56 protein-coding genes and 1 tRNA gene (1 of these 57 running past the window's edge) are annotated in these 57,671 nt (G+C 41.8%); 21 read left to right on the top strand and 36 right to left on the bottom strand.

Annotation, left to right across the window (positions count from 1 at the left end):
- The 3 genes from hutH to hutC all read right to left on the bottom strand — a co-directional run.
- Positions 1 to 1,448: the 5' portion of a histidine ammonia-lyase gene (gene hutH, locus A9267_RS19995; RefSeq protein ID WP_065110500.1), read on the bottom strand. 94 nt of this gene lie to the left of the window's left edge; 1,448 of the gene's 1,542 nt are visible here — the first part of the coding sequence; it begins with the start codon at positions 1,446 to 1,448; the stop codon falls past the left edge of the window.
- Entirely contained in the window at positions 1,448 to 3,121 is a 1,674-nt protein-coding gene (hutU, locus tag A9267_RS19990) for a urocanate hydratase (protein ID WP_065110499.1), read from the bottom strand. Before hutU ends, hutH begins: the two co-directional genes overlap by 1 nt.
- A 79-nt stretch (positions 3,122 to 3,200) precedes the next feature.
- Positions 3,201 to 3,908 (bottom strand): histidine utilization repressor, encoded by a 708-nt coding sequence (hutC, locus tag A9267_RS19985; protein WP_065110550.1) that lies wholly within the window; start codon positions 3,906 to 3,908, stop codon positions 3,201 to 3,203.
- A gap of 226 nt (positions 3,909 to 4,134) precedes the next feature.
- Here hutC and hutI point away from each other — a divergent pair, with 226 nt between their 5' ends.
- Positions 4,135 to 5,361 carry an imidazolonepropionase gene (hutI, locus tag A9267_RS19980; protein WP_065110498.1) on the top strand — a complete coding sequence of 409 codons (1,227 nt, stop codon included), beginning with the start codon at positions 4,135 to 4,137 and terminating at the stop codon, positions 5,359 to 5,361.
- A 136-nt stretch (positions 5,362 to 5,497) separates the two neighbouring features.
- On the opposite strand, the gene A9267_RS19975 is transcribed toward hutI, so the two are convergent.
- The gene (locus tag A9267_RS19975; RefSeq protein WP_065110497.1) at positions 5,498 to 5,950 is read right to left on the bottom strand and encodes a dCMP deaminase family protein; all 453 of its coding nucleotides are present in this window, start codon (positions 5,948 to 5,950) and stop codon (positions 5,498 to 5,500) included.
- Between the two features lie 206 nt (positions 5,951 to 6,156).
- Between A9267_RS19975 and mtnC the strand changes: the two genes are divergently transcribed.
- Complete coding sequence (mtnC, locus tag A9267_RS19970) at positions 6,157 to 6,840, top strand: acireductone synthase (protein WP_055024141.1); 684 nt, start codon at positions 6,157 to 6,159, stop codon at positions 6,838 to 6,840.
- A 97-nt stretch (positions 6,841 to 6,937) separates the two neighbouring features.
- Here mtnC and A9267_RS19965 read toward each other — a convergent pair whose 3' ends face one another.
- Both A9267_RS19965 and A9267_RS19960 read right to left on the bottom strand, forming a co-directional pair.
- On the bottom strand, positions 6,938 to 7,957 hold the full coding sequence (locus tag A9267_RS19965; protein WP_065110496.1) for a Solitary outer membrane autotransporter beta-barrel domain: 1,020 nt from the start codon (positions 7,955 to 7,957) through the stop codon (positions 6,938 to 6,940).
- A gap of 2 nt (positions 7,958 to 7,959) precedes the next feature.
- Entirely contained in the window at positions 7,960 to 9,189 is a 1,230-nt protein-coding gene (locus A9267_RS19960) for a hypothetical protein (protein ID WP_065110495.1), read from the bottom strand.
- 153 nt (positions 9,190 to 9,342) lie between these two features.
- Here A9267_RS19960 and A9267_RS19955 point away from each other — a divergent pair, with 153 nt between their 5' ends.
- On the top strand, positions 9,343 to 9,777 hold the full coding sequence (locus A9267_RS19955) for an acyl-CoA thioesterase (protein ID WP_065110494.1): 435 nt from the start codon (positions 9,343 to 9,345) through the stop codon (positions 9,775 to 9,777).
- A gap of 242 nt (positions 9,778 to 10,019) precedes the next feature.
- Here the strand turns inward: A9267_RS19955 and A9267_RS19950 are convergent, their stop codons facing one another.
- The 7 genes from A9267_RS19950 to A9267_RS19920 form a co-directional block, all read right to left on the bottom strand.
- Positions 10,020 to 10,424 (bottom strand): acyl-CoA thioesterase, encoded by a 405-nt coding sequence (locus A9267_RS19950; RefSeq protein ID WP_065110493.1) that lies wholly within the window; start codon positions 10,422 to 10,424, stop codon positions 10,020 to 10,022.
- 72 nt (positions 10,425 to 10,496) lie between these two features.
- Entirely contained in the window at positions 10,497 to 11,285 is a 789-nt protein-coding gene (locus tag A9267_RS19945) for a lipase family protein (protein ID WP_055024136.1), read from the bottom strand.
- Between the two features lie 79 nt (positions 11,286 to 11,364).
- Positions 11,365 to 11,982, bottom strand: coding sequence for a GyrI-like domain-containing protein (locus A9267_RS19940; protein ID WP_065110492.1), 618 nt, complete (start codon positions 11,980 to 11,982; stop codon positions 11,365 to 11,367).
- A 167-nt stretch (positions 11,983 to 12,149) separates the two neighbouring features.
- Entirely contained in the window at positions 12,150 to 13,949 is a 1,800-nt protein-coding gene (locus tag A9267_RS19935) for an AMP-dependent synthetase/ligase (protein WP_065110491.1), read from the bottom strand.
- Between the two features lie 117 nt (positions 13,950 to 14,066).
- The gene (locus A9267_RS19930; RefSeq protein ID WP_065110490.1) at positions 14,067 to 15,392 is read right to left on the bottom strand and encodes a hypothetical protein; all 1,326 of its coding nucleotides are present in this window, start codon (positions 15,390 to 15,392) and stop codon (positions 14,067 to 14,069) included.
- Positions 15,389 to 16,234 carry an ABC transporter ATP-binding protein gene (locus A9267_RS19925; protein WP_065110489.1) on the bottom strand — a complete coding sequence of 282 codons (846 nt, stop codon included), beginning with the start codon at positions 16,232 to 16,234 and terminating at the stop codon, positions 15,389 to 15,391. Before A9267_RS19925 ends, A9267_RS19930 begins: the two co-directional genes overlap by 4 nt.
- Positions 16,235 to 16,277: 43 nt before the next feature.
- A complete protein-coding gene (locus A9267_RS19920; protein WP_055024132.1) occupies positions 16,278 to 16,652 on the bottom strand; it encodes a GntR family transcriptional regulator in 375 nt (124 codons plus the stop codon).
- Positions 16,653 to 16,744: 92 nt separating this feature from the next.
- Between A9267_RS19920 and A9267_RS19915 the strand changes: the two genes are divergently transcribed.
- The 4 genes from A9267_RS19915 to A9267_RS19900 all read left to right on the top strand — a co-directional run bounded on the left by A9267_RS19915 (position 16,745) and on the right by A9267_RS19900 (position 20,543).
- Positions 16,745 to 18,295: an alpha/beta hydrolase gene (locus A9267_RS19915; protein WP_443018814.1), complete on the top strand. Its 1,551-nt coding sequence runs from the start codon at positions 16,745 to 16,747 to the stop codon at positions 18,293 to 18,295.
- A 2-nt stretch (positions 18,296 to 18,297) separates the two neighbouring features.
- Positions 18,298 to 19,032: an ABC transporter ATP-binding protein gene (locus tag A9267_RS19910; RefSeq protein ID WP_055024131.1), complete on the top strand. Its 735-nt coding sequence runs from the start codon at positions 18,298 to 18,300 to the stop codon at positions 19,030 to 19,032.
- A complete protein-coding gene (locus A9267_RS19905; protein WP_065110488.1) occupies positions 19,032 to 20,180 on the top strand; it encodes an ABC transporter permease in 1,149 nt (382 codons plus the stop codon). Before A9267_RS19910 ends, A9267_RS19905 begins: the two co-directional genes overlap by 1 nt.
- Positions 20,181 to 20,306: 126 nt before the next feature.
- Entirely contained in the window at positions 20,307 to 20,543 is a 237-nt protein-coding gene (locus A9267_RS19900) for a hypothetical protein (RefSeq protein WP_065110487.1), read from the top strand.
- 27 nt (positions 20,544 to 20,570) lie between these two features.
- Here the strand turns inward: A9267_RS19900 and A9267_RS19895 are convergent, their stop codons facing one another.
- The 3 genes from A9267_RS19895 to A9267_RS19885 all read right to left on the bottom strand — a co-directional run bounded on the left by A9267_RS19895 (position 20,571) and on the right by A9267_RS19885 (position 23,142).
- Positions 20,571 to 21,578: a GlxA family transcriptional regulator gene (locus A9267_RS19895; RefSeq protein ID WP_065110486.1), complete on the bottom strand. Its 1,008-nt coding sequence runs from the start codon at positions 21,576 to 21,578 to the stop codon at positions 20,571 to 20,573.
- Positions 21,579 to 21,988: 410 nt separating this feature from the next.
- Complete coding sequence (gene mog / locus A9267_RS19890; protein WP_055024127.1) at positions 21,989 to 22,522, bottom strand: molybdopterin adenylyltransferase; 534 nt, start codon at positions 22,520 to 22,522, stop codon at positions 21,989 to 21,991.
- Positions 22,523 to 22,653: 131 nt separating this feature from the next.
- On the bottom strand, positions 22,654 to 23,142 hold the full coding sequence (locus A9267_RS19885) for a C40 family peptidase (RefSeq protein ID WP_065110485.1): 489 nt from the start codon (positions 23,140 to 23,142) through the stop codon (positions 22,654 to 22,656).
- A gap of 380 nt (positions 23,143 to 23,522) precedes the next feature.
- Between A9267_RS19885 and A9267_RS19880 the strand changes: the two genes are divergently transcribed.
- Positions 23,523 to 24,542, top strand: a complete 1,020-nt coding sequence (locus A9267_RS19880) for a LysR family transcriptional regulator (RefSeq protein WP_065110484.1) — start codon at positions 23,523 to 23,525, stop codon at positions 24,540 to 24,542.
- 112 nt (positions 24,543 to 24,654) lie between these two features.
- Here A9267_RS19880 and A9267_RS19875 read toward each other — a convergent pair whose 3' ends face one another.
- On the bottom strand, positions 24,655 to 25,620 hold the full coding sequence (locus A9267_RS19875; RefSeq protein WP_055024124.1) for a LysR family transcriptional regulator: 966 nt from the start codon (positions 25,618 to 25,620) through the stop codon (positions 24,655 to 24,657).
- Positions 25,621 to 26,140: 520 nt separating this feature from the next.
- Between A9267_RS19875 and A9267_RS19870 the strand changes: the two genes are divergently transcribed.
- The 5 genes from A9267_RS19870 to A9267_RS19850 all read left to right on the top strand — a co-directional run bounded on the left by A9267_RS19870 (position 26,141) and on the right by A9267_RS19850 (position 29,150).
- On the top strand, positions 26,141 to 26,638 hold the full coding sequence (locus A9267_RS19870) for a DUF2726 domain-containing protein (protein WP_055024123.1): 498 nt from the start codon (positions 26,141 to 26,143) through the stop codon (positions 26,636 to 26,638).
- An 83-nt stretch (positions 26,639 to 26,721) separates the two neighbouring features.
- Positions 26,722 to 27,195 carry a nitrite reductase gene (locus tag A9267_RS19865; protein ID WP_065110483.1) on the top strand — a complete coding sequence of 158 codons (474 nt, stop codon included), beginning with the start codon at positions 26,722 to 26,724 and terminating at the stop codon, positions 27,193 to 27,195.
- A gap of 16 nt (positions 27,196 to 27,211) precedes the next feature.
- Positions 27,212 to 27,901 (top strand): 4Fe-4S dicluster domain-containing protein, encoded by a 690-nt coding sequence (locus tag A9267_RS19860; RefSeq protein WP_065110482.1) that lies wholly within the window; start codon positions 27,212 to 27,214, stop codon positions 27,899 to 27,901.
- Positions 27,898 to 28,839, top strand: a complete 942-nt coding sequence (gene nrfD / locus A9267_RS19855) for a cytochrome c nitrite reductase subunit NrfD (protein ID WP_065110481.1) — start codon at positions 27,898 to 27,900, stop codon at positions 28,837 to 28,839. Before A9267_RS19860 ends, nrfD begins: the two co-directional genes overlap by 4 nt.
- A gap of 20 nt (positions 28,840 to 28,859) precedes the next feature.
- Complete coding sequence (locus A9267_RS19850) at positions 28,860 to 29,150, top strand: cytochrome c3 family protein (RefSeq protein WP_055024119.1); 291 nt, start codon at positions 28,860 to 28,862, stop codon at positions 29,148 to 29,150.
- Positions 29,151 to 29,515: 365 nt separating this feature from the next.
- Here A9267_RS19850 and A9267_RS19845 read toward each other — a convergent pair whose 3' ends face one another.
- The 4 genes from A9267_RS19845 to A9267_RS19830 are packed head-to-tail and all read right to left on the bottom strand — an operon-like array spanning position 29,516 to position 33,663.
- Complete coding sequence (locus tag A9267_RS19845; protein WP_065110480.1) at positions 29,516 to 30,385, bottom strand: DUF4198 domain-containing protein; 870 nt, start codon at positions 30,383 to 30,385, stop codon at positions 29,516 to 29,518.
- A 10-nt stretch (positions 30,386 to 30,395) separates the two neighbouring features.
- Positions 30,396 to 30,920: a DUF2271 domain-containing protein gene (locus tag A9267_RS19840; RefSeq protein ID WP_082972475.1), complete on the bottom strand. Its 525-nt coding sequence runs from the start codon at positions 30,918 to 30,920 to the stop codon at positions 30,396 to 30,398.
- 20 nt (positions 30,921 to 30,940) lie between these two features.
- Entirely contained in the window at positions 30,941 to 31,552 is a 612-nt protein-coding gene (locus A9267_RS19835) for a PepSY-associated TM helix domain-containing protein (protein WP_065110479.1), read from the bottom strand.
- Entirely contained in the window at positions 31,552 to 33,663 is a 2,112-nt protein-coding gene (locus tag A9267_RS19830) for a TonB-dependent receptor domain-containing protein (protein ID WP_065110478.1), read from the bottom strand. The genes A9267_RS19835 and A9267_RS19830 overlap by 1 nt, the downstream gene beginning before the upstream one ends.
- 158 nt (positions 33,664 to 33,821) lie before the next feature.
- Between A9267_RS19830 and A9267_RS19825 the strand changes: the two genes are divergently transcribed.
- Positions 33,822 to 34,817, top strand: a complete 996-nt coding sequence (locus A9267_RS19825) for a helix-turn-helix domain-containing protein (protein WP_065110477.1) — start codon at positions 33,822 to 33,824, stop codon at positions 34,815 to 34,817.
- A 6-nt stretch (positions 34,818 to 34,823) separates the two neighbouring features.
- Here A9267_RS19825 and A9267_RS19820 read toward each other — a convergent pair whose 3' ends face one another.
- The 7 genes from A9267_RS19820 to A9267_RS19790 all read right to left on the bottom strand — a co-directional run bounded on the left by A9267_RS19820 (position 34,824) and on the right by A9267_RS19790 (position 41,723).
- Positions 34,824 to 35,867 (bottom strand): inorganic phosphate transporter, encoded by a 1,044-nt coding sequence (locus A9267_RS19820; RefSeq protein WP_065110476.1) that lies wholly within the window; start codon positions 35,865 to 35,867, stop codon positions 34,824 to 34,826.
- Positions 35,868 to 35,876: 9 nt separating this feature from the next.
- Positions 35,877 to 36,545, bottom strand: coding sequence for a DUF47 domain-containing protein (locus A9267_RS19815; protein ID WP_055024112.1), 669 nt, complete (start codon positions 36,543 to 36,545; stop codon positions 35,877 to 35,879).
- Positions 36,546 to 36,652: 107 nt separating this feature from the next.
- Positions 36,653 to 37,477: a hypothetical protein gene (locus A9267_RS19810; RefSeq protein WP_065110475.1), complete on the bottom strand. Its 825-nt coding sequence runs from the start codon at positions 37,475 to 37,477 to the stop codon at positions 36,653 to 36,655.
- A gap of 17 nt (positions 37,478 to 37,494) precedes the next feature.
- The gene (locus A9267_RS19805; protein WP_055024110.1) at positions 37,495 to 38,841 is read right to left on the bottom strand and encodes an OprO/OprP family phosphate-selective porin; all 1,347 of its coding nucleotides are present in this window, start codon (positions 38,839 to 38,841) and stop codon (positions 37,495 to 37,497) included.
- Positions 38,842 to 39,171: 330 nt separating this feature from the next.
- Positions 39,172 to 40,539 (bottom strand): hypothetical protein, encoded by a 1,368-nt coding sequence (locus A9267_RS19800; protein ID WP_065110474.1) that lies wholly within the window; start codon positions 40,537 to 40,539, stop codon positions 39,172 to 39,174.
- A 10-nt stretch (positions 40,540 to 40,549) separates the two neighbouring features.
- Positions 40,550 to 41,020, bottom strand: coding sequence for a CYTH domain-containing protein (locus tag A9267_RS19795; protein ID WP_055024108.1), 471 nt, complete (start codon positions 41,018 to 41,020; stop codon positions 40,550 to 40,552).
- A gap of 67 nt (positions 41,021 to 41,087) precedes the next feature.
- Entirely contained in the window at positions 41,088 to 41,723 is a 636-nt protein-coding gene (locus A9267_RS19790) for a hypothetical protein (RefSeq protein ID WP_065110473.1), read from the bottom strand.
- Between the two features lie 321 nt (positions 41,724 to 42,044).
- On the opposite strand from A9267_RS19790, the gene A9267_RS19785 reads away from it, so the two are divergent.
- The 3 genes from A9267_RS19785 (at position 42,045) to gltS (ending at position 46,218) form a co-directional block, all read left to right on the top strand.
- A complete protein-coding gene (locus A9267_RS19785; protein WP_055024106.1) occupies positions 42,045 to 43,646 on the top strand; it encodes an SLC13 family permease in 1,602 nt (533 codons plus the stop codon).
- 41 nt (positions 43,647 to 43,687) lie between these two features.
- On the top strand, positions 43,688 to 44,704 hold the full coding sequence (locus A9267_RS19780) for a helix-turn-helix domain-containing protein (protein WP_065110472.1): 1,017 nt from the start codon (positions 43,688 to 43,690) through the stop codon (positions 44,702 to 44,704).
- A gap of 284 nt (positions 44,705 to 44,988) precedes the next feature.
- Positions 44,989 to 46,218 carry a sodium/glutamate symporter gene (gene gltS / locus A9267_RS19775; RefSeq protein WP_065110471.1) on the top strand — a complete coding sequence of 410 codons (1,230 nt, stop codon included), beginning with the start codon at positions 44,989 to 44,991 and terminating at the stop codon, positions 46,216 to 46,218.
- Positions 46,219 to 46,364: 146 nt separating this feature from the next.
- Here gltS and A9267_RS19770 read toward each other — a convergent pair whose 3' ends face one another.
- The 5 genes from A9267_RS19770 to A9267_RS19750 all read right to left on the bottom strand — a co-directional run bounded on the left by A9267_RS19770 (position 46,365) and on the right by A9267_RS19750 (position 51,235).
- On the bottom strand, positions 46,365 to 47,168 hold the full coding sequence (locus A9267_RS19770; protein WP_065110470.1) for a PhzF family phenazine biosynthesis protein: 804 nt from the start codon (positions 47,166 to 47,168) through the stop codon (positions 46,365 to 46,367).
- Positions 47,169 to 47,740: 572 nt separating this feature from the next.
- Positions 47,741 to 48,925, bottom strand: a complete 1,185-nt coding sequence (locus tag A9267_RS19765; protein ID WP_065110469.1) for an NAD(P)/FAD-dependent oxidoreductase — start codon at positions 48,923 to 48,925, stop codon at positions 47,741 to 47,743.
- A 161-nt stretch (positions 48,926 to 49,086) separates the two neighbouring features.
- Complete coding sequence (gpsA, locus tag A9267_RS19760; protein ID WP_065110468.1) at positions 49,087 to 50,103, bottom strand: NAD(P)H-dependent glycerol-3-phosphate dehydrogenase; 1,017 nt, start codon at positions 50,101 to 50,103, stop codon at positions 49,087 to 49,089.
- 5 nt (positions 50,104 to 50,108) lie between these two features.
- Positions 50,109 to 50,594 carry a protein-export chaperone SecB gene (secB, locus tag A9267_RS19755; RefSeq protein ID WP_055024080.1) on the bottom strand — a complete coding sequence of 162 codons (486 nt, stop codon included), beginning with the start codon at positions 50,592 to 50,594 and terminating at the stop codon, positions 50,109 to 50,111.
- A 206-nt stretch (positions 50,595 to 50,800) separates the two neighbouring features.
- Entirely contained in the window at positions 50,801 to 51,235 is a 435-nt protein-coding gene (locus A9267_RS19750) for a rhodanese-like domain-containing protein (protein ID WP_065110467.1), read from the bottom strand.
- A 369-nt stretch (positions 51,236 to 51,604) separates the two neighbouring features.
- Between A9267_RS19750 and gpmM the strand changes: the two genes are divergently transcribed.
- From gpmM to A9267_RS19730, 4 genes are all read left to right on the top strand, one after another.
- The gene (gene gpmM / locus A9267_RS19745; protein WP_065110466.1) at positions 51,605 to 53,137 is read left to right on the top strand and encodes a 2,3-bisphosphoglycerate-independent phosphoglycerate mutase; all 1,533 of its coding nucleotides are present in this window, start codon (positions 51,605 to 51,607) and stop codon (positions 53,135 to 53,137) included.
- A 10-nt stretch (positions 53,138 to 53,147) separates the two neighbouring features.
- The gene (locus tag A9267_RS19740) at positions 53,148 to 54,281 is read left to right on the top strand and encodes a murein hydrolase activator EnvC family protein (protein ID WP_055024077.1); all 1,134 of its coding nucleotides are present in this window, start codon (positions 53,148 to 53,150) and stop codon (positions 54,279 to 54,281) included.
- Positions 54,282 to 54,356: 75 nt separating this feature from the next.
- The gene (locus A9267_RS19735) at positions 54,357 to 55,559 is read left to right on the top strand and encodes a S41 family peptidase (RefSeq protein ID WP_055024076.1); all 1,203 of its coding nucleotides are present in this window, start codon (positions 54,357 to 54,359) and stop codon (positions 55,557 to 55,559) included.
- A 12-nt stretch (positions 55,560 to 55,571) separates the two neighbouring features.
- Positions 55,572 to 56,318 carry a divergent polysaccharide deacetylase family protein gene (locus A9267_RS19730; protein ID WP_065110465.1) on the top strand — a complete coding sequence of 249 codons (747 nt, stop codon included), beginning with the start codon at positions 55,572 to 55,574 and terminating at the stop codon, positions 56,316 to 56,318.
- On the opposite strand, the gene A9267_RS19725 is transcribed toward A9267_RS19730, so the two are convergent.
- The 3 genes from A9267_RS19725 to A9267_RS19715 form a co-directional block, all read right to left on the bottom strand.
- Complete coding sequence (locus A9267_RS19725; protein ID WP_065110464.1) at positions 56,298 to 56,753, bottom strand: Rrf2 family transcriptional regulator; 456 nt, start codon at positions 56,751 to 56,753, stop codon at positions 56,298 to 56,300. The two genes, A9267_RS19730 and A9267_RS19725, sit on opposite strands and share 21 nt — an antisense overlap.
- A 28-nt stretch (positions 56,754 to 56,781) precedes the next feature.
- The gene (locus A9267_RS19720) at positions 56,782 to 57,033 is read right to left on the bottom strand and encodes a YkgJ family cysteine cluster protein (RefSeq protein WP_065110463.1); all 252 of its coding nucleotides are present in this window, start codon (positions 57,031 to 57,033) and stop codon (positions 56,782 to 56,784) included.
- A 363-nt stretch (positions 57,034 to 57,396) separates the two neighbouring features.
- Positions 57,397 to 57,473: transfer RNA gene (locus A9267_RS19715), tRNA-Asp, on the bottom strand.
- Positions 57,474 to 57,671: the final 198 nt, after the last annotated feature.

Below are 57,671 nucleotides of genomic sequence, written 5' to 3'. Positions count from 1 at the left end.
CGGTCTTTATCATAATACTCAACAACTTCGCGTAACTGCGCTTTCGCACTCGCTACAGCTTTACTTGGCTGTAATGGCTTACGGAAATCAAGCCCTTGCGCCGCAGCAAGTAATTCAACCGCCAATACACCTCGTGTATTTTCAGACATATCACGCAAACGTCGAGCAGCAAATGTGGCCATAGAGACATGATCTTCTTGGTTGGCAGACGTCGGCAGACTGTCTACTGATGCTGGGTGAGCATAAGTTTTGTTCTCTGATGCCAGCGCCGCAGCTGTCACTTGAGCAATCATAAAGCCAGAGTTAACCCCACCATTTTCCACCAAAAATGGCGGTAGTTTTGACAAGCTAGAGTCAATCAGTAGCGCAATACGACGCTCAGCTATCGATCCCAGTTCGGCGATGGCAATAGCAAGGTTATCGGCCGCCATAGCAACAGGCTCTGCATGGAAGTTACCACCAGAGATAATATCGCCAGTATCTTGGAATACTAATGGGTTGTCAGTCACACCATTAGATTCAACCGCTAACACCTCAGCCGCGTGACGTATTTGGGTTAAGCATGCCCCTAATACCTGTGGCTGGCAGCGCAGTGAATAGGGATCTTGTACTTTTTCACAATCAACATGGCTTTGGCTAATCTCAGACTCATCGCCTAGCAAATGACGGAAAATAGCTGCTGAGTCAATTTGACCTTTTTGGCCTCTTGCTGCATGAATACGTGCATCAAATGGACTGCGACTGCCCATCGCAGCCTCGACACTCATTGCACCAATCACGGAACTGGCAGCAAAGAGGTCTTCAGCGTGGAATAATCCTTCAAGCGCCAATGCTGTTGATGCTTGGGTGCCATTTAATAAAGCTAAACCTTCTTTAGCAGCGAGCTCAATTGGCTCAAGCCCAGCAATTTCAAGTCCTTCTGTCGCTGTGATGATTTGACCTTGGTAGCTCATTTCACCTTCACCAAGTAACGGCAGACACATATGTGACAAGGGGGCTAAGTCACCTGATGCACCAACTGAGCCTTTTTCAGGAATACATGGATAAACACCCGCATTGACCAACTGAATAAGAAAGTTAATCACTTCTAAACGAATACCTGAAAAACCACGGCTCAGAGAGTTAATCTTCAATACCATCATCAATCGCACAGTGGCATCTTGCATATATTGCCCAGTACCAGCAGCATGAGAAAGCACGATAGAGCGCTGCAGTAATTGCAAATCTTCTGGCGCGATTTTAGTGTTGGCTAATAAGCCAAAGCCCGTATTAATGCCATAAACCGTGCGGCCTTCATCTAAGACTTGTTGCACTAACCCAGCACTGGTATTGATGTCTGCAATCGCTTCATCTGCTAAGGTGATGTTCACTGAAGCACGGCTAATTTTACGTAACTGAGCCAGTGATAGCGTACCTGGGTTCAGTAATAATCTATGTTGTACCGTCATTACTTCACTCCTTGCATTGGTAAATCTAGACCTTGCTCTTTCGCGCAACCAATGGCGATATCGTAACCAGCATCAGCATGTCGCATAACACCTGTTGCTGGGTCATTCCATAACACGCGTCCTAAACGCGCAGCAGCGTCATCACTGCCATCTGCCACAATCACCACACCAGAATGTTGACTAAAGCCCATACCAACGCCACCTCCATGGTGCAGCGACACCCAAGTTGCGCCGCTAGCAGTATTTAATAAGGCATTCATTAGTGGCCAGTCTGATACAGCATCAGAGCCATCAAGCATCGATTCCGTTTCACGGTTTGGACTAGCAACAGAGCCAGAATCAAGGTGATCACGTCCAATCACAATCGGCGCAGATAATTCACCATTTTTCACCATTTCGTTAAATGCTAAAGCTAAACGTGCACGGTCTTTTAGCCCTACCCAGCAAATTCGCGCCGGTAACCCTTGAAACTCAATACGCTCACGGGCCATATCTAACCAATTATGCAAATGCGGGTTATCAGGAATTAACTCTTTTACCTTGGCATCGGTTTTATAAATATCTTCAGGATCACCAGATAAAGCGACCCAACGGAAAGGGCCAATGCCTTCACAGAATAACGGACGCACATATGCAGGAACAAAACCTGGGAAATCAAAGGCATTTTCAACGCCTTCTTCAAATGCCATCTGACGAATATTATTACCGTAATCGGTGGTAGCCGCCCCTGCGGCTTGTAGCGCTAGCATCGCGTTAACTTGAACAGCCATCGATTGTTTAGCTGCTTTAACTACAGCAGATTCGTCAGTTTTACGCATTTCAGCAGCGTGCTCTAACGTCCAGCCTTGAGGCAAATAACCATTTAATGGATCGTGCGCAGATGTTTGGTCAGTGACCACATCTGGCGTCACACCGCGCTCAACTAATTCCGCAAAAATGTCAGCAGCATTCGCGAGTAATCCGACAGAAACAGGTTTGCCAATGGCATTAGCTTCATCAATCATGGCCAAAGCCTCATCTAATGAGGTCGCTTTCTTATCCACATAACGAGTGCGCAGACGGAAATCAATACGCGTTTCATCAACTTCACATGCCAATACTGAATAACCCGCCATGGTGCCAGCAAGGGGTTGTGCGCCGCCCATACCACCCAGTCCGCCAGTTAAAATCCACTTACCTGCTGCATTGCCATCAAAGTGCTGTTTTGCCATCGCGACAAAGGTCTCGTAAGTGCCTTGAACAATCCCTTGAGTACCAATATAAATCCACGAGCCTGCGGTCATTTGGCCGTACATGGCCAAGCCTTTTTTATCCAGCTCGTTGAAGTGCTCCCAATTAGCCCAGTGCGGAACCAAGTTTGAGTTGGCAATAATCACTCTCGGAGCATTGTCATGGGTTTTAAATACGCCAACAGGTTTACCAGACTGAACAAGTAAGGTTTCATCGTCTTCAAGACGTTGAAGCACTTCAATAATTTTGTCATAGCATTGCCAATCACGAGCTGCGCGGCCAATACCGCCATAAACCACTAAGTCTTCTGGTCGCTCAGCAACATCTGGGTGTAAGTTATTCATTAACATCCGCATTGCAGCTTCAGTTAACCAGCTTTTGCAGGCGAGTGTCGTGCCGTGAGGTGCGATAATATTACGGCTAGGGTCGTGTCTATTACTCATTATATTTCCTTCAATTATCTTCAACTGTTAACACTCAAAGGTGCTAAAGCCTGACTTTTTTGTTTTTATAAATGACAATCTATCGGTTAAACGTTAAATGACCACCTAGTCTGAATTGACTGCCGGGGTGAGTTAATCGAGCAAAACTCACCACCCCTTTTCGAGACCAAGTGCGACGTAAAATTTGTAAGCAAGGTTCAGTAGGCTCAATGGCTAAATGCTGTTGGGTTTGCTCATTGGCAATAACGGCTTCAATGGTATGGCGAGCTTCGGTTAAGGGAGCGACTTTAGATAAATACTCATGAGGCGTAAGCAAATTGAAATCTTGTTTTAAATAATCGGGGATCATTTGCGGATTCACATAACGCTCTTCCACTTGCAAAGGTTTATCTTGCTCGCAATGCACCAAAACTGAATAAAAAACTGGGCTGCCTTCTTCAAGCCCTAACGAGATAGCCACTGCACTGGGTGCACTTACTTGTGTCAATTCAAGTTGCTTAACACTGTAGCCATGCCCCCTGTCTTTAATCTCATCAGCAATATTGCGAATGGCTAATAGCGAAGACTGCGATTTAAGCCCCGCAACAAAAGTACCTAATCCTTGACTGCGCTCTAACACTCCAGATTCCACCAATTCTGTTAATGCACGACGTGCGGTCATTCGACTACAATCAAACAACTCAGTTAACTGGTTTTCAGAAGGCACGCGATCATTCTCTTGCCATTCACCCGCTTCAATGCGCGCTAAAATGTACTGCTTAATTTGTGCAAATTTTGCTAGTGCCATCGTCTTATCCATTTGAGTAAAATGTGTTGTAGTTGCACGCGCTAGAGGGTTATTAGTGGCAAGCGATAGGGTTTTCATGAATAGAACTGCCTAAAACTTGCTTATTTTGGTGAATTAACCCACGTTACGATTAAAAACTCGGCGTTAACCTTACCTTGTATATACAAGTTAAAACAAGTATTGTTTTGCCTTAATCGAATAATTAATTTTACGCTCAGGAGTTGCCATGTCGTGGGACCACGTTTGGATTGACGTTAATATTGCTACTATGGATCCAGATAATTCAGCAGCTTATGGCGCTATCACTGATGCCGCTATTGCAGTTAAAGACGGCAAAATTGCTTGGCTTGGACCACGCAAAGAATTACCTGACTTTGATGTATTTGATATGCCTGTATATCGTGGTCGTGGTGGATGGATAACCCCTGGCCTTATTGATGCCCATACTCATTTAGTGTTCGCAGGCAACCGTGCCAACGAGTTTGAAATGCGACTTGAAGGCGCAAGCTATGAAGATATTGCTCGTGCTGGAGGAGGTATCATTTCGACAGTAAATGCTTGCCGTGAAGCGGAAGAAGCTGAATTATTCGATCTCGGTCGTCAACGCCTCAATGCCCTAGCCAAAGAAGGGGTGACGACAGTTGAGATTAAATCAGGCTACGGATTAAATACCGAGACTGAAGTGAAATTACTCAAGGTTGCACGTGAACTAGGGCGCAATCATCATGTCGATGTAAAAACAACTTTTCTTGGCGCTCATGCTATTCCACCAGAATATAAACATGATACAGAGGCCTATGTGGATCTCGTCATTAACGAGATGTTACCTGCCGTTATTGAACAAAATCTTGCTGATGCTGCTGATGTTTTTTGTGAAAATATTGCCTTCAACCTTGACCAAACAGAGCGAGTATTAACTGCCGCAAAAACGGCAGGCCTCGAAATAAAACTTCATGCCGAGCAACTGTCTAATATGGGCGGTTCGACGATGGCCGCTAAGTTGGGCGCAAAATCAGTCGATCATATTGAATACCTTGATGAAGCTGGCGTTAAAGCACTTGCAGAAAGTGGCACCTGCGCCACCTTACTACCTGGAGCGTTTTATTTTCTGCGTGAAACGAAAATGCCACCGATTGAACTATTACGTCAATATAACGTGCCGATTGTGGTTGCTAGCGACTTTAACCCTGGCTCATCGCCTATTTGTTCTACCTTATTGATGTTGAACATGGCTTGCACTTTATTCAAACTCACCCCAGAAGAAGCATTAAAAGGAATAACGGTAAACGCAGCCAAAGCGTTAGGAATAGAACAAAATGTTGGCATGCTTGCACAAGGTATGCAGGCCGATTTCTGTCTTTGGGATATTGCCACACCAGCTCAATTGGCCTACGCCTATGGAGTGAATCCATGTAAAGATGTCGTCAAAAATGGTGTGCTAGTTCATCAATAGTTTATTCATTTAKTCACTAAAGACTTTTCTCTGTTACTAGTTTGAAAAGTACTCTATAGCCAAGAGAATATCTCGCTTATTAAAATGCCGACATTTGTCGGCATTTATTATATCTGTGTACTGTCTGTCTATCTGATCACTCGTCGTCTTTCAGTGCATCAACAGGTAACCAATTCACTTTAACACCGGCTTGCAAAAACATATCTTGGCTAATTTTGATTTTATCGCCCCAGCGAGATAAGAAATCTTGGCTTTGCTCTGGGCAATATACCCCAGTAATCCCTGTTTGAATAATCTTTGCAGCACAATTAGGACACGGGAAATGGGTCACCCAAATATCGCAGCCATCAAGATCACGCTTAGCAAATAAAATCGCATTCTCTTCTGCGTGCAAGGTCTTGAGTAACTTCATATCACGATCATCAGTTTCAGCGCTGTCAGAAATCCCATGGGGATAACCATTAAAACCGACAGAAACAATCCGATTATGCTTAGTGATCACCGCACCCACTTGAGTTGACGGATCTTTACTCCATGATCCTACAAGCTCAGCCATCTGAAAAAATCGTTTTGCCCATTTTGAAATCATAGCGGCTCCCCTTTTGCTTGCTGAGTGTGAACTTGGCTTTTATCTATTCATAATACCTAAAGTTAGCAACATTGGCAGCAAATAACAGTGCAATATCATTGATTTGAGTAATCCTCATCTTTGTTGTTCAAATTGACTAGCCATCAGACCTAATAAAGCTTAGGATCTTGAGCAAGCACATTTAAGGATTGGAGTACGTAGACACTATGGGTATTAGAGCGATTATCGTAGATACAGCTGGCACCACGACTGATCTAGATTTTATTCACGATGTACTATTCCCTTATTCAAAAAAAGCCATGGGCGATTTTCTGAGTAAGAATCAACATAACCCATTGGTTGAATACTGTATTAGTGACGTACGTGATCTTGCTTTAGAACAAGACGCCTCTATCGAACGTGTTACAGAAATCCTGTCACAGTGGATTGATGAAGACCGTAAAGCGACACCACTTAAAACCCTTCAAGGGCTAATTTGGAAACAGGGTTACGCTAGTGGTGAATTTACCGGTCATATTTACCCAGATTTTATCGATGCGATTCCACGTATTGAAGCGGCAAACATCCGTATTTACAGTTTCTCTTCTGGCTCAGCTGAAGCGCAAAAAATGCTATTCAGTCACAGCGATGCAGGTGATTTAACACCTAAATTCAGCGGTCATTTTGATACCCGTACGGGTAACAAGTTAGATAAACAAGCTTACTGTAATATTCTCAATACCGTGAGCTTAAGTCCTAAACAAGTCTTGTTTATCTCTGATGTGATTGAAGAGTTAAAAGCCGCTGACGCAGCAGGGTTACATACTTGCCAAATGGTGCGTTTTGACAATCAAAAAACCGCTAAGTTTGCACAAATTAGCGATTTCTCGGCTTTACCTATTGATTGCTAAGCCTGCAAATTCAGCGTTGTAACCCATACGCGCTTAACGCCTAATAAAAAACGACCCAAAGGTCGTTTTTTATTATCTGGCACATAGCGCAAGTGGGTTAAATCTCTTCATTAAAAAGCAACACCACACTGCCGCCACTTAATACGCTATCAATATTCACCGTCACACCAATACCAATGTTGGTTAACCATGATGATAAAGACGGCGTTTCAACGAGCCAACCTAAACCCGTTTCATAATAATGATTCGTCCCCATGCTATCGACTGCATCACCGGTTAAATCTATTCGCTTAAATAAAAAACGCATTTCATTGCGATAACTCATCAGCTCAGGCAGTGGGTAATGATAAATAAATGTATTACTAAAACGGCCAACATGGGGAGTACCTGTTTGTTCAGGTGAGTCTGCATTGACGATATTGCCAAAAGCGTAATTAACTCGACTTATAAACTGCCACTTATTTTCCCAAAGCGTGCCTTGATAATGTAACTCAAGCGTAGGATCTACCATCCAGGCATCGTAAGAAGTATTAAATACCTCACCATCAAAGTCTTGACGCAGTCCCTCAAGTGCTGGGCTATAATCAAAATGATTTCGATACCAAATATAATGACCACCTAAGCCAAGCTGCAACCACCAATTCGAAGATAACTCATACCGCCAGCGCTGCTCAGCAGATAATAGATAACTCTTTTCATCGAGCTTTTCTGTCATGTTCGCTTGATCAGAGAGTTGTAAAGACTGTTTCGAATTAATAAATGAAAACTTCACAGAGCTGGCCGTTTGCCAATCAGGTGATAGCTCAAGCCAATTGCTTTCCCAAGGGATTGAGTAAACACTTAATTCCTTGCGGCGTTGAATGGATTCTTTAGACCCAGTATCGATATTATCCAGATCCACAATGTTACTGGGATCAAAATTGACAACCCCTAAGGTCACTAAGCCCGCATCCGACAACACAATCGCAGTTGCAATGTTACCTTTAGTGATGTCACTTAAACTTTGATCCACTGTGATATCCGTATTGGCAAAAGCTAAATGACTTATGAGTGCAAGAATGCAACTAAAGCCCCAGCGAATAACCATAGGCGAATTACCGATGCTGAACATTTTCATGGCTAACCCTTTGCTGGAAATGCGGGTGAAACACAAGCTTTAACCAAAAACTCGTAACCATAACGACTAGCTTTTGCGTCAGTGGGGGTAATTTCTAAAATCTCATAGTCATTTAACTCAATCACTTTACTATTCAATTGAGACTCACAGCGAGAAAATTGATTGCCCTCAAAATAATAAATAAAATTGGCAATCGTCATTCTTACCATCAAGCGATAACTCTCTCGAATAATATCGTAACGTCGCTCAGCCGCTTCATCTGCTCCAACACTCAAACGCTTCACTTCGTTTTGCTGCACTTGTTTAATTGATTGTTGTACCGCATCCTCAATCACCTTTTGAGTGCTCGATGCGATATCTGGAGGAGTATCTTCGTTAGAAGTTGCAGTCACAGAATCAGGAACAGAAACAGGTGCAGGCTCAGTAGAGCTAAGGTTTTCTGTGTCATTATTCTCAGCAGCTAAAGTTGTTTCAGCCTCTCCCTCAGCCTTACCTTCGACAATTTTCGCACCAACGGCTGAGAGCTTTTGCAAACCCGCATCAATATCTTCAGGTTTTTCACCTGTTTCCTCTTCTAACAATTTGATCATTTTTGCTCTGGGATCACTACTTTCAAAGGTGTTTTCAATATCACTTAATAAATACAGGTTAGCTAACACCACATACGCCAATATCATTCGTAGCAATATCGTGCGTTTTCGATAATGCTCACTATTAGTAAAACGTATTGATTTAACGCCAAGCAAGCTAAGTACTGGCATCAATACAAAATAAATTGGGATGACAGCTTGCAGCAGCATTAAGGCGACGCCGCTCACCAATACGAACCATACTGGCATATACAGCAAAATCACTAAGTTGTGGGTATAGGTTAAATGATCCGCATCAACACCTGAAACTTCATTAACGACAGAGGCTGCCCACACTAACGAAAAGTTAGCGATAATGGCGTAAAACAGCAGCAGAAAGGCTTTCCCTGCCAAGCTATGCCAAGTCTTAGAGAACAAGGGCCAAAACTCAATCATCATTGCAATCATGGCAATGATCCCCACCATAGTCACACCTTCAGTGGTAAACATTAATATGAAGGCAATGAAGTACAGCTTTTGCGCCACTGTTAACTTATTGATGATGGATTTGAGATAGCCCAATATTGCGCTTGGCAAACTTGCGAATGTGATTCCCGGTTTATACAAAAGCTGCATAAGGCGAGGATAATTTATTGATTTCAATCGATGCATTCCATAGCAAAACATTGTTTAACATCATCAAAACATATTGCTCTTTTGATAGCAAAATATTCCCAGCTTGTTGAAGCCTTCATTGCCTGTTACTCTGAATAAAAATCAAACAAGCGTTTAACTTTAAAAGGGACAGCCAATACAATGGAACAGTTTATTCAGCAGCATTCAATTATCACTGAAATTCCAGTGGCATGGGGCGAAATGGACGCATTAAACCATGTCAATAACGTGGTGTATTTTCGATACTTCGAAACCGCAAGAATCGATTTTTTCAGCCAAATTAATATGATGGACGATCTTGCTAAGACATCCATAGGCCCAGTACTCAGCGAGACTCATGCTCGCTATAAACGCCCAGTCACCTTTCCAGACACCTTGCTAGTCAGTGTCAGCATCAGTGATATTCAACAAGATCGTTTTGTCATGCATTACCGTATTTTCAGTAAAGCGCAACAAGCAGTGACAACAACAGGAACGGCTAACGTAGTGATGTTTAACTTTAAAACAGGTCAAAAAGCCACTTTAACGCCTGAGCTATTAGATGCCCTCAAGCAGCACGCTGAACCGAGCAAATAGCTATTGGGTAGTTATTGGATAGTTATTGGGTACTTATCGAGTAATCATCGAGTAAGGCTTCAATCGTCACCGAATAAATTGCGAAGAAAAGCCGCATAACATCACTGTTAATGCGGCTCTTTAAATTTGATTCAACTTGCTTTAGCTATAACAACCCAACACTGTAATTGCTCAAGCTTTGTGCTGCCACGATATTGACTAGTGACACATGATAACGAGAAATCAAATCTACAATTGCGTTATCACTCGCCCGTTAAGGCTGCAAGCTGCGCCTTAACCTCATCCGACATTGGTTGACTCTTTTCCGTCTGATAGTTGTAATGCACCATGGTGGTTTTCGCTTCTGCAGTTTGGCGGCCATTTTGCCAACAGCTTTGTGCAATTTCAAAACTACTGTTACCCACTCGGCTAATGTGAGTCTTGACTGTCACGTCAGCGCCATAAAAAGTCGGCGCATTAAAGACAATATTAAACCCCGCAATAATCATGTTCCACTTAGATAAATCTTGCCCCGGGTTAACAATATCAAACACAGGATCACGTGCGGCCTCAAACCACACTGGAATGACGGTATTATTGATATGCCCTAAGGCATCGGTTTCACAAAATCGTGGGGTAAGGTTTAGGCTAAACTGGGTGTCTGACACAGAGGAAGTCCTTTTATTATTGTTATTATCTCGCCAGCAATAGCTTAAGCTACCACACCAACAGAGTCACCCTTAAATATCATCAAAAAAATCTTTATTACGAATGTACTTATGCATGTAATGAAAGGCAAACGGCGACACTATCCAGCTTACAAAGCTCATCAAAAAGCGTTTTATCGGCGGCGTATTTTCATAAATACGTTCGTTATGCAGCCAGAGCATTTTACCCACATGAAAGAAAATACCCGGAAGAGGCGGCAAAAAAGTCACTACGTCGATATCACAGCAAATACGATAAGTACGCCGTTGTAATAAATACGCTTTTTGGAAACTCTTAAAACCAGGAGAAGGCTGGCCAAAGGTCACCACACGTTTAATTGAGTTCGGGTATAAGCGCTCTAATCTGTCAGCGGCTAAAATTGCCATTGAGCCGCCTGAAGAGTGCCCTGTCAGGGATATTCTTTTACCCGCTACAATCAATGGGTATAACACCATCTGCAGTTGAGAAAACAAACTGATATTGGGATCGTAATGCGGCGGGATCGGATTGGTTTTTTGCTCTAATAAATAATCATATCCAGCATGGACATTATACTTAGTATCAGCAAACTGTTTGGCTTTAGGCCAGCACTGGCAGTTTATCAGCCACTCATTCATGGTTTGAGAACCGCGAAATACCACCAGCACTTCTTTTTTATCTTCACGCCACAAAATACGTGCGCAAACGTTACCCCAGCGATTGGCAATTTCACGATAATGCTCATGAGAAAAACCTAGCTTTTCAGGCGAAAAGTCATCTCGATAAGTGACTTTGCATAGCACAGCATAACGTTCATATTGATAGCGTTTCAGTTTTTTCAAAGTAGCAGGTTCAGTTAGGCAAACTGAATTGAGGATAAAGCCCTTTTATGACACTACTGTGATGCTATTTACTCGAGCGTTAACCGACTGTTTGATATGGCTGTCTAATCACTGTTTTCCAATTCTCGGGCGCTGCACGGCGAATATCGGATAAATATATCTCGTGATGTTTCCCTGACAACTGAAGCCCAGCTGACTCAATAAAATCATGTACTTTAGCCACGGTTGGGCCTTCTTCAGAAAAGGGGCCAACATGCAGAATTTGCGCGCATTGCCCTTCACTAAAGGATTCATATCGCACCAGTTCAATCGCCGCTAATGACTTTTTCTGCTTCACTTGGCTTATTGCTTCAATCACTAGTTTTTTATCCACAAGCTCTGGCTGCATGATCATCATAGTCCATTGCCAGTTATGTTTATTATCATTGATAAAGTCATCCATGTCGTCAGCCCACCACAAGCCTTCAAGCGGAAGCACGCCATAATCAATCGCAGTCGCTCCTTTTTTGATAATAAACTTAATCGTATAAGCAACCGAGTACAGAGCTTCAATGGCTTGCTGATATTGCTCACTCCCAGGTTCGCCTTTGCCATCGACCATCAAATAATACATAGACGGCACATCCACTGTCGCCACTTGCTTTTTAGAAGGAAGATAAAGGTGTTTTAACTGTTTTTTATAATCTACTTTTTCCATTATCCACTCTAAATAAGTACGATTCATACGTCCATTATGACGCTCAAGGTTATTCAATACCAAGAATGATTTTTAAAATAGCGCCATAAAAAAGGACACCCTGAGGTGCCCTTAAATTCAATCAATCATCAACATTTATAATAAAGTTTAATGAATACACATATCACTTAGTATGAAGTGCCATACATGGCGTTAATTTCAGTTTCATACTTTGAGTAAATCTTCTTACGGCGTAGCTTCATGGTTGGAGTAATTAAACCCGACTCCATCGAAAAGGCTTCTGGCAGTAAGGTAAATTTCTTAATTTTCTCAAATCCCGCTAGCTCGTGTTGTAGCTCTTTCAAACGTTGCTCAAAATGCTCTACCACTTGGCTATGGCGTAACAGCTCTATTGGGTTTTCAAACTTAATCTCATGTTCTTTAGCCCAAGATTCAAGTGACTCAAACGCAGGTACAATTAACGCCGATACATAGTTACGGGCATCAGCTACAATCGCCACTTGTTCGATGAACGGGCAACAGCTCACTTTACCTTCAACACGTTGCGGTGCGATGTATTTACCGTTCGAGGTTTTCATCAGCTCTTTAATGCGATCGGTAATGTATAGGTTACCTTCAGCATCTAACATGCCAGCATCACCGGTTTTTAACCAACCATCTTCAAACGCTTCTTCAGTATCTTGTGGACGGTTAAAGTAACCACGCATCACAGTGTCACCACGTACTAAAATTTCGTTATTAGCACCGATTTTCACTTCCATAGCACTCAGTGGTTTACCGTTTGAACCTGATACACGGTTATCAAGGGTATTACACGTCACGGTGGCACAGGTTTCTGTCATGCCGTAGCCACACAAGATTGGCACACCAATACTGTGGAAAAAGCCGCCAACATTGACATCTAATGCTGCGCCGCCAACTGGCATAAACTTAAGACGACCGCCTAATACATTCTGTAATTTGCTGAATACTAATTTGTTGGCCAGCTTCCATTGCACAGATAATGCGGCGCTGGCTTTTTTACGGCCTTGATTAACTTCAAACTGGCGTGAACCCACACCAATAGCCCAGTTAAATAGTTTTTGACGTATTGCTGGTGCACTGTTCACTTTGTCGTGCACAGCGCTATACACTTTTTCTAAGAAGCGCGGCACGACACATAAAGTGTGTGGGCGAACTTCTGCAATCGCTTCTTTAACGCGGTTAGTGTCAGCAAGATAGACATTATGACCACCACGACACAATACATAGAAACTCCAACCACGTTCAAACACATGGCTAAGTGGCAAGAATGCCAATGAGACATCACCTGCTTTAAAAGCGATTTCTGTATCGTGTTGTTCGATCATCGAGGCAATATTACGATAATCCAGCATCACACCTTTAGGATCGCCAGTCGTACCAGAGGTATAAATAAGGGTGAGTAAGTCATCAAGATTGGTTTGCGATAAACGCAGCTCAAGTTCAGCTTCGCTTGCAGGCGTTGTCTCTGCAATCAGGATATCGTCAAAATGGAAATGCTCATCTGAGGCTAGCTTAACATTGCTGTCAAACACCACGACATGCTCAACAGTTGGACATTGTGCTTGGATTTTACATGCTGTTGCGTATTGACTCTCATCACCTGCAAAAATGACTTTAGCGCGGGCATCATTAACGATGAAAACAGCTTGTTCCATTGGGCTTGTTGGGTAAACAGGCACGACTACGTTTCGTGCTTTAAGTGCGCCAATATCTGCACATGTCCATTGTGGGCTGTTTTGCGCCACAATAACCACTTTGTCTTGGGCTTGCAGACCGAAATCAATTAACAGCTGTGCCACTTTATTAGTAATAGTATCAAATTGGCTCCATGAAACTTTGTTCCAAGGGGCTGCCATCTCAAATCCTTCGAGTGCGATGTTATCTTCTAATGCTGTGCTTTGCTGCTGTAGAAGTCTGACTAAATGAAATTGTTCGAGAGACATTAATAATTACCTTTTAGCTTACAAGTGTTCCGCTTTTTGGCATTCTACTTTAAGCCATACAGAAAAATAAGAGTTTTTAGTCTAAATTAGCGTCAATTCACAGATTATCGCTACATTTTACAAACTGGCAACACCATTTTTCCATAGTTTGCGTTTGCTGATAACGAGTAAAAGGCCCATTAACAGCAGTAACCCGAGATCTCCCCAGTAATAGCTGGCAGTTATCATGCCTTGTTCTCGCAAGTCCACTAACGAGGTAGAAAGCCAAACTGAATGAACAATCACAATCAGCATGGTTAAACTAATTTGTAATACTGAGCGGCTCATAGCGCCCAATGCTAATGCCATACCTGAAGCCCAAATCGTGCTGGCGACGATATGTAAGCCTGCCAATAAGGTCATCTGTGCATTAAATAATGCCGACACGAATGTGATGACAGTAATGATACTCAGCACAATGGCCAATAAATGAAGCTGTGATTTAAAAAATTGATCAACTAATCCACGTTTTCCGCTAAAGGTCGGTAGCATAAATAAGGTTTCAGCTGCGCGCCAACGTTGCACACGTGTCCAGTGAATTAAACTGCACACCATAATCAACATTTGCGATAACACCATAATCACAGGGACTTCTGCATCAAAATAAGCTGACAGTAAAATAGCGATAATGCTTAATATCGGTAATACCAGCAGTAACATCCCTAGCATAGGACCAATAAAATAACTGGCGGGGTGCAAAAACTGGGTTAATTTTATAAACCAGCGATTCCGCCCTGCAATAGGGCCGATCATCCAACCGGTTTCTAACCCATTTAAGTAAATACTGCGGGCATGAGGGTTCCAACTAAAGCGTTGCAGTTTTCTATAAATTAATGCCCCTAATACCACTGGCAATAACGCTAAGAAGTGGCCAACCTCAACAGGTAAAGAGGCTATTACCTCAGGTAAGATAGGCAGAAAAAGAAAAACAAAAACGGAAAAGTTAAAGCGTTGAGGTCGATTCAAACACGCAAGAATAAAACCCATTCCAACGCTAAAATAAGCTAACAAAAAGCCAATATTGAGTGGCTGCGGGCTAAGCAATAAAACACTGATACAAGTTAACATCATCACGATAAACACGAGTGCGGCTTGCTGTTTTACTCGTTGGTAATATCCAGGAATTAACACGCCTTGCTCATTGGCCGACAGTTTGATGAACTGCCAGGCAATTGCCACTGAAATAGACAAAATACACATGCCTAGAGCAATACTAATTACGTCAATTTGTTCAGGTTTACTAATGATTGCCAGTACAGCAAGACCGATCCCCAATAGCGCTACCAGCAAAAAACTTACACTACCAAAATCACGACACCACAATGAATAAAATCCATTAAGGCACTGTTTTACGCCGATGGATTCAGGTGATCGTTTTGTCGGGTTCACATGGGAATGATTCATCGATGTAATTCCATGAATAATTGATCCAAATTTAATGAGCTAACTTGAGTTGAACCGGGTATTTCAAGTTGATTTTCATTATCCACCAGCACCTGTTGTTGATGACGGTTTAATACTTTAACCCCTTGCGGCAGCGTTTGGTTTTCGCCTAGCTGGACTAAACTCACCTCTTCACGCAACGCATCAATTTCTTTAAATAGCACCAACTCACCGCGTTTAATCAATGCAACATGACTTGCCACTCGCTCTATATCTGAGGTGATATGAGATGAAAATAACACAGCAGAACCTGACTCTAAGGCCAATTCGAATAAATCCCCCATGAATTGACGACGTACAATGGGATCTAAACTCGCTACTGGTTCATCGAGCATAAGCAATTGCGGACGGTAAGCCATTGCCATAATCAAGGCTAATGATTGGCGCTGCCCAACCGAGAGCTTTTGCACTTGTTGTTTAGGGTCAAGGCCAAATCGCTCAAGCCATTCTGTTTGTAAACGTTTATCCCATTGCGGATAAAAGCTACTGTGTAACTCTAACGCGCTCGCAATCGTAAAACCTTCGTAACCAAATGGTTGCTGAGGTACGTAGCCAATTTTAGCTTTCGCTTGAATAGATAGGGATGCAGCAGACTCGCCTAAAGTTGAAATACTACCAGACTCAATATCAACAATGCCTAATGCAGCACGCATTAACGTCGATTTACCCGCACCATTTTGACCTAATAAGCCTACGACCATGCCAGCTGACAAGCTAAAACTTAACTGTTTAAGCACCACATTATCGTCAAAACACTTGTCGACTTGGTTGAACTCTAAAATTGCCTCAGTACTGATATCCATTTAACGTATTCCTTGTTAACTTACTGCTGTTATGGCTTTTTTATTATTGTTTCCACTGAGTTGCCACTAACGCTTGCAACTCCTCAAGGCTGATACCTAATTGCTTTGCTTGATTGATTAGATCAAGTGCTTGGGGGACAAGTAATTGCGGACCCGACGTGTCATCGTTAGATTGCCTATTCGCGACTCGAGTAGGTTGCCCACGACGACGCTCGAGCCAACCTTGCTCTACTAATTGTTGAATCGCTCGTGACACTGTCATTGGATTAACCGCTAGGTGCTCAGCAAGTTGTCTCACCGAAGGCAACACTTGGTCCACTTGTAATTGGCCACCCACAATTAACCGTACAATTTGCTCATGCAATTGTCGGTAAATGGGTTCGCCACTACTGGGGTTGACTTTTATTAGTTCTAGCATTAGCCTTTACTTACTGTATTAATACATTGATACACCGATACACTAATGTTAAGTTACCACAATCATCCTGAAATGCAAAAAGGAAAGATGTAATGAACATCGGAAAAGTTATGTTGCAAGGAACCTATAACAAGGTAAGCAATGCCCGTTGGCTGACAACAAAATCAAAGCTGATAAGCGCCGTTCAAGTTGGTTTACTGTCTATGATGAGCTTATCTGCTGCGGCAGATGAAAGCACTGTTGCTATTGAACAAGCACCACTTTCAGCGTGTTATGTTGATGGTTTATCAGAGCAAGTGCAGTGCGGCTCATTATTAGTGGCTGAAAATCCAGCCAAGCCTGATGGCAAGAAAATCACCGTTCATTACGCTGTATTACCAGCGATTAAACCCAGCTTTAAAAAACAAGCCATGCTTGCCATTGCTGGCGGACCAGGACAATCAGCCATTGAAAATGCCGCAGGGTTTGACCGCGTACTGGCTAAAGTCCGTCAAGATCGCGACATTTTATTGATTGACCAACGTGGGACTGGGCAATCTAATATCTTGGCCTGTGATGATGACGATATGTCAGTGCTATCGTTTAATGATGACGATATGGACTATGTGAAAGACACTCAAGCCTGCTTAGATAAAATAGATGCTGATGTCACGCAATATGGCAGCTTAACGGCGTTAACTGACTTTGAAGCTATTCGCCAACACTTAGGTTATGAAAAACTGCATTTATATGGTGTATCGTACGGTACCCGTATGGCGCAGCTATATATGCGTGAACATCCAAATGCGATCGCCACCGTGACTTTAGATGGTGTTGTACCAATGCAGCAAAGTGTTATCGCTATTGGTGAAGCCATCGATAGAGGCTACGGCCTTCTCTTTAAAGACTGCCAGCAAAACAGTTTATGCGGTCAGCAATTTCCGGATCTTGAACAAGATTTTATCTCTGTCGATAACCAGTTAGCCAAATCCCCAGTCAAGACACAAGTACGCGATCCACAAACTGATGAGCTAACCAGCTTTTTGCTGACTCGAGGTAAATTTAACGGTGCGATTAGAATGGCACTATACATGCCCAACATTCGCTCGTTAACGCCCCATGCAATTCATCAAGCCGCTTTAGGGAACTACCAACCCATATTAGGCATTTACACCTTAACCTCAGATAGCACAGGTATCGCCATGGGAATGCACGCCTCTGTGGTTTGTGGCGAAGACATTCATCGCATCACAACAAGCATGCGCGAACAAGCACAAGACTCTTACATGGGACGCACCATGATAGAAGGACTAGAGGCAACGTGCAGCGTATGGAATATGCCGCAAGTCGATAACAGCTTTAGCGATGCTATCGCAAGTGACATTCCTACCCTCTTGCTTTCAGGTGAACTAGATCCTGCAACGCCACCAAGCTGGGGCGATATGGCCACAGAAAAACTCACTAATGCTAAACATTTTGTCTCAGAATTTGCGACCCATGGCGTGGCTTATCAAAGCTGCGGTAACGATCTCATCGCAGATTTAGTGAGCAGTGGCTCGATAGATAACATTGACGGTAAATGCTTAGAAAAGGATGTCCGTAGAAGTTTTTATTTAAATGCCAACTCAGTTGAAACCCTTTCAGCTGCCGCTGAGGAAGAATAATCATGATTACTGTATCGAATTTATCGAAAAAAATTGGCGACGTACAAGCACTGGATAACCTCAGCTTTAGTGCTCATGACGGTCATATTACTGGACTACTTGGCCCAAATGGCGCGGGTAAAACCACCTGTCTACGAACAGTGTTTGGGTTATTAGCGGCAGATGAAGGCCACGCCGAAATCGATGGTATTGATGTTGCCAAAGAGCCAACAAAAGCCAAAGCACAATTAGGCTTATTCCCAGACCCATTTGGTTTATATGAGCGATTATCGCCAAGAGAATACATTAGCTACTTTGCCGAACTCAGCGGCATGTCAAAGGCTGATGCTAAACAAGCAACAGCCAATGTCATCGCGCAATTAAAACTCGAAGATATTGCCGACCGTCGATGTAAAGGTTTCTCACAAGGGCAACGCATGAAAACTGCATTAGCCCAAGCGATAGTGCACCAGCCAACCAACATCATTTTAGACGAGCCAACACGTGGCTTAGATGTCATGAGTACCAGGTTACTGCGAGATATTTTGATTGAGCTTAAAAAAGCAGGCCATTGCGTGTTGTTTTCAAGCCATGTGATGCAAGAAGTGGCCGCTTTATGTGACCAAGTCATCGTGATGGCTAACGGTAAAGTGGTTGCCACAGGCAGCCCAGAGGAGCTTTGCCAACAAACGGGTGAAACCTCACTGGAAGAAGCCTTTATTAAACTCATCGGTACTGACGAAGGAATCGCAGCCTAATGAAAACAGTTATAGCAATGGTTCGCAAAGAACTCATCGACGCAATGCGTGACAAACGCTCAGTAATGGCAGGTCTATATTATGCCATCGGTACCCCGCTGTTAATGTGCGGCATGTTTATGGTGTTGATTGGGCAACTATCGACCCCTGAAGATCTTAATATCAAGATCACCAATGCCGACAACGCGCCTGATCTAGTCCGATTCTTAAATAATCGCGGCATTAACGCTTCAACTGACGAAGGGGTTGCAGCTAAAGATGTCAAAGATATCGAGCTCATCATCAGTGACGATTATGCAGCACACATGGCGAAAGCAAAGCCTGCTGAGATCACCTTAATCGCCGATAACTCAAATGAAAAGCTACAGCAATCCATTCGCAGAGTTGAAAACCAACTGCAAGCCTACAGCGGTGAAATGGGCAGCTTACGCCTCATTGCACGTGGGATTAACCCCGCTGTTGTGCAGCCAATTAAAGTGGTAGTAGAAGATCAAGCAACGCCAGACTCTAAAGGCGGCTTTATTTTAGGCATTGCCATTTTCACCATGATTTATTCGGTGTTTATCTCAGGCATGAACTTGGCTATTGATACCAGTGCGGGCGAACGTGAGCGTAATTCATTAGCACTGCTGTTAAGCCACCCTATTAGTACGCGCCAATTAGTACTAGGTAAAATCATTGCAGTCACCTGCTTTGCATTGCTGGGCTTATTGCTGATTTTAATCGTTTCTAAATTTGCCTACACCTTTGTGCCCTGGCAAGAGCTTGGCTTTAGCGTAAATATTTCGCCAGACTTTATGGGGCTAATGCTATTTATTGGCATTCCACTCGCCATTATGGCGGCAACATTACAATTGTTTGTGTCATTTATGGCCAAAACATTTAAAGAGGCTCAGTCCTATCTCACCATGGTACTGTTTGTGCCGCTCGCCTTATCAATGGCAGCGAGCTACAACATTGCACCCGATGTACTGGAATGGTTACCTGTTTCAGGCCAGCAGCAAGCCCTAATGGCCTTTATTAAAGGTCGTGAAATCCCAATGCTGCAATTACTGGTGTCATCTGCAGCCACACTGGTACTGTCAATTGCACTTGCATTAGGACTAGAAAAACTGCTGAAAAGCGAGAAAGTAGTATTTGGTTTGTAAACGTTAATGGCATGCATGGGCAAGGTTGAATACCAAGCATGCTCATCATGCTAATACCTATCGGGATAAATAAGTGATCATTCTTATGCTGATTGGTATAAACCCTCATATAGGAAGGAGTCTGTTATGGAACAAGAATACGCCATTGTAGCTTTAGTCATTGTGATTACTGTTGGCACCACAGCGACTGAGATTTTTAAGCAGTATATGAAATCAAAAAGCGCTAATAAGTCAGGTCATCAGGCTGAAGAAATGAAGTTACTGCGACAACAAAACAATGAACTCAAGCAGCGAATTGCCACTCTTGAGAAAATTGTCACTGAGCCAGAGTATGATTTAAAGCAGCAAATTAACTCACTTTAATTAGCACTTAAAGCCCAAAAAGTATCGCTAGCAGCAGGTATGAGTATTAAATTTTTGTCGATAAGCACGCGGGCTTAACGTGGTGAGTTGGATGAATAGTTTTCTAAATGAGCTAACATCCTCATACCCGACCCGCTCGACAATTTGCTCAATGGCCAATTCTGTTGTTTCTAGTAATCTTTTTGCTTCATCTACTCGAAGGCGCTGCATATAGCTCGCTGGCGTTTCATTCACGGCTTTTTTAAAGCGCCTAATCAACGTGCGTTTGCCTACGGCAAATTTATCTGCAATATCATCTAGCAGCCAATGCCGGCTCAAATCAGCCTGCATCCAACGCTGTACGTTATGTATTAATTCGTCTTTATGCTGTTCAGGATTAATCGCCATTGTCATAAAGGGTTGTTGAGAGCAGCGATTAGGATCGATCAGCAATATTTTCGCTATCTGCTGCGCCATTTGTTCACCTGCTAAAATCGAAATAAGATGCAGCGCTAAGCTTAAATTGGAAGTTGTCGCACCTGCGGTATGTATATGGCCATCAGACACCACCAATGAATCCATACATAACTGCACATCTTTAAAGTTGCGCTCAAACATCTCGCTAAGCCACCAAACCGTTGTTGCGCGCCTTTGGTTTAATAAGCCAGATGCAGCAAGCAATAATGTTGCTGAACAATAAGCAGCAACGGGCTTTTCAGCAGCCGAAAAGCGCGATAGTGGTGCTATTAAAGGTTCAAAATCGGTTAAAAATGCTTGAAATTCAGTTCGGTTAGTCACAAATGCAGAGGCGAGTATGACGGCATCAGCCTGCAAAATATCATCAGGATGCGCTAGCCCTTTGGCGGGCACTTCAAAACCTTGATTGGTTTTTACATTATGACCGTCAGCTGAGATGACATGACAGTGAAATAAGTCTTGTTTGGCATCTTGATTTATACGGCGCCAATAACTATTACAAAAACTAAATACATCAAGAAAGCTCACCAGGCCACTCGCCACTACGTTACCCGCCGCTAAAATATAAATTGTTTTCATTACGCCCCCCAGAATGTCACTTTTGACTTTATATTTGTCAATAATGACACTTAAAATCGATTTGTCTAGTTTTTATACTGTTAATCACAGTGAGTCATTAGCAGTAAGGACACAAGTCATGAAAAAAATCAGCCAGCATATAATTATTAGTCTCAGTTATCTCGCTGTCAGTTGGGGGTTATTACTGTCATTGAACTTCAATACGGCGCCCAATGTATTTACCCATCTGATAGCGATTCCCTTTCTCACCATATTTACTGGCTATAGCGCCCACTTAATCTTTAGGAAAGGGCTGTAATCGTTATTGAAAGCCCATAAAAAAGCGCATTGCAGGCTAACATCCCGCAATACGCTTAATAATGATGACTACAAGATGAGTAATCTAGATAAGCTGAAATCGGCTTAAAAAGTTATTTTGCTTTCGGTCTGAATGGCTTAATCACAGACTCGTCACACTCTAAGAATGGACCATCCATTAAATCAATGCAGTATGGAATGGCTGGGAATACCGCATCTAAACATTCACGAATTGATTTTGGCTTGCCAGGTAAGTTAACAATCAGCGAGTCTCCACGTAAACCTGCTGTTTGACGAGATAAAATAGCTGTAGGCACAAACTTTAATGATTCAGCGCGCATTAGCTCGCCAAAGCCTGGCATCATGCGATCACATACTGCTTCTGTCGCTTCAGGTGTCACATCACGCTTCGCAGGACCTGTTCCGCCGGTGGTCACAATCAGACTACAATTTTGTTCGTCAGCCATTTCAATCAATGTGGCTTCAATCACTGCAGTTTCGTCAGGAATAACCTTATAAACAGGCTCCCACTCTGATGTTAAATATTCATTTAGCACATCAATAATGGCTTTTCCCGATAAATCTTCATACACACCTGCACTTGCACGGTCACTTACCGTAACAATACCGATTTTAGCTTTGGTCATGACGAGGTCCTTAAACTTGATCATTAAAATTACTGTAAGACTAAATGGATTTTTAGACTTTAGATGCGGCTAAAATACCACAATTTTATCGCTGAAGCGGAGAGATTGATCAAGAGTTACAGCGATGAAAGCTATAAACGGCTGGCAAACCAATATCTGGGTTTCCAATACACATTATCCATACTCGAGATCATCACGCCTTTTTTAGTCGAAACATGCAAAAAACGATGTCCACTTAAATACACACCAACATGGCGACCTGAACCTGTGGTTTTAAAAAAGACTAAGTCACCGCTTTGAAGATCACGCTTATTAATGCGTGTACCAAGGTGAGTTTGCCCTTGTACTGTGCGTGGCAAACTTGGGCCGACGAGATCTTGATAAGCCACATACACTAACCCTGAACAATCTAACCCTTTTTTAGTCAGCCCACCTAAGCGATAAGGTGTCCCTTGCCATTGCTGATGAAACTGCAGCAGTCGTGCTTCATTCCATAAGCGTTCATCAGCTTTGGGAATGTCAGTTGATGCTTGAGTGCCTGACGGCAAAGGCGAATCGACTTGAGCAGCACATGCGGTCAGGAAAAAGCATACAAATGTGATAACGGCTCTTAATACCATACATTCATTTCCATCTAGTTTATCGCCTTATATCAGCATAACTATTTGTACAAACCATTTAGGTTAGTCTAATTGTAATTGATTCAAATGAAATCTTATAAAACTCGCTACGAATATCTCGCACCTAAACACTACAGCTGAACAAAAAAACAGCAAAATTAACACACAAACTGTCAACAACATGGTTACAACAATACATACAACAATACATACAACAATCTCAATTGTATTCCCTATCTTGCTGAATAATATAGTATTTAAGTATTATACTTAGCTAATAATACCCCTAAAGAGGTAAACTGTGAGTTGCATTCGATTTAGCACCATAGTGATGTGATAACTTCGCAAAAGATGAATAACTCAAACGCTTGGTAAAACTCATGGAAAAACAATTATCAAGGCTAGATTACTTTACGCTTAAAGTTCTGATTGGCCTATTTGAATATAAAAATGGTAGCGTTGTAGCTGAAAAACTCAACAGCACCCAGCCAAAGGTGAGCCGTGCACTCAGCACAATGCGAGAAGTTATTCATAATGAATTGTTTATTCGCCAGCAATACGGTCTTCAACCAAACGCCATGGCTGAACGTTTATACCCTTTAGCCAAAAATATCATCAGTGCATACGATGATATGGCTACGGCCGCAAAGACCCAGCCTGAAAATGATCTCGTACTCCATATCAGCGCTCCCGAGCAAATGTCGATGTTTCTTTTAGAATCGATTGATAAAACCAGCGAGATGTTAGGCGTTAGTCATATCGTTGATATCCACCCATGGACAGAAAGTGCTGAACAAAAAATTGCACAAGGAAAAATAGACTATGCTATTTCTTCTTTTCCTTTTAGCCATGACAATATAATCAATAATAAGTTGGGTGATATTGAGTTCTGGTTTTTAGCGGTACGTAAAGGGCATCCAATCCTACAGCAGCCAATAACCCTTGAAAGTATTCTTAAGAATCGCCTAGTATTCATCCACAATGGCCCCACATCAGCGCTTACTGAAATCGTGAGTCGTTGTAGTGAAATCACTCACTTGAAAGCAGACATCAGTTTGATCACATCAAGCCTTGTCATGGCATTTGAACGTGTCGTTAACTCAGATGATATTTGCTGGGCTCCTTCGGTCTTCCCATTTGAATTAAGTAAACAAAGAGATGACATTGAGCTCATTGATATGACCGAGTTCTACTATACTCACCTTCAAACCTCCGCAAATATCGTTGCCCCCTGTCATTACTTACAATGTCATGAAGCTAAAACATCAGAGTTCACTGCGTTATTAATAGAAAACATGACCGATAATTTGAAAAAATATCAACAAGCGTATCGAAATATGAATAACAGTGATATTAATAATGATGAAGTGACAAGTAATGAAATAATTGCTGCGGAATAAAAACAAATAAGAATCAATAACAATTAGATTCTATTAATTTTTATAAAGTTAAAAATAATAAAGCCACTCAATATTAATTGAGTGGCTTTATTATTCAGTTTTATATGAACAATTAGTGAAGCGCTGAATGTACCAAACCTTGAATTTTTTCAGTTAACCATTGCAAGTTAGCTTCATGATTATTTTTATTATAAATCATATATAGCGTCGGTACTTTTACTTCCATATATAATCTATCAGATTCAACTTCAGCTAAACGACATGCGTGTAAACCTGGCGTTGTATTGATCATGTTATATATCGAGCTATATGGTAGTAAAGCAACCGCATTAGTTTGTCTTAAATACTCAAATAAACTGGAAACACCATTTAAATCCATTTCAGTATTAAGCGGTATTTTTCTACGATAACAATACTCTTGAAAAGCACTCATTCTCTGTTCTGCATCACCAACATTACTATTAACGTAAGGGTATTTCGCAATTGACTCTAAGGTTATTTCTTCTTTTAGAATTGGGTGTTTCTCATCACAAATTAAAAATAGCTTATTCAATTTCTTTAACGGTAATACAGCTAAATTATCATCTATGCTTTCCAAATTATCTATTGCTTTGCTACAACAGATACCAATATCAATATCCCCAGAGACAATATGATCAAGTGAAGACTTATTCCATGCAGAGATATTAAAATTGACATCTTTTCCTGCATCTCTAATGGACGTAAGCAACATCTTAGGAAAAGGAAAAGAAACAAGATCTGGCGCAACAATCTCAAAGTTATGAATATTATCAGCTATCGCCTCACCATTCAGCTGCTGCAGGCTGTTTGAACATTCAAGTATCTGCTTAGCAATCGGATAAACTTTGCCTGCAAACTCATTAGGCACCAAGCCATATTTTTTGCGAATAAAAAGCTCATTACCAAAAATTTCTCGTGCATGCTTAAGGCAACGACTTATCTTGGGTGCTGGCACATTCAATTTATTAGATACAAATGTCGCAGACTTGTTCTCATACAGATTAACTAGAATATTGATACTCAATAAATCTAGGTCACTATAACTAATATCTCTCATCTAAATACCTCCCAATGATAAGTTCATTTTAATAATACCCAATTTAAATTTATTTTTGTTATTTTATTTTAATTGTTTTATGAAAATGTTTGCTATGTCACTTATTTGGTTATACAGAAAATGAATAATAAATATTTAAATATCGGAATACTAAAAAACATAACACCTTTTTATATATAAAAATCTATAAACAGTGAAATAAAAACTTCACAAAAGCCACCAACCCCTTGTGACTGCTACTTTTAAATAAAGTAAAATCTCAACAAACAGAATAACAAACAAGCTAATTTCGAAAATCAAAATATCACATTTAAATATTCAAAAGTCGCAATTCAAAATATACCTTTTAAAATTTGTAAAATCTAAATAATAATAAACAAACTCAAATTTGATATTTAAATATAAAAATAACCATCCAATTATTTAATTGATTTAAATCAATGTTTATAAACCCTCACAAGGAAATACTGAATGTGCTTTAAAAATAAATTTAATAATCAATGAAAGTTTGGAGGCGTTTATGAACACATCAGTCATATTAAGCTATGCTTTTGTCTACTTTGTATTATTCCTTGTTGTTCCTTTTGTTCTAGTAACATTTACAATGACATGTATAAAGTTTTTCAAAACCAGCAATGTAGAGAATGTGGGCGTTAATATTAAATTGAATCCTGAAAAAATTGCGAATAAACCCGTTGGTTTTTTCAATAAGCTCAATTCAATTGCTAAAGGTAAATATAATATTTTATACGGTACTACGATGGATAATATTGTAGATATTGATAAAACAGACAAGCCAGAAGATGCTCACAAGCATCTACAACATTGTCACCTCGATTATGTTGTCGTCGATGATAACTCAGCAGTCAAACTGGTGATTACAGATCCTCAACACAACACACCTGAAAATAATGAGTTCATCGACCATTCATTAGCAGAGGTTGGTATTAAAGTGATTCACTTAGCTAAAAACCAACAATGTGATGAATCATTAATTCGCAACTCTCTCGCAGCTTAGTGCTATCGAGTGCTGAAGCTAGGCTTCAGCACTCAAATCCCTATTAGACGTTACTGTATCACTGAATTATGTGAGGGCTCATTATGTCCAGAATTTCAAAAATCACCCTTCCCTTGTTGACCTCTATTTTGATGGTGGTACTCGGTTTTACCACGCCTGTCGCCAAGGCTGACACCCCTGAATTTAAAATGAATCAAAATCGCCAATGCATCATGTGCCATAAGAAAAACGGCAACATGTATGGCATGCATGCAAATGACGCATTAGGTCAAACCTGCCAGGACTGTCATGGCGAGAAAGGTAAGCATCCACGAGGCGAATCAGAACTCATTGGTTTTGGTGAAAACTCCCCCGCTACAGCAGCACAACAAACAGCTGCCTGTATGGCTTGTCACGGTCAAGAAGAATTAGCCGCTGCAGATTGGACCCACAATGTCCATTCTAACAAGGTTAACTGCGCCGACTGTCACCAACTGCATCCAGAAGTTGATCCAATTATTGGCATAACTGAAAGCAAGCGCATCGCATCATGTGTTAGCTGTCATGAAAGCAAATAATTAGGAGGATAAAACGATGAAAAAAGAAAGAAGACTATTTTTAAAAGGAGCATGTGTTGCAGCCGTTGGCGCTGCAGGCGCATCTGGCCTAAGTATCGCCCACTCTGGCGGTCAAAAAGAAGATAACAGCACAAATTGCAAATATGCCCTTATTCATGATGAAAACAAATGTATTGGTTGCGACGCTTGTTCCGTCGCTTGTCGTGAAACCAACAATGTACCAGAAGGGGTTAGCCGTTTAGATATTGAGCGCGAAGGGCCTTTTGGTGAATATCCCAATCAATTTTATCGTTTCACCCGTAAGTCCTGTCAGCAATGTGAAGGCAAACCATGCGTTAACGTTTGCCCAACGGGCGCTGCCTACCATGATCCTAAAACTGGCATTGTCAGCGTTGATGAATGGAAATGTGTTGGTTGCTTGTATTGCATCGCTGCTTGTCCATATCAAATTCGCTTTATTAACCCCGTCACTAAAGCCGCTGATAAATGTGACTTCTGTAAGGAGACCCGCTTAAAAGAAGGTCGCCTACCAGCATGTGTTGAAGCTTGCCCAACAAAAGCGCTCACCTTTGGTGACCTTAAAGATCCACATTCACAAGTGGTTGAAGTCCTTAAAACGACGCCTAACTACCGAAGTAAAACCGAACTGGGTACACGCCCTAAAGTGTTCCGTATTGCTTCCCAAGAGGGAGAAATCAAGTTATGAGCCCATTCCATTTTGACAGCCTCATTTGGCACTGGCCAATCGCCATTTACTTATTTTTAGCAGGGATCTCTGCTGGGGCAATTTGTTTTGCAGTATTACTAAAGCACTTCAAATTGGGTAAAAACGCTTATAAGTCTAGCTTTGTAAGAGCTGCATGTCTTATTGCTCCTCTTGCAGTATTTGCTGGCCTTGGGATCCTGGTCGTTGACTTAACCAAGCCGTTTGATTTCTGGAAAATTTTGGTTTTCTACAACCCAACTTCAGTGATGTCAGTGGGCGTTGCTGTACTGATGGTTTATCAAGTGGCTTTATTCTCATGGTTGGCTTGTTTATTCCAAGAGCCTATCCGTCATTGGTGTAATGACCGTTGGCCTATCGTCGATAAAGTGCTGGATATTTTGTTAAAGATGGAAGCAACGATTACAGGGTTACTTGTCATCTTGGCACTATCATTAGGCGCCTACACAGGCTTCTTACTGTCAGCATTAACCACATTCCCAATGCTGAATAACCCTGTACTACCAATGCTGTTCTTAATCTCGGGTATCTCTTCTGGCGCGGCAGGCACATTGCTAGGTGGCGTATTAATGAAAGGCAACCCTGATGGTAAAGAAGTGCACTTTATCCATAACATTGAGATCCCACTTATCCTGCTTGAACTCGCTTTATTATTTACCTTCTTCGTAGGGTTAATTTTAACCGGTGGTCAAAGTCAGGTTGCTGCACTCAATGCCATTGGTGAAGGTTTTTGGGGCTGGGTGTTCTGGGCAGGGATTGTCGTTGTCGGTCTAGCTATGCCGCTTGCATTTAACCTATTTATGACAGCATCAGCAAAAYGCAAATTCTCTTATGTCGCCATCACAGCAAGTTGTAGCCTATTCGGTGTCCTCTTGCTTCGTAATTTCATTCTTTATACCGGTCAAATGACCGTAGCTTAATCATTATTTAGGAGTTAACCATGCTTAAAGTTTTAGGACTATCGATTTTACTGAGCTTCTCTGGTGCTGCATTTGCTGAATCAATTGCAGACACTCATACGGACATGGCTGGATGTGAAGCTTGCCACATGGATGGTGAACCATCAGCAGATATGGCGTATGAAAACCAAACCTGTATCGATTGTCACGGTGGATTAGATAGTATTGATGGTGAAATTCATCAACAACATGATGGCGTTTTAGATTGTGGAACCTGTCATATCGTGCATGAAGTTCAAGATCCAAACGATACTTGTGCTGACTGTCATTAGCATATAAAGCGCTTCGTCGAACCATTCACGAAGCGCATTAATTAAACCACCAGCAAACAATGTCACTGTTAAGAAATCGTATCATTAAGCTTTTTAAAAGTGACTGTTCAGTCTTACCCAAAGCACTGAAAGTGATTAATAGCCATGTAATTGGCTAATCCATCGAAGAAATGACTTTAGCCATTTCGTCGTATTAACAAGGAAGTCATTGGGCAGGATGCCATTTTACTTGTATCTATTGCACGTTAACTAAGTACTTTGCCGAAAGGTATTGCCCCTTATGCAAAGTGAGTGCACCCAACCTCCAAATGGGTTCGCCACCCTTTAAAGGGTGGCTTTTTTAGCGATTGGCCTATATTTCCCTATTATTCTGGAAACACTTCTAAGGTCAAATAAAGGCTAAAGTGCTTCACATCTATATCTGCTGCATCTGGAGCATTAACATGGGTTTCTGCAATTAATAAGTAAAAACCTGCTTGGCTTGGGGTAAAACTAATATCACCATTTTGGCTCACATCCAAAATTTGCTCATCTCGGTCATTACGGTGACGTGTTCCGGCTTTAATCAATTTCACTTTAGTGTTTGTCGTTAAAGGTTTTCCATTAAAAAGCAATTGAAACTGTGCAGTTTCATTAGCAAATAAATCATTCGGGTGGTTTTTTTTACTCACGATTTCAACGCCAGTCCCAGTAGGCGCAATCGCCTGTTGAGTCACACTGTTTAACGTCACAAACGTTTCTACCCTTGATGCTGTTGTTCGACGAACCACCTTTGTTGCTCCGGCAGGAATTTCAGGTGACGGCCCCCATAAACGAGCAGGCTGACCTTCAGCGTTAACAAAGGTAGTCATAAACACATCCGGTTGTACCAAGCCGACACGATACGTCCCCTCATGAGCTAAGGTCACATCAGCAACAGACATACGTGAATACGCCGCCCATTGTGTGTCTAATGACACCTTGCCATCTGGCGCGATCACCGTGTATTCAAGGTTTGCAAAATATTCTTTTAGCTCACCGACATCTCGTCCTGAACCACTGTCGCCCAATGGTCTATCAGGGTGAAAAATATCATTAGAAATACTCGCCAATACGGTAATAGATTGAGGTGCTTCACCTGATAACAAGGTATGAGACGGCAGAATAAACCGTTCGTGTGCCGTGCTAGTAAATACGGCAAATACACTTGCTATCACCACGACTGCACGTGAAATAAGCTTAACGTTAACTGACATATTGATCTTCCTATTTGATAAGTAATGTAACTGTGCCTAGCTCTTGTTTTCCTTCAAGAACCAACTGCTCTTGTTTGTTACTGGGGTATGAAAACGTTTGGCGTAAATATTCGCGACTCCCTTGCTCTCTGACTGACTCAACGTGTAATACATAATCGCCTGCTGGCAGCATTGCTCCAGTTCCCAATCGACCATCCCAATGAATGCTATACACTCCCGGCTTACGCGTAGCGCCACTCACGGCTTGATAATCAGGTGAACCACTACGACCTATTTTTCGCCACCACTGGCGTAAGTCTTTAAACCAGTCAGCTTGTTGTCGCCAAAAAGCCAATGTATGCACTCCCTGACGCTGCGGAGTTTCAATCCAGATCGCCACATACGGTTTATGGTATGGCGCAGCTTTTATATCTGGAATCTCAACCGACACCGTAAACTCCTGAGCTTGCAGCCAAGTGGGTGTCATTAATAAACCGATAAGTAACAACAACGCGATCTGTAGCCGCACCATGAGTTTTGTTGCATTATTTTTCATTGAATTTCTCCTTGTTGCGATTACCTTGGCACCGCTATCAAATACACCACTAAAGGTGTAATGCTGCCCAATGCCACCACCATTAATCCCATGCGGCGGTGTTTGGCGTTTTGAAGCAAAATAATCAACCCTGTAATCGAAAACAGTAAAATCAGCCCTGCGGACACATCAATCACCACAGACCACACATTGCCGCTATGCCTGCCTTTATGCAGGTCATTCACTAACCCCAGTAAGCCTTGGCTACTGTGTTCAATTTCAATGAGTTGGTCATCAAGTAACACGGTGACAAAGGCATAACCTGCAGGCAAAGGGTAGTCAAAGGTGATTTCGCCCATGTCCACCAGCACATCAATACTGCGTGGAGAAGCCAGTGCCGTTTTTTGTTCGATATAGGCTTGCAGCGCGTTAAGCGGATACTCTCCTTCAAACTGAGCAAATTGCACAGGTAAAGGTAAGCTTTGGATTTCGCTTGTGGCTTGAGCAGTCCAAGAGGGGTGATTAAGGGTAATCCCCGTAAGGCTAAAAAAGACTAACAGGGAAAATAAAGTGCATGACACATAAATGTGTAACCAGCGGCAAAAGCTAAAAAAGCGTTTTGCTTTTGCCGTACGTAGCCATGAAGTTGCCATTAGAATTGATATGACACCGTGGCCTTAATATTACGGCCAGGTTCAAAATCTTGCAGATACAACTCGCCAAATCGAGGATGGAAAGACACCCCTGTACGAGAAGATTGCGAAGCATAATATTCATCAAATAAGTTATCGACACCTGCAATAATGGTTAACCCTTCAACCGCTGCAATATCCCATCTGGCATTGATGTTATGCACGGTATAACCTTGCTTACTGTTATCAAGACTTGCACCGTCTAAATCAAGTCCAGCAGGCACGTCATCGGCATAAAGCAGTTCCCAATTAAACGACAACCCCATGTCATCCAATGCATAACCTAAGGTTGCACTGACAGTATCACCTTGTTGTCTATCTAATCGTGCTCCGTCTAATTCACTATATTGTTCAAACGCCTGTAATTCACTTTCAGCACTTGAGTAGGTTACCGAGCCTGAAAAACCACCATTGAGATAATTAATGTAGGCCTCATAACCTTCAATATCCATATCGCCGATATTGTCTTTCCAATAACGACCTCCAGAAGTAGCAGGTGCTGTAGCATAATCGTAGATGTAGTCATTGATTTCGGTTTTAAATACGGTTGCCCCTAGGGAAATATTATCATCACCAAATGCTTCAAATTGATATGCAAAAGCTAGCTCATAGTTAACCCCAGTTTCGGCTTCAATGTCTTGATTGGTGGTGTCATATAAACCTGCGCCGACAAACACTTCACCAATTTCAGGCCCCTTAAATAACTCTGTAGCACTGACATTAAACACTAAATCATCAGTAGGCTGAATGGCTAACGCTAACGCCCATGCAGTATTATCAAAGTCGTTATCAACGACCTTAGAATCCACTGAATATTGGTCATAACGTAAGCCAGGGATCAAACTGATGTAATCGTTAAAGGCAATTCGATCTTGAACAAAAATAGCAATGTTTGACGATTCTTCAGCAGACTCATCCGTGCTAGCAGTGTATCGAGCAGAGTAATCTGTATCATGTTTCACATAATCAAAACCATAAGTAAAGTCATGCTCCCACAGAGCTGTCAGCGTGGTTTCACCTAATAAGTTTATGCCTTGATTCTTTGCCTCTCCGGTGACAATCGCAGCCCACCCTGCGTAATCAGGATTATCCGCATAGCCCGTTTCATCACGCCACAGCTCGCTGGTATTGGAGTATGCTGCCGCTTTTATCAAGCTTGACGCCAAACTTAGCTCGTAATTAAGCGCCAAGGTGTCACGCGTAAATTTCGTCGGCCAAAGCAGTGGCACATTTAATGACTCGGTAATAGCGATATCAGTTGCAAGCCCCATATCAGGGCGGTAGCTGTAGTCACCTTCGTCGGTGTACTTTTCATAACTAAGTTGAATACGCTGATTATCGCTCGGCTCCCAGCCGAACTTAATTAGTGCATCATCAAGTTCGCCCTCAAGCCCTCTTACCGTGCCGTCGGTACCTTCAATGACATCGCCATTTGAATCGGTAATTTCTCCGCCACCCACTTCGTAATTTTCACGATTGACCAAATTGTAATAACCAAGAAAATCAACACTGTCAGTCATCAAACCATAAGCTGTGGCTGAGTAGGTTTGTCCAGAGTTATCGCCAGCCCCCACTTGCACGCGTCCACCAAATCGTTCACCCGATTGCAATAAGTCACGTGCTTGTTTGGTTTCAAATCTTACCGAACCACCTAAGCCACCGTTAATGACTGAATTGTTACCCACATCGATATCAACTGACTTCAAAATATCAGCGTGAATTTGCAAGTTACCCATGTGGTGATACATGTAGTTATTTTGCTTAGCACCATCAATCGATATGTCTAAGTCTTTATCATCCATGCTACGAATCGTAATACGCTGATTTAATGAATGTGCTCCGCCAACATCCACACCAGGAATGCTGCGTAATAAGTCACTGATATGATCAGCCTGTTTACTGGCAATGGCTTCTTCTTTTAAATACATAGAAGAGGCATTTACAGTGGTACTCCATACTGTCACACGTTCTATTTCAGTGTCTTCAGACTCAGCCGAAAATACCGCTGAAGAAGTAAGCACTGTAACAACAGCTAAGCTTGTCGAACTTATTTTAAAGCGCTTGGGTAACATAACGATTCCTTGTGGATGAAATTTATTCCGAACAACTGTAATGAGAATTATTATCATTATGTTACCACTGTGTTATGGTGTTTGTTTCACTCATTGTTATGCGAAATCGCCAAGCTGTTATGCGTAATCGCCATTTACTATGAAAAGGCAACTTAGGTATGAATCCACGCTTATCAAAGGTTGAGTTATCAAGAAAAATCAAAGATGCAGGCTATGAAGATGCTTTTATTGAAGCAAAAGATATTGCTTCAAAGGAGCTGATTACCGGTAAGGTGTATTTTAAAAAACTGCCCAGTGGTATTGATGTACACTGCGTTAATATGACAGAGCATACTGAGGGTTATAGCAACTCGCAGATTGATGCCTGCATTAGCATTAATGTATTACTCGCCGGTAAGGTTAGCTTTGCACTGGAACATCAACGCTATGATATTCAAGCGCAAAGTTCGCCTGTATTATTCATCAACATTATCAATTCACAGCAGATATTTACTCGGTTTTTTACTCAGCAACAGCAGGTCAAAAAAGTCAATTTAAGCATTACCAAGCAATGGTTATTAACCCGCTGTGGCAGCATGGCTGACAGGCTGCATATTGAGAAAATATTTGCCTCGGCTCAGTCTGTTTTTCAGTGGCCATGCACTGAAAAACAACTAACATTAGCCGCTGAGCTGTATCAAAAAAGCCTCGATGAAACACTTAACTTCCAATGGGAATTAGAGCAACTGGCATTACAATTTTTTTGTGACAGTTTTACGCTACTGAGTGACAACCTCGATCGAGATGCGATTCCCCCAAAAGAGCCTGACGTTAACAACTCCCCTATACCAGTAAGTCAGTTTGATTTTGAGGCAAAAATTGAATCCTTACTATTTGAATCATTATCTCTCAAACAAATCGCTGACAAACTTGGCGCGAGTGTTAGTACCTTACAACGTTATTTTAAGTCGCATCACCAACTGACACTCAAAGAGTACATCCGCAATCAGATCCTTGAGCATGCAAGAAGACGCCTTATTTTTGACAATCAATCAGTGGGGGAAGTGGCATACCACTCAGGATACAACCATGTTTCTAACTTTTCTTCGGCATTCAAAAAGTACTTTTCGATGACGCCAATTGAAATGCAAAACCAATACAGAAACCTTGAGTAACTAGGCTTACATCACCACTTGCTTAAACAAGTTTTGCACGATAAACAAACCAATAAAGCACGCTACGGCCGATAATATTGGTGTGATAACCCAGCCCACTAATATCTTACCTAATACAGGCCATTGAATTGGCAATCGCTTTAAAAAAGCAATGCCTATCACGGCACCAATCACGGCTTGCGAGCTCGATACCGGCACCAATGGAATCGCTGGTAAGCCCATATTTACAAAGCCATTTGACAATGACTGCGACGAGAAAATAAATAGCACGATGGAATGCGCCATTACCACGACCCATGCGGTTACAGGTGTCATTGAAATCAAGTTACCACCCACAGTCATCATCACTTTTTTAGAGTAAGTAAATACCCCAATACTGATAGCAACAGCCCCTAAGAAAAACAACTGCATCGCCCCAGTAAACTCTATTCCAGCCAGCTCGATGGTATCGATAGGCGCGCTTAATACAAACACCCCCATCACATTAGCAATGTTATTCGCTCCTAAACTGTAGGCACCAAAAGCGCCAGCTAAAATCAAACCGACTCGAGTCCATTGGTCAAGCTGGAATAACCCAGGACGCCACCAGTTAATTGCTTTGGTCACCGCCTTATACAACAAAACTGCCGTAATTGCCGCTAAGATTGGACACATCACCCATGTGCTTAAAATTTTAGTGAGCACTTCGGGATCAGTTGCCATGCCACTGAATAGGTTCCAGCCAATAATCGCCCCTACAATGGCTTGCCCTGTGGATACTGGTAAACCTGATTTTGTCATTAAGTACACGGTTGTTGCTGCAGATAAAGCCACTGTGAAAGCACCACCAATAGCTGACACTTTACCCAGCGCGCCTAACGTATGTGACGCACCAGCACCACTTATCACAGCGCCTAAAATGACCATCACCGAACAAATCATCGCGGCAGTAGAGAACTTCACCATCCTTGAGCCAACTGCGGTACCAAAGACATTCGCAGCATCATTTGCACCCAGTGACCAACCTAAAAACAAGCCACTTGAAAGAAACACCCAAATCGCAATATCCATTTGCACTCCTTACTGAACGCGTTTTAACGTGAAAATGGCTACCCTGTCACTGATGTCTTCGGCTAAATTAGCCACTTGATCAATTCGGTCAAAGAAATAACGCAGCTGCACTTTGTTAATAAGTGGCAAGTCTGTATCAAATAAAATCGTTTTAGCTCGAGTACAGGCTTTATCTGCATCAGACTCAAACATGATCACTTTTTGATGATATTCCTGCACCCGCTGTAAATCGGTAAAAAAGCTTTTGGCGCACAATAAAGTGTGGTCAATGGTATTGCCTACAGCCTTAAGTAACACCATCAAATCAGCCTCAACCGCCTGAGGGATTAATGGCTTTTCAATTTGCAGGTGCAAACCTATAGTCTCTTGGCGATTGATTAGGCGGTCAGTTAAATCGATAAGTGACGCTACATCACCCCGTAAATCTGGAATAAGCGTCTTTCGATATAAGGTTTGTTCAATTTCTCGCTTGAGCACATCGGCTTCATGTTCAATAGCTTGTAATTCAGCTAACGCATTGGAAAACTCATCACTATTAGCGCCATGGGTGAGATACATTTGCCACATATAAACAAACTTATGTTGCGCTAAGGTCACTTGATCTAGAAATAAAAAAACATTGGTTTCGGTAGATTGACTCTGAGAAAGAAGCGTAGAAATCCGAGAAAAGCCAAACATTGGCATCTCCTTGTAGTATTGATAATGGAAGGTAAAGCGAAAACATGACCGGGCACTACCAATGGGAGTGAGGGTGATAATACCCAGTCATGGGTGAGTGCGGGAAACTAGTTGAATCCTTTACTCATTTTAAAAGTGGAACTTGTTTTCGAACCACTATGACCATGCTCATAACCGACAGATTCAACTTGTTGGTATAAGTATTGGTACATTTTTTCTAATTGCGCTTTGTCTTTAACATGCCCTTTAAACGAGAACTCATTAAAGCTGATACGTGGCTTACGGTAGTATGGAGTCCATACTTGAAAGTCCACTTCTACATTATCAAAACGCTTATCTTTTACCGCCCCTTCCCAGCCATGGGTGCGCATGACCATTGTTTGAATAACCTCATCTTGATGAGCTTCATAGATGTCGCCAACGATGTCCCACAACACAGAATGGCGCTTTAACACCTTAAATACCGAATCGATATCCACGTTTCTGACATCAATATCTGCTGGAGAATATGGCACGTCATAACTCACACTGTATGCCGCTTTACCATCGGTATAGTCAATTTCCGCTTTACGGTAATTAGACAGTTCACCAAAACTTTCTGGGTCAGCTGCACGTAGTTTCACGGTAATTTTACTTTTGCGAGGCTTACTCACATCTTCGCGCACACGGATATTGATATCCTTGGCTTTGAAAGCGCGATTTGGCGTATCTAAGTAAGTCACCAATTTGACTTTAAGGCGCTCTTCTAAATCGATAAAATTAAATGCTTCTTTAAATTCATCGGTTTGCTTAGTCGCTGCATAAGGCATCGTTTTAGCTGTCCCCGTATTCACGTGATACTCAAGTGAAGTAAACGCATCTGGCGATAATGCATAGGCACTAGAGCTTAAACACACATTCACCAAGCCAATTAAAAATAGATTATTTCGCATCAACATATCCCCTTAAATTAGAATGCAAATTGCAATCTGGCTTGGAAAATATTGCCATCTTGATCGTACATTTCGACACCGTTAATGTCGGTATATGGCTGCTTATAATCCGACTGACTGCGAACATAGTTAAACTGCGCTTTTAGGTTATTTTCTAAGTACCAGTTTACCCCCACGATGTAATCGGTTTTTTCTCCGCCATAGATATCGGCATCGGTATCATCGAAGTTAGCAACATCAACACGTGCAGCGATTTCCCAAGCACCATAGCCACCAGCAGAAATCGCATTTTCAGGTTTTACTGATTTAAAGGTGCCTTTCTTACTACCATAGTTCCATTGCTCGCCCGTTAAGGTATACACAGCTTGTAAGTAATAGGCATCAACGCTTACCGACTCATCGTCAACTTGATCCGCTTTTGACGTTACATATTCACCTTGGATCAGTAAATTACGGTGCTGATAAGCCAACTCTAAGCCATAACTTTGCACTGATTCAGCATCAAACTTACCAGTATCAATAGTGCGGCTAACGGGTTTACTGCTAGGTCTTGCACGGTAACGCATTTCTTCAGCTTCACTATTATTGTTGGTGTACATACCACTCACACCAATATGCAATAAATGATCACTGGTATTAATCGGCGCCATAGTAAAGCGGCCGTTGTAGACATCTTGTTTGAAGTTTAAATCATCATCATTGATGTTAGCGGTTGTACCTAAGCCCAGCATCAAGTTGTAGTCATTACCTTTATACAACCATTGCACACCCACATTACGATCTGGTGAGAAGGTATCTGTGCTCGCACGCTCTAAAAAAGCAAGGTGAGCAGAACTGCCTGTCGCCTCTAAGCCGAAGCCAAATTTTTGAAAACCAATTTCAAGCTCTTGGTTCTCCCAGCCACGGTAACTCACATTGGCATCTTTGACTTCTACTTCTGATTCCCCATCAAAATCAAATTCTAACGAGTACTTCCAAACATTTGAAAAGTAACCTTCTACACCAAAGCGGACTCGTCGGAAGTCGACCGTGTTTGCTCCGCCTTCAAATTCACGTTTACTGCCAGTGTAGAAATCATCAGAGTTCACATAGTCCAATTGAATACGACCAGAAAACTCCATGGTCGACTTGCCGTCTTTCGATATAAACTCTGGTGACGGGCTGCTGCTTGAGAACGTTAATCGGTCAGTTTGATTAGCGGCATCTTTTGCTTCAATTAATTCCATTTCTAGTGCATCTAAGCGTTCTTCTAGTTCTGTCACACGGTCGCTATCAGCTGCCATTGCAGCACCTGAAAAACAAAATAACGATATCGCGACAGCCTTAGCTACGCCCGAAACTGAAAACACATTTTCTTTGCTCATCTTTCTCTTCCTTAGATTTATTTTAAGACTAATGTGGAACAAAAATGTTTCTATCCTGTTAGGCATAGAGTAGATCTACAGCAGAAGAAAAAACATGATCAACATCAACTAATTACAACTTAATCTGACAATTATTAACTAATGAGATCTGGGTGCAACTTGTTCATTGTCGGGTGTTTTTTTTATATTAGGCAGCCGAATCCCGCATTAGAATTATCTCAATTCAAACGCAACGATTCCCGGTCTTTTAGGTTAAATTACCTGTATGGTTTTAGGCTTTATATGAGAAGCGATTTGAGCGCCGTACCAGCCGATAAAATCAGAAAGTAATTATTTAACCTGTTCTAATCTATGGATCCCTTTACGGCTGGTCGTGAGTTTATAGCGTTGATAAACGCTATCAGCATCGGTTTTAATTTCTACAATAACGTTTATGGGATACACACTGTGCACATTGTATTGTTTTATGTTGTTATCTGTTTCTTGCCAGTGACAACGAATGGTTCTTGGTAAAAAACGTAAACGCTTACTTAAATTAAGTGTCAGTTTGTCTCTAAACTTAAATAAAGGTTCTTCACCGTTTTTTAAATGTGATTGATATAAGCGTTTATATACCAACGCTTCTTGGGAGCTATGGCTATCTGCACGGTAGAAACGTTTACGAAGCTGATTAATTTTGGCTGGTAAGGCCTCAGCCTTTTGTCGATACAAGGTTTCTTTGGCATCAAAAACAAGTTGACCAGAGTCGGCTTGATGAAAACGATAATGATGCTGAGAGTATTTAGAAAAATACTTCTCCATAAAATAGTTACGCCCCAATTCCTTGATGCGGTCTTTAAAAATATATGACAACACCAATGAAAAGAAAAAAGGGGTCGAGAAATTGCCAAAAGCCCTTTGGGTTGCAAAAGCCACTCCCGTGGCAAACGCCATTGCTAATGCCGCAGCAAAACCAAAAATAAGTTGCTCTGCCACTTCGCCGTTTTTAAGTCGCTTACGAGATAATTGATAAGGTCTATGAATGACTCGTTTTGCAATATGTAAGCGGTTAAGTAACTTTTCTCTGCCAGCTTCTGATTTAGGCATTAACGTCAGATTACGCAGTTCAGCCTCTTCGGTTAACCGATGAATGTGAGTATTCAGCCAAGCTTTTTCTTCTTTAGATGCCTTATGTTTCGCTTCTAGTAAACACTGGTGATAGTGGTAGCTAATGACATGCAATGCCAATTTAAATAATTTACTTTGGATAACACCCGCTTCATTGTCATGAACCTGTGAGAACTGCTCTATTCTGTCCCCCATAAACCGTAATCGCCGAGCACTGCCAATGGTAAGATCTTGCTCTGTCATTTGATGGGAAGGTAAAAAGTCTTCAGGTTGTAAATCGAGTAACCCGCAAACAAATTCAGATAAGGCCAACACATAACGACGTTGGTTGGCCTTAGCTGTAGCATAAGCAGTTTGCTTAATGATCAATAAATCACGATCAATAGTATTACAGCTGATGGGGTCAACTTTAATAAGCTGCTGTTGCTGTAGGAGATTATGATAAAAACTACTTTTATTCATGACGTCGCTATTGTCAGCCAACTTAGCAGGATAGAAGAAATACACCTGCAATTGCACTCGACTTAACTCAGGTGGAATTTCCAGCTGAATCGTTAAGTGGTACTCATCGGCTATCGATAGCGACAACATGACATTCACCCTACCATTGAGTGAAAGGTTGCTTCATTAGCATCGAGTTATAGTAACGCGCATCACCAGTGACTTCTTCTGCTAACCAACTTGGTTTATGAACGGTTTGCGCTTCATCTGTCAATTCAACCTCTGCGACAGTCAGCCCTTGGTTGCTGCCGTAGAACTCATCAACCTCGAAGATGTGTCCTTCGAAATCGACAAGATAACGAGTTTTGTCGATGACGCCTGGTTCACAGATTTTCAATAGTTCTTGCGCCTCTTCAACAGTGATTTCTTTTTCCCATTCATAACGCGACGCACCTGACTCATTACCAATTCCCTTAATGGTTAAAAACCCTTTATCGCCTTTTACCCGAACTCGCACAGTACGTTGCGGCACACTACTTAAATAACCTTGAATAATGCGCACAGACTTAGCTGCTTGAGCTTTAAATTCGTCACTTGAGACTAAATATTTACGTTCAATTTCTTGTGCCATGATAGCTATTCCCTAAAAATGAATTTGTCGCTGTTACCACTTTTGCCTATTAAGTCGGCCAAGTGAATTAATTCGCTAATGGCAAGTTTTTCATGCCGATAACACGCTTAATAGCTTGAAGGTAGTTAATGTTTTCAACCCCTTCTAAACGCAAATCTTTTACTGTTGTTTGGATATCATCAAGCTCGGTAGATTCACTGTTTACACTGACTAAGCGCGCACCGTTCACTAATACATTGGCGACCTCACAAATGGTGTTATTGACCATGTAACCAAAACGTTCTTTGTGAATTTTAACTGCTTGAAGATCTGGGTGGGCATCGATGATATCGATAAACTCTTCAAAGCTATAGGTTTCTTTCGCTAATGCAGGTTGTTCTACCATAAATGCAGGGAAAATCTCTTCTACAAGCTGAGATTTAGCAATCGGGAATTCTGCTTTTAACTTAGGATCCCACTGCTCTAGACCATCTACCGTTTGCACATAACTTTTAACATCCATTTTGCCATCGCGAATTTTGGTGTTATTCAAATCATTGGTGCGAGACATAATGTAAATCTCATCACTTTCACGACGCCATACCTTTTCTGGAACCGGTACAGATAAACGCGCCATACGTTCTGCAGCTTCAGTAAAGTCCTGCCCAAACGTACGGAACTCAAAGCGTGGTTTCGAAATTTCACCAATTGTTAATTCAGACATACTGTTTCCTTTCATATCAAGTCGTTGTTATTGAGTACCCTTTTACAGTACTCCTGTGATTGACAAAAAAAACAGATCTAGATCAACTTTTATTAATTTTAGTCTCAACCTAATCTTACAATCATAAATCAAAAGAACATATTTAAATAAATATAACCCATAAAAATCAACAAATTAAGCAAACCCCAAAGTTAACACAAACAAAAGTAAAAAATATTAATTGAAAACTAATTGGTTATTTTATTGATCTTGATCCAGTTTTATCCTCACGTTAAGGGGTATGGTTAGCCCATAAGGATTTCAGCTAAAGGTCATAAGAAAATGAGCAAAGAAGTTACGGAACGGATAGACCCCCTTGACATGAATCAATATCGAATGGAAAGGTTGCCTGTCAGATCAAAATCAAACTTTGAGTTGTGGCTAGCACGAAGCGGTATATGGATTGCCTTGGTGGTTTTTGTTGCGATATTAACCGGTGCTCCAGCCTCATTTTTAACTCAATTTGATCCCGCTATGCTAAGTCATTCGGCAGCAGAACACTTTCATGAAGTGGGCTTAACGGAGTTTAGTTGGCACGGCCAAGCCATGTTAGCTATCTTTTGTGCGGCGGTGATTCTATGGATTACCGAGCCTATTCCTAACTACCTTACTTCGCTAATGGTCATTATCGCCTTAGTGTTAACTGGCGTTCTGCCCGAGCGTCAAGCATACGCTCAATTAGGCCACCCTATTATGTGGCTTAACATTCTCTCTTTCATCTTGGCATCTATGTTGGTGTCCTCAGGCGCAGCCAAGCGTTTCGCCTTATGGTTTATATGCCGCTTTGGCACAAGCGCTACACCCATTTTTTATAGTTTTATGGTGATCAACCTAGTGCTATCAGCATTCATTTCAGCCACCACAGCAAAAGCCGCCATCTTGATGCCCATTTTTATGGTAATCGCTGCGGTGTATGGTGCCAGAGGCGGTGACAATAAGAATAATTTTGGCCGTAACTTAGTGCTGCAAAACTTACTACAAATCAACTTATGTGCAGGTGCATTTGTTACTGGCTCAGGAGCAAACTTATTAGCAGCAAGTTTAATTGCTGGCGCGATAGGGGGAAGTTTTTTCTTTGCTGACTGGATGATTGTCGCATTACCCATTGTGGTTTGTATGATTGTTATTGGCTGGCTGCTAGCAACAAAAATATTCTTTCCGTTGGCACCAGAAGAACGCTTACCGCAAATTGAAGGCGGTATGGAGCGCTTAAAAGAAGAACTAGAAAAAATGGGGAAAGTCTCATTCCGTGAGATAAAATCGATCGTCATTTTCGTCACCATTTTGGTTTTTTGGGCAACGGATAAATATCATGGCGTGAGCGCAACAGCGATAGCATTTATTGGTGCCATCGTCGCCTTATGCCCACGTATTGGAGTGGTGAACTGGAACCAAGTCGATGTCCCTTGGCATTTACTCCTATTCTCTGCAGGTGCTTACACCTTAGGCGCAGGTTTTAAACAAACTGACTTACCTAATCTGGCAGTAAATTTTAGCCTAGAATATTTTGGCATGGATGAATCAACCCCATTCAGTGTGTTTTACATTGCCCTCACTGGCGCCATGTTACTGAGCTCGCTAGTATTTCAGTCTAAAACGATGCGAACCATGTTGTTTGTGCCTATCGCAATTGGGATTGCACAGCGATTTGATTTCCCAATCATGAGCTTGGCATTGCCTGTCGCGTTATTGATTGAGCATGTGTATGTGCTTCCCTTTAACAGTAAACCAGCCTTGTTACTTTACTCAACAGATCAGTACAGTCTGAGCGATAGCTTTAAGTTTGGCTTTACGATGTTAATGATAGGCTGGGCCACCAGCATTCTAATGGGTGAAACCTGGTTTAGGTGGTTAGGTTATACCCCTAACGGCGTTTTTTGGTAAGATGTTTTTAGATGGTAAATACTTAATGATAATAAGCAGATATGAATTCAAATAAAAATGAAATTCGCAGTAAACTTGCTCTGCTTCAGCTAGCAACTGAACTTGGCAGTATCAGTAAAGCCTGCGATATTATGGGTTATAGCCGTGATAGCTATTACCGCTTTAAAAAACAATACGAAGAGGCTGGTGAGCGAGGGTTAAAAAACCTCTCTCGTAAAAAACCAGCCCTTAAAAATCGAGTCTCTCAAGAAGTTGAAGATCAAGTGATTGAGATTGCACTCGATTACCCTAATTACGGCCAAGCCAAAGCCGCTGAGCTGCTAACTGCTCGAGGGTGTACGATTTCAGCCAGTGGCGTTCGCACTATTTGGGTTAGGCATAATCTTGAAACCAAAAAAAATCGCTTAGTTGCTTTAAACAGCCACCTACGACAACAAAACCAGCTTAGCTTCAAAAGCCAGCATGATATGGAGCAGCTCTACAAGCTTGAACAAAATGAAACGGCTTTAGACTGTAAATATCCTGGCGATGTGTGTGTACAAGATACGTTTAGTATCGGAGTTGTTGAGCCTATCGGTCAGCTATTTCAGCACACCTTTATCGATGCCTACAGCCAATATGCCATTGTAATTGTGACTGATAATAAAGAGTCTGCGACTGCGGCTGAATTTTTATCAACCACGGTTATGCCTTGGTATCAAGAACACAAGATACCCATCAATAGTCTACTGACCGATAGAGGGGCGGAGTTTTCAGGCAAACAGTCGGCAGCGCCGTTTAAGCAGCTGCTTGAACAAACCGAGATAAACCATATTCAAATGCGTGCATATAACGGACCTGTAGTTAATGGTTTAGCGGCACGTTTTCAACAGCTCGCTTACGATGAATTTTATGCGCCTTTTTTAAAAAATCATCGCATTACCGATATCGAAGAGCTCAATACCCAACTGCAAAAATGGCTCAACCGCTATAACCATCAATATGCGATTGCTGGTCGTTATACCTTGGGTAAAACAGCTGTTGAAGTCTTAGCTCTCAGTAAGCATTTGCTAACGTAAACAACAGCCTCATGGGTTGTCATTAATATACAAACCTTTGAGGTGTCACCCTTTTGAGCTTCACCCTTACAAAGCTTCATTTTATTGAAAGCTTGTAAGGGTGAAGCTTTTTTATTGATTAATAATCAATCGTGGTATCAATTGATTACCAAGGTATGTAAAAATATTGTTTCACCTTACTGGCAGTAATTCAGGATTGAGCAACTGAGCCAGAATTACATTGAGTATTGGTGCTGTTATACGTTAGTCATTGACACACCACACATAAATCACAAGGAAGTTATATGGACTTTTCTGACGGCATTTTACAGCTGAATTCATTTTTTACCGTCACTATCGGTATTATCGTGCTGTTTGTTGGCAGACGCTTAAATCAGGTCGTAGGTTTTTTAAAAGAGTTCAGTATTCCGGAGCCTGTTTCTGGCGGTATTGTTTTCTCGATAATGTTTACCTTCATTTACGCCATCGCCAGTGTTGAGGTGACTTTTGATTTAATGGCTCGAGATATTCTCTTGGTGTACTTCTTTACCACGATTGGGATTAATGCAAGCTTAGGGGATTTAAAGAAAGGTGGAAAACCCTTAGCCATTTTACTGGTAGTGACCATTGGCTACATGATTTTGCAAAACTTAACAGGTATTGGCGTTGCCACATTGTTTAACCAAGAACCAGTTGTTGGCTTATTAGGAGGCAGTGTCTCGTTAATTGGTGGTCACGGCACCGCTATCGCCTGGGCGCCCAAAATTCAAGAACAGTTCGGCCTAACCAGCGCAATGGAAATCGGCATCGCTAGTGCAACATTCGGCCTGATATTAGCCAGTTTAATGGGTGGTCCGATTGCTAAATACCTAATTAATAAGCACCAATTAAAACCTTCGGTTGATTTAGATGCATCAAACACGCAAGGTAAAGAAACCGAAACACCAGTCAAAATGACATCTTTTGATTTTTTAGACGCCCTGCTTGCTATTCATATTTGTGTCATCCTCGGCTTTATTCTTAATGAAGTTGTCAGTAATTTTGGTTTAGATTTACCTTTATTTGTTACCTGCTTATTTGCAGGTATTGTGGTCACCAACTTAACCCCAAAAAGTTACCCAAGACTAACAGGTACAGCTTGGCCTACACGTACTGCGGCTGTCGATTTAATCGCAGATATGGCATTGGGTACTTTCTTAGCTATGTCATTAATGAGTATGCAATTGTGGACGCTTGTTGATTTAGCAGGCCCTATCTTCGCCATTCTAGGTATGCAGTTTATTGTCGCTATATTAGTGAATCTATTTGTCGTATTTCCTGCAATGGGTAAAAACTACGACGCTGCCGTTATTTGTTCTGGCTTTGGCGGTATTTCATTAGGTTCTACTCCTACCGCAATGGCAAACATGTCAGCCGTATCTATGCGCTACGGCTATTCAGCTCAAGCCTTTATTATTGTGCCACTGGTTTGTGCATTCTTTATCGACCTTGCTAATGCGTTAATCATTCCTTATTTTATCGGCTTGATGCAATAACGCTATACAATCAAAAAAGGCCATCTTGTGATGGCCTTTTTAATATCAATTCAATCAACTGATGTAGGGCCCACACCTTACTGCCACCAGCATTGGCCTCATATAATTACGGCGACACTCAATATCAATTCATCGCCAAGCTCATACTAAACATAAATGGTACCTAACAGGTATAACACCCCGTAACCTGATACCAATACTCGCTGACCTTCAAGCTGACAATAAAGCACTCCTCCTCGTGCAGAGGCTTGTCTTGCGACTAAGGTTTGCTTCTCTAAAATAGCGCCCCAATATGGAACTAAACCAGCGTGAATAGACCCTGTGACAGGATCTTCATCACCGCCGTTTGCAGGCCAAAAGTAACGAGAAACAAAGTCATACTCGGACTCAGCAACATCGACTTGTGCTGTTACCACAACATCTAAGGGCGCAAGCGTTTTTAGAATGTCAGATTGATATTGCAGCCGCTCTACCTCATCAACTGATGACATGATCGCAAAATAAGCCTGTCCGCTTTTTAACACAGCTCGCGGCGTAATAGACAAACCAGCAATTAATGCTTCAGGGACTTTATTAAGCGGTGCGGGCGCCCTGTTAGGAAAGCTCATTTGAATTCGACCATCAGCCAATTGCGTCACGGATAAACTGCCAGCATGGGTCGTCATAAACTGCAGCTCGCCTTCACAGCCTAAATGGTCAAATAAAACAAAGGAGGCAGCCAAAGTAGCATGACCGCAGAAGTCTATTTCTGTTAATGGAGAAAACCAGCGGATCTCATAGCGATTGTGAGAAAAGAATTTAATAAAAGCCGTTTCTGATAAGTTATTTTCTGCTGCAATATGTTGCATTAACTCATCATCAAGCCAATCGGTTAAAGGGACGACCGCGGCTGAATTACCTTTAAATTGTTTGTCAGTGAAAGCATCTACGACATATATTTCTAATTCCATGACCACGCTCCAAATCCTTTTGCGGCAGCAGTAACTTAATTCAGACTACAGCCAGTATCTTTGTCAATTTCAATGCATAAAGCGTACATATCAGCTAACCAGCTCATACACCATAAAGATTAATAGCGAGTTAACCGACTATTCATTAAAACCAATTTTCGAGATGATAGCTACGACTAAACACTCTTCATACCAGTCATTGACACAGGTTCGATTGAGTAATCACGATCAATTTCAATCACTTTTCTTCCACATCACCCATGTTATTTTTTAATCATTAATATTAAAACCAATCCATATTGAGCGATTAGAAAAGTTTGATTAATCACTTAACGATTCAATTTTATTCATGACACTTAGCTGTATTAACGCACTTGAGTCCATCAAATCTCGATATTAAAAACCAAGGAAATAACGATGAATCAAACGTTAATGTTATGGAAATAAATACCCATAATCTTAAAACCAGCATCATAAAAGGAATAATGAGCTATTGCTTAATGTCTGTCACCTAAGCAATAGCTGTTTAGGCATTACTCATTGAAATAATCGTGATTTTTCGATTAAAATAACTAAACAGCCATTCCAGCTGCAACACCAGATGACCAAGCCCATTGAAAGTTGAACCCTCCGAGCCAGCCACTGACATCCATGACTTCACCGATAAAATACAAACCAGCAACCGATTTCGCTTCCATGGTTTTCGATGACAATTCATTCGTATCAACGCCACCTAACGTCACTTCTGCAGTACGATAACCTTCTGTGCCATTCATCACAATTGACCACTCATTTAAGTCTTTAGCTATTTGCTGTCGTTCGCCATGGCCTAATTGATTTAGGGCTTTATCAAGTTGTGCGGCATCAAATAACGCCTCAACCAAACGCTTTGGTAACCATTGGCTAATGGTATTGCGTAAGCTTTGCTTAGGGCTATTAGCTAAAGCAATTTCAAGCTTTTCAGCCGCGATTTCATTAGGCAATAAATCAATACTAATAGCTTGACCCGCTTGCCAATAATTTGAAATTTGTAAAATAGCTGGCCCTGATAAACCACGATGGGTAAACAACAACGCTTCACTAAACTGCGTGCCGTCTTCTGCTGTAATCGTTGACGGTACAGCAATACCTGATAGCGGCTCAAAACGTGCCTTTTGATCACTATGCCATGTAAAAGGGACTAAACCCGCTTGCGTTGGCAGCACCGATAATCCAAATTGTTCAGCAAGCTTATAGCCATATGGCGACGCACCAAGTTTCGGCATAGATAACCCGCCTGTTGCGATAACCAGTGAGTCACAGCTAAAGTCCCCATTTGACGTCAGCACTTCAAATTGGCCTTGAGCATTCTTGCTTACAGTGGTCATTTCTGTTCGTAGTTGCACTTTTGCGCCAGCCCATTCACATTCCGTCATCAGCATATTGACGATGTCTTTCGCTGAGTCATTACAAAACAGTTGACCATGATCTCGCTCGTGATAATCAATACCATGACGTTCCACAAGTTCGATAAAATCTGAAGAACGATACCTTGCCAGTGCAGACTTTACAAAGTGGCTGTTACCACAGATAAAATTGTGCGGTTCAACTTTTTGGTTGGTAAAATTACAACGCCCACCACCACTAATCAGAATTTTTTTACCCGCTTGTTTGGCATTATCCAATACCAGTACGTCACGACCTCGATAGCCTGCAGTTGCTGCACACATTAAGCCCGCAGCTCCTGCACCAATAATAATTACGTCATGATGTATCACTTGTTTACTCTCTCACTTTGGGTGGTGCTAATAAGGCATTGTCCAACAAACCGGGTTAACTATCTGCCGAAAATAAAGCGCTATTCATAACAGACTACTTTATCATCAGACACAAAAAAGGGCGCTATATTAGCACCCTTTCAGTCGTATTCACACTCACGCTACTCAGAGATGGTCTCAGACTTTTGGTCTCGCCCTAGTAGCTCTTTAGCCGCTTCAACTGGCGTTTTACCTTGATAAAGCACTTGGTAAATTTGCTCAGTTATCGGCATTTCAACACCAAGTCGTTTCGCTAATGTGTAAACTTCTTTGGTATTACGATAACCTTCAACCACTTGACCAATTTCTGTTTGCGCAGTATCGACATCACTGCCTTTACCTAATGCTAAACCAAAACGGCGGTTACGTGATTGGTTATCGGTACAGGTCAACACTAGGTCACCTAAACCTGCCATTCCCATAAAGGTGTTACTGTCGGCACCCAGTGCCACACCAAGACGAGTCAATTCAACCAAACCACGAGTGATTAATGCTGTACGCGCATTGGCACCAAAGCCAATACCATCAGACATGCCAGCACCAATTGCGATAACGTTTTTTACCGCGCCACCTAATTGTAAACCGGTAAAGTCATCATTTGCATAAACACGTAAGCGTTTAGGACTATGCAATAACTCTACTAAATCACTGGTAAAGTCGGCACAGGTACCTGCAACTGAGATTGCTGTAGGCATTCCAGCAGCAAGCTCTTTAGCGAATGTTGGCCCAGATAACACAGCGAGAGGAATATCGTCCCCTAATTGTTCTCGAGCAACATCTTGCAATAATCGACCTGTTTCTGGCTCTAAACCTTTAGTTGCCCAGACAATGCGAGCATCATCTCGAAGCAATGGTTTAGCTTGACTGAGAACTAAACCAAATACATGGCTTGGTACTACAACCAACACATTTTTACTCGCTGCTAATGCTTTACCTAAGTCAGACTCTAGCTCAAGCGTATCAGGGAAAGCGATCCCTGGTAAAAATGCGCTGTTGGCTCTGTCTTTAGCAAGGGCTTCCATGTGCTCAAGCTCATGACCCCATAGCAAGGTCTTATGACCACTGCTGGCGAGAGAAATGGCAAGGGCGGTGCCATAAGACCCCGCCCCTAATACCGTAATTTCGGTAGCGTTACTCATAAATATTAAGCGTTTTCTTCAGCAGCTGGTGCTGCAGCAGCTTCTTGCTGGCGCTGTTGAACGTATTGAGCGAATAACGCGTCAAAGTTCACTGGAGCAAGGTTAAGCTGTGGGAACGTACCACGAGAAACTAAGTTACCTACTGTTTCACGTGCGTATGGGAATAAAACGTTAGGGCAGTATGCACCTAAAGAGTGAGCCAATTGCTGCTCAGTTAAACCAGTGATAGAGAAAATACCAGCTTGTTGTACTTCACATAAGAAAGCGGTTTCGTCGCCATTTTGTGCAGTGACGGTTAACGAAAGAACAACTTCATACACGTCGTCAGAAAGTTTGTTGCTACGAGTATCAAGATCTAGCTTAACTTCTGGGTTCCATTCTTTTTGGAAAACAGCTGGGCTGTTTGGCGTTTCAAATGAAACATCTTTAGTGAATACGCGTTGAATGTTGAATTGTGGTGCTTGTTCTTCGTTGTTTGCTACTTCAGCCATGATTTCCTACCTTCAAATGTGTTTTAGCTCTTCTGTGAGGCTAATTTTAAATTTGGGCTTTTATTCCTAAAACCTAGCCAAAGCCTAGATATTAGTCCATCCCGATTAAAGTTGATCTAACTAGTTAACAAAACGCCTTAAAGCCCTTTATACAAGTAGGATCTTGTTGGACCCGCTAACATTCATTAGCAAGTCGCTGGATATATTTACTTCTTACCTTTTACTGTTGGTAAGTTTGCAGCAGTCCAGTCGCCCATTCCGCCTTTTAAGTTGCTGACATTTTCAAAGCCTTGTGTAACAAGAAGTTGAGCTGCTTGCGCAGATGTCATTCCAGCATTACATACAGTAATAATGGGACTGCTTTTATACTTTTCAAGGGCAGTGGCTTTATTATTTTTAATTTCAGACAAAGGCACGTTTAACGCATCTACGATATGCCCTTTACGGAACTCTTCTTGCGAACGAACATCAATCACTTTACCGCCTTGCTTGTTCATCAGCATGGTCAATTCTTGTGTGTTGACGTTGATAACTTTAGATGTTGCTGTCTTAATTGTCGTTACAATTACAGCGATGAACAAACCAACCCAAGCGATACTTAAAACTGGGTTCGCCTGAAAAAATTCAATATATTCTTGCATCTTCTCTGCCTACTTTTAGATTGGCTAAAATTAATAAGCCACAGAGTATACCGACTGCGTCTTTATAATGCAGCAAGTTCACGCTTAATCATCACCGATGGGAGCTTATTAGTGACACTTTACACATTAAAGGTTGCATAAAATTAACAAGCCAGCGCCAAAATCATGATGATTTCGCTTTCATTGCAAAAAATTCATCTTGGCTAACCGGTATACCAGCTCCGATATTGCTATATAAATCGGCATGAAGAACAGGCTATATAAGGTAAATATCTTTTTCAGCGCCAGCATAAGTAGTAATATCCATATCAATTAAATTTTACTTTCTCATAAACTTTACACTTTAACTTTAAAAATAGAGGTACTTCCATGGCGACTCAAAAGCGTCCACTGGCATTACTTATCTTAGATGGCTGGGGCTACCGTGAAAATACGCATAATAATGCGATTTATCATGCCAACACCCCTGTTATAGATAAACTTAATGCTACTTACCCCCATAGCCTGATTTCTGGTTCAGGTATGGATGTTGGCCTACCTGACGGTCAAATGGGTAATTCAGAAGTCGGCCATATCAATATTGGTTCTGGCCGCATTGTCTATCAAGAGCTGACTCGTATCAGTAAGTCTATTGCTGACAATGAGTTTGCACAAAACACTGCACTGTGCGAATCCATTGATAAAGCCATCAGCAAAGATGGCGCTGTGCATATCATGGGGTTAATGTCGCCAGGTGGTGTACATAGCCATGAAGAGCATATTGAAGCTATGTGTCGTATGGCTGTAGAGCGTGGTGCCACAAAAGTGTACTTGCATGCATTTTTAGATGGCCGTGATACGCCTCCACGCAGCGCTAAAGGCTCATTAGAGCACTTTGACGAACTGTTTAAATCTCTAGGTCACGGTAAAATAGCCTCACTTCTTGGTCGCTATTATGCAATGGACCGTGATAACCGCTGGGATCGTGTTGAAAAGGCTTATAACCTTATCACCCAAGGCCAAGCTGAATTTAACTTCTCAAGTGCTGTCGATGCATTAGAGGCGGCATATGCGCGTGATGAAAACGATGAATTTGTAGCTGCTACGACCATCGGTGATACTGTGTCATTAGAAGACAATGACGCACTGATATTTATGAATTTCCGTGCTGACCGAGCTCGCCAAATCACTCGCAGTTTTGTTAATGCCGATTTTGACGGTTTTAAGCGCCAGGTAACACCTAGTGTGAACTTTGTCATGTTGACGAACTATGCCAACGACATTAAAGCTCCCGTCGCTTTCCCTTCTACTGACTTAGTAAATACCTTAGGTGAAACATTACAAAACCTAGGCAAGACTCAGTTACGTATCTCTGAAACCGAAAAATATGCTCACGTAACATTTTTCTTTAATGGCGGCAAAGAGCAGCCATTTGAAGGTGAAAGCCGCGAGTTAATTAAGTCTCCTGACGTAGCAACTTACGATCTTCAACCAGAGATGAACTCAACTGAACTAACCGATAAATTGGTTGCTGCAATTGAGTCTAACGAGTTTGATGTCATCATATGTAACTACCCTAATGGCGATATGGTTGGTCATACTGGCAACTTCGATGCTGCAGTAAAAGCATGTGAAGCGGTTGATGCTTGTATTGGCCGAGTTGTTGATGCATTACAAAAAGTTGGCGGCGAATGCTTAATTACAGCCGATCATGGTAATGCTGAGCAAATGACTGATGAAACCACAGGCCAAGCACATACTGCTCACACAAGTGAGTTAGTGCCATTTATCTACGTCGGTCGTGACGCGACAATTGAAGATGGTGGCCGATTGAGCGATATCGCGCCAACTATGTTAACCTTGATGGAACAAGACGTGCCATCAGAAATGACAGGCCGCTCAATCATTAATCTCAAAGAGTAAATAGCCACTCGTGAATAGACGACAACTGTTCAAAGCCAGCATATTTGCTGGCTTTCTGATAATTTCATCATCAGTTCAAAGTGCCGATCTGAATAAGCGTCAGTCAGAGCTTAAAGCCATTCAAGCGCAGATCAATCAACAACAAAACTCTTTGAAAGACACCAGTCGTCAACGAGAAAAGCTCATCTCGCTGCTTAAGCGTGATGAGCAAGCTATTTCAAATGCAGCTCAAAAAGTCAATCAAACCCAATCTTCACTAACTCAAGTTAACAGTAAACTTAGTGAGTTAGAGACTGAAACGATTCAATTAGACAAGCGGCGAACTACGCAACAAAAAACCTTATCAAAGCAATTATCTAGTGCCTATTTGGCTGGTAATCATGACTACTCAAAAATGATGTTAAACCAGCAGAATCCAGCGACTGTTGAACGTATGTTGGCTTACTATCAGTACCTTAATAATGCTCGAATTAAAGCCATTACAGATTTAAAGGCGACCATAGAGCAATTAGACACAGTCAAGCAGCAGCAAGTCACTGAACAACAAAAGCTTAATGCACTTATTATTGAGCAAAAGCAACAAGCTGAACAACTGAGTAAAGAGCAAAGCCAACGTAAACAAACGTTGGCACAAATTCAGCGAACCTTAACGAGTAAAGGGGCTGAACTTGAGCAAATGCAAATCGAAGAAGCCAGCTTAAAGCGGCTTATCGAGCAGGCGTTACTTGCAGCTAAAGACAATCCTGAAATGGACGGCCTTGCTAAACGACGAGGCAAATTAAACTGGCCTACTAAAGGGCATTTAGCCTCTAAATTTGGCAGTCGCCGCTCAGGACAAATACGCTGGAAAGGCGTCGTTATCGCTGCACCAGAAGGACGGAGTATTACCGCTGTTGCGCCAGGTACCGTCATTTATGCTGATTGGCTACGTGGTTTTGGTATGGTCATGGTTGTCGATCATGGTGAGGGCTACATGAGCCTGTACGGCCACGCTCAGGCACTGTTAATTCAGCCAGGAGAAACTGTACAGAAAGGAGAATCTATTGCTCTTGTCGGGAGTTCAGGCGGACAGACAGAATCTGGCCTATACTTTGAAATACGACACAAAGGGCAAGCCGTTAACCCAGCGAAATATTGTCGATAAACAACTGGCTAGGAAGCCTAACTCGCTGAACTAACCGACGCCCTGTATGTACCTTGACGGTATTAAGGGGCTGTTATGATGCAATTTGCACGCTATTTATTATGTTTTTTCTTGGGTATTTCAGTTGCACTTTCGATGAGCTTGTCTAGCTCTGAGCAACATTATAAATCAGATTCTGAGTACAGCTACAGCCTGCTACTTGATGTGATAGATACCATCCACACTTATTACTTTAATGACGTCAATCGCGAACAACTGATCGAGTTTGCCATTGATGGCATTTTTACAAATCTCGACCCATATTCAGGCTTTTTAGACGCTAACGATTACCAAAGCATCAATGACAATAATAGTGGCCAATACTTTGGATACGGTTTCGAAGTAGCCACCGATGATGACCAAATCACGATTATTACTCCTTACCCTAACTCTCCTGCAGCTAGAGCCAACTTGCAGCCTGGTGATAAAGTACTTCAGCTAAACGATACTGTCATAGACAGTGCGAATTTAACTGATGTGTTAATGGATATTAAACAGAACAGCAACGCCAAACAAACCATTAATTTAACCATCGAGCGTGAAGAAAATGCGCCGTTCGAGTTGTCACTTAACCCTGAACTTATTCATATAGAATCGATCAATGCCAAAATACTCAAAGGTAATATTGGTTATATCCAATTGAATTCATTTCAAGAAGATGCAACAAGCGCCATCATTAGACAATCTAAACTTTGGAAGGACATTGAGTTAACAGGGCTTATTCTGGATGTGCGTAATAATCCTGGTGGGTTATTAGGACAGGCCATCAGTATCGCTGACTTGTTTTTACAAAATGGGCTCATTGTTTCTACCGAAGGAAGATTTTTTGATGCCAACGAAGTGTATTACGCATCCCAGCCAGCCATTTTTAAGCACGTTCCTATGGTGGTATTAATTAATAAGGGTTCTGCATCTGCATCAGAAGTGCTTGCTGCAGCACTACAAGAAAATAACCGCGCAACTTTAGTCGGTGAAACAAGTTTTGGTAAAGGCACAGTACAAAGCCTGATCCCTATGTTAGAAATGGGCAATGCCATTAAACTCACCATCGCCAAATATAGTACGCCAGATGGTAATGATATCCACAGCAAAGGAATTGAACCTGACATCAAAATTTCTAACGAAGCTATTCTAAATTCTGAATATCTGGATATAATTGAGCAATCAACTGCGCAATATGATGAGCCACAGGATGGCCAGATTTCTTCAGCTATTGCATGGATAACAACACATAACTAAAAAGCAGATTCAGTGCGCTACTTATTTTTTTTATTAACGTTACTTTTTATTGGTCCAGTTCAAGCAGTCAACATAGCAATCATCATTGACGATATCGGTTATCGTCAATCAGATGAGGCTGTGTTGTCACTTCCAAATAGCGTGACACTGTCAGTATTACCTCATACACCATTAGGCCAAAAACTTGCCGAGCAAGGACATCATCAAGGAAATGAAATCATGCTGCATATTCCTATGCAGGCCTTGAACGGTAAAAAACTGGGTAATGGTGGACTGACTAATCAAATGAGCGAACAACAACTCAAACAAGAGTTAACGGCATCGCTTGCCAATATCCCATATGCCAAAGGTGCAAATAACCATATGGGCAGCTTGCTAACTCAGTTAGACAACCCGATGAACTGGTTAATGGAAAGCCTAAAGCAGAAACAGCTTTATTTTGTCGATAGTGTGACTACACGTTACAGCAAAGCCAGTAGTAAGGCAGAGAAACACGGTGTACCACTGCTACGTAGAGAGATATTCTTAGATAACGATGTCAGTGAAGTTGCACTTGAAAAGCAATTTTCACAAATCATTGAGAAAGCAAAACAGCAAGGAAGTCTAGTTGTTATAGCGCACCCTTACCCTGAAACGGTACGCTTTTTAAATCAAAACTTATATCGATTAGAGGCAAAAGGCATTAACCTAGTTCATACATCGACATTACTGCCTGTCACAATGGCAAAAAGCGAGGGGCTAGCTCAACTCAAGTACTGAGATAGAGAGATCAGGTAACGTCTCTAGTAATTCATCTGCATTTGCGACAATATCAGCCAACGTTGATTCAGCAAGCACCGCCATATAAGCCGCTACCGCTTTAGCCAATATACCTTTTAAGCTACATGCTGGTGTAAATCGGCAATAAGGCTCAGTGCAATTAACTGGCGCTAATGATGGCTCTAGTTCACCGACCAACTTAGCCAAGTTAATGTCAGCTGGCGCCACTGCCAGTTTAAATCCGCCACTCTTACCACGTATGGTTTGTATGTAGCCAAGCTTACCTAAATGATGAATAATCTTCGCAACATGGTTTGAAGATAACTCAAACACCGTAGTCACTTCCGCAATACGAAATAATGACTCTCTTTTTGGCTGTGCAGCAAGGTACATTAGAATACGAATGCCATAATCAGTATAGCGAGTTAGTTGCATGAGTTAGTTCCAACATTTAAATACATAATCAACAAGTGGATGATTCAAGATCAGTAATCAACCAAAGCGCTTGTTCATTTGACGTACTACACACATCGATTGTGGCAGTAAAATCCGAGCATACTTTAGGTCTAGAGGGATCGCCGAACAGTTTACAAAGGTTGTCATCATTTAACTGAATACAACGTTCTCCAGCAGGTTTACCATTTGGCATTCCTGGAATTGGGCTTGTAATAGAAGGTGCGATGCAGCAAGCACCACAACCAAGACGGCAGTCCATAAAAGTACCTAAGTGTTAAAGCAGCAATATATCTTACTAATGGCTAATATAGAATCATCTTTTCTATAAAACGCACTCAAAATACATCTTTAAGTAAAAAATGAGAGTTACGTAGAAATTATAACCTGATATTCAATGCATTGTGATGGCGCTATATGGCGTTAACTATCAATGATATTTCTGTTAGTTAAGCTATATGCGAAAAAAGTGGCACGACACAATAGCCCGTTATTAAGCTAACAAGAACAAACGATGACAGCGTTCAATTAAAGCGTAATAGAATTTAAGTTTAACGCAGCACGTAAATTTCGACTCAAAACGAAAAAAGCCTCTACATTGCTGTAGAGGCTTTCGTCTTTATGTTGGCGGAGCGGACGGGACTCGAACCCGCGACCCCCGGCGTGACAGGCCGGTATTCTAACCAACTGAACTACCGCTCCTTTAGCAAAATGCTTACGCGTAATGCTAAATGCTTTTTAAGTCGCTAACTTGTCAAAGTTAGTAGACTCGCTTTATCGTGATAAAGCTACTCTTTCGAGTAAATTAGGCGCTTGGCAATGACCTACTTTCACATGGGGAGACCCCACACTATCATCGGCGCGATTGCGTTTCCACTATCATCGGCGCGATTGCGTTTC

Source organism: Shewanella sp. UCD-FRSSP16_17, assembly GCF_001675935.1.
Classification (GTDB): domain Bacteria; phylum Pseudomonadota; class Gammaproteobacteria; order Enterobacterales; family Shewanellaceae; genus Shewanella; species Shewanella japonica.
Note: the sequence above shows the minus strand (reverse complement) of the source record. Positions and strands in the feature narration are given on the sequence as shown.

Bases quoted from the DNA above. Each gene is read 5' to 3' on its own strand.
- hutU (WP_065110499.1), bottom strand. From the start codon at position 3,121: ATGAGTAATAGACACGACCCTAGCCGTAATATTATCGCACCTCACGGC.
- hutC (WP_065110550.1), bottom strand. From the start codon at position 3,908: ATGGCACTAGCAAAATTTGCACAAATTAAGCAGTACATTTTAGCGCGC.
- hutI (WP_065110498.1), top strand. From the start codon at position 4,135: ATGTCGTGGGACCACGTTTGGATTGACGTTAATATTGCTACTATGGAT.
- A9267_RS19975 (WP_065110497.1), bottom strand. From the start codon at position 5,950: ATGATTTCAAAATGGGCAAAACGATTTTTTCAGATGGCTGAGCTTGTA.
- mtnC (WP_055024141.1), top strand. From the start codon at position 6,157: ATGGGTATTAGAGCGATTATCGTAGATACAGCTGGCACCACGACTGAT.
- A9267_RS19965 (WP_065110496.1), bottom strand. From the start codon at position 7,957: ATGAAAATGTTCAGCATCGGTAATTCGCCTATGGTTATTCGCTGGGGC.
- A9267_RS19955 (WP_065110494.1), top strand. From the start codon at position 9,343: ATGGAACAGTTTATTCAGCAGCATTCAATTATCACTGAAATTCCAGTG.
- A9267_RS19940 (WP_065110492.1), bottom strand. From the start codon at position 11,982: ATGGAAAAAGTAGATTATAAAAAACAGTTAAAACACCTTTATCTTCCT.
- A9267_RS19935 (WP_065110491.1), bottom strand. From the start codon at position 13,949: ATGTCTCTCGAACAATTTCATTTAGTCAGACTTCTACAGCAGCAAAGC.
- A9267_RS19930 (WP_065110490.1), bottom strand. From the start codon at position 15,392: ATGAATCATTCCCATGTGAACCCGACAAAACGATCACCTGAATCCATC.
- A9267_RS19925 (WP_065110489.1), bottom strand. From the start codon at position 16,234: ATGGATATCAGTACTGAGGCAATTTTAGAGTTCAACCAAGTCGACAAG.
- A9267_RS19920 (WP_055024132.1), bottom strand. From the start codon at position 16,652: ATGCTAGAACTAATAAAAGTCAACCCCAGTAGTGGCGAACCCATTTAC.
- A9267_RS19915 (WP_443018814.1), top strand. From the start codon at position 16,745: ATGAACATCGGAAAAGTTATGTTGCAAGGAACCTATAACAAGGTAAGC.
- A9267_RS19910 (WP_055024131.1), top strand. From the start codon at position 18,298: ATGATTACTGTATCGAATTTATCGAAAAAAATTGGCGACGTACAAGCA.
- A9267_RS19905 (WP_065110488.1), top strand. From the start codon at position 19,032: ATGAAAACAGTTATAGCAATGGTTCGCAAAGAACTCATCGACGCAATG.
- A9267_RS19900 (WP_065110487.1), top strand. From the start codon at position 20,307: ATGGAACAAGAATACGCCATTGTAGCTTTAGTCATTGTGATTACTGTT.
- A9267_RS19895 (WP_065110486.1), bottom strand. From the start codon at position 21,578: ATGAAAACAATTTATATTTTAGCGGCGGGTAACGTAGTGGCGAGTGGC.
- mog (WP_055024127.1), bottom strand. From the start codon at position 22,522: ATGACCAAAGCTAAAATCGGTATTGTTACGGTAAGTGACCGTGCAAGT.
- A9267_RS19885 (WP_065110485.1), bottom strand. From the start codon at position 23,142: ATGGTATTAAGAGCCGTTATCACATTTGTATGCTTTTTCCTGACCGCA.
- A9267_RS19880 (WP_065110484.1), top strand. From the start codon at position 23,523: ATGGAAAAACAATTATCAAGGCTAGATTACTTTACGCTTAAAGTTCTG.
- A9267_RS19875 (WP_055024124.1), bottom strand. From the start codon at position 25,620: ATGAGAGATATTAGTTATAGTGACCTAGATTTATTGAGTATCAATATT.
- A9267_RS19870 (WP_055024123.1), top strand. From the start codon at position 26,141: ATGAACACATCAGTCATATTAAGCTATGCTTTTGTCTACTTTGTATTA.
- A9267_RS19865 (WP_065110483.1), top strand. From the start codon at position 26,722: ATGTCCAGAATTTCAAAAATCACCCTTCCCTTGTTGACCTCTATTTTG.
- A9267_RS19860 (WP_065110482.1), top strand. From the start codon at position 27,212: ATGAAAAAAGAAAGAAGACTATTTTTAAAAGGAGCATGTGTTGCAGCC.
- A9267_RS19850 (WP_055024119.1), top strand. From the start codon at position 28,860: ATGCTTAAAGTTTTAGGACTATCGATTTTACTGAGCTTCTCTGGTGCT.
- A9267_RS19845 (WP_065110480.1), bottom strand. From the start codon at position 30,385: ATGTCAGTTAACGTTAAGCTTATTTCACGTGCAGTCGTGGTGATAGCA.
- A9267_RS19840 (WP_082972475.1), bottom strand. From the start codon at position 30,920: ATGAAAAATAATGCAACAAAACTCATGGTGCGGCTACAGATCGCGTTG.
- A9267_RS19835 (WP_065110479.1), bottom strand. From the start codon at position 31,552: ATGGCAACTTCATGGCTACGTACGGCAAAAGCAAAACGCTTTTTTAGC.
- A9267_RS19830 (WP_065110478.1), bottom strand. From the start codon at position 33,663: ATGTTACCCAAGCGCTTTAAAATAAGTTCGACAAGCTTAGCTGTTGTT.
- A9267_RS19825 (WP_065110477.1), top strand. From the start codon at position 33,822: ATGAATCCACGCTTATCAAAGGTTGAGTTATCAAGAAAAATCAAAGAT.
- A9267_RS19820 (WP_065110476.1), bottom strand. From the start codon at position 35,867: ATGGATATTGCGATTTGGGTGTTTCTTTCAAGTGGCTTGTTTTTAGGT.
- A9267_RS19815 (WP_055024112.1), bottom strand. From the start codon at position 36,545: ATGTTTGGCTTTTCTCGGATTTCTACGCTTCTTTCTCAGAGTCAATCT.
- A9267_RS19810 (WP_065110475.1), bottom strand. From the start codon at position 37,477: ATGCGAAATAATCTATTTTTAATTGGCTTGGTGAATGTGTGTTTAAGC.
- A9267_RS19805 (WP_055024110.1), bottom strand. From the start codon at position 38,841: ATGAGCAAAGAAAATGTGTTTTCAGTTTCGGGCGTAGCTAAGGCTGTC.
- A9267_RS19800 (WP_065110474.1), bottom strand. From the start codon at position 40,539: ATGTTGTCGCTATCGATAGCCGATGAGTACCACTTAACGATTCAGCTG.
- A9267_RS19795 (WP_055024108.1), bottom strand. From the start codon at position 41,020: ATGGCACAAGAAATTGAACGTAAATATTTAGTCTCAAGTGACGAATTT.
- A9267_RS19790 (WP_065110473.1), bottom strand. From the start codon at position 41,723: ATGTCTGAATTAACAATTGGTGAAATTTCGAAACCACGCTTTGAGTTC.
- A9267_RS19785 (WP_055024106.1), top strand. From the start codon at position 42,045: ATGAGCAAAGAAGTTACGGAACGGATAGACCCCCTTGACATGAATCAA.
- A9267_RS19780 (WP_065110472.1), top strand. From the start codon at position 43,688: ATGAATTCAAATAAAAATGAAATTCGCAGTAAACTTGCTCTGCTTCAG.
- gltS (WP_065110471.1), top strand. From the start codon at position 44,989: ATGGACTTTTCTGACGGCATTTTACAGCTGAATTCATTTTTTACCGTC.
- A9267_RS19770 (WP_065110470.1), bottom strand. From the start codon at position 47,168: ATGGAATTAGAAATATATGTCGTAGATGCTTTCACTGACAAACAATTT.
- gpsA (WP_065110468.1), bottom strand. From the start codon at position 50,103: ATGAGTAACGCTACCGAAATTACGGTATTAGGGGCGGGGTCTTATGGC.
- secB (WP_055024080.1), bottom strand. From the start codon at position 50,594: ATGGCTGAAGTAGCAAACAACGAAGAACAAGCACCACAATTCAACATT.
- A9267_RS19750 (WP_065110467.1), bottom strand. From the start codon at position 51,235: ATGCAAGAATATATTGAATTTTTTCAGGCGAACCCAGTTTTAAGTATC.
- gpmM (WP_065110466.1), top strand. From the start codon at position 51,605: ATGGCGACTCAAAAGCGTCCACTGGCATTACTTATCTTAGATGGCTGG.
- A9267_RS19735 (WP_055024076.1), top strand. From the start codon at position 54,357: ATGATGCAATTTGCACGCTATTTATTATGTTTTTTCTTGGGTATTTCA.
- A9267_RS19725 (WP_065110464.1), bottom strand. From the start codon at position 56,753: ATGCAACTAACTCGCTATACTGATTATGGCATTCGTATTCTAATGTAC.
- A9267_RS19720 (WP_065110463.1), bottom strand. From the start codon at position 57,033: ATGGACTGCCGTCTTGGTTGTGGTGCTTGCTGCATCGCACCTTCTATT.